The 56,624-nt window shown below is 68.3% G+C and carries 52 protein-coding genes, 2 tRNA genes and 1 pseudogene (1 of these 55 running past the window's edge); 37 read left to right on the top strand and 18 right to left on the bottom strand.

Translation table 11 applies throughout. The features are described 5' to 3' along the window. The 3 genes and pseudogenes from ACWEKS_RS35555 to ACWEKS_RS35545 form a co-directional block, all read right to left on the bottom strand. Positions 1-25: pseudogene (locus tag ACWEKS_RS35555) on the bottom strand (4-hydroxyacetophenone monooxygenase) (its annotated part extends 215 nt beyond the left edge of the window); the annotation flags it as partial. Between the two features lie 518 nt (positions 26-543). Then, a complete protein-coding gene (locus ACWEKS_RS35550; protein WP_452344157.1) occupies positions 544-1,467 on the bottom strand; it encodes a ferritin-like domain-containing protein in 924 nt (307 codons plus the stop codon). 23 nt (positions 1,468-1,490) lie between these two features. Next, positions 1,491-2,327 (bottom strand): SDR family NAD(P)-dependent oxidoreductase, encoded by an 837-nt coding sequence (locus tag ACWEKS_RS35545; RefSeq protein ID WP_452344156.1) that lies wholly within the window; start codon positions 2,325-2,327, stop codon positions 1,491-1,493. A gap of 104 nt (positions 2,328-2,431) precedes the next feature. On the opposite strand from ACWEKS_RS35545, the gene ACWEKS_RS35540 reads away from it, so the two are divergent. Then, the gene (locus ACWEKS_RS35540) at positions 2,432-3,109 is read left to right on the top strand and encodes a TetR/AcrR family transcriptional regulator (protein ID WP_452344155.1); all 678 of its coding nucleotides are present in this window, start codon (positions 2,432-2,434) and stop codon (positions 3,107-3,109) included. A gap of 3 nt (positions 3,110-3,112) precedes the next feature. Here ACWEKS_RS35540 and ACWEKS_RS35535 read toward each other — a convergent pair whose 3' ends face one another. The 4 genes from ACWEKS_RS35535 to icmF all read right to left on the bottom strand — a co-directional run bounded on the left by ACWEKS_RS35535 (position 3,113) and on the right by icmF (position 9,271). Continuing rightward, on the bottom strand, positions 3,113-4,099 hold the full coding sequence (locus ACWEKS_RS35535) for a methyltransferase (RefSeq protein WP_452344154.1): 987 nt from the start codon (positions 4,097-4,099) through the stop codon (positions 3,113-3,115). Positions 4,100-4,169: 70 nt separating this feature from the next. After that, positions 4,170-5,246, bottom strand: coding sequence for an amidohydrolase family protein (locus ACWEKS_RS35530; RefSeq protein ID WP_452344153.1), 1,077 nt, complete (start codon positions 5,244-5,246; stop codon positions 4,170-4,172). Between the two features lie 215 nt (positions 5,247-5,461). Next, positions 5,462-5,860 (bottom strand): hypothetical protein, encoded by a 399-nt coding sequence (locus ACWEKS_RS35525; protein WP_452344152.1) that lies wholly within the window; start codon positions 5,858-5,860, stop codon positions 5,462-5,464. Positions 5,861-5,995: 135 nt separating this feature from the next. After that, the gene (icmF, locus tag ACWEKS_RS35520; protein ID WP_452344151.1) at positions 5,996-9,271 is read right to left on the bottom strand and encodes a fused isobutyryl-CoA mutase/GTPase IcmF; all 3,276 of its coding nucleotides are present in this window, start codon (positions 9,269-9,271) and stop codon (positions 5,996-5,998) included. Between the two features lie 127 nt (positions 9,272-9,398). Here icmF and ACWEKS_RS35515 point away from each other — a divergent pair, with 127 nt between their 5' ends. The 5 genes from ACWEKS_RS35515 (at position 9,399) to ACWEKS_RS35495 (ending at position 15,009) form a co-directional block, all read left to right on the top strand. Then, entirely contained in the window at positions 9,399-10,934 is a 1,536-nt protein-coding gene (locus ACWEKS_RS35515) for a CoA-acylating methylmalonate-semialdehyde dehydrogenase (RefSeq protein WP_452344150.1), read from the top strand. Between the two features lie 4 nt (positions 10,935-10,938). Continuing rightward, positions 10,939-12,078 carry an acyl-CoA dehydrogenase family protein gene (locus ACWEKS_RS35510; protein WP_452344149.1) on the top strand — a complete coding sequence of 380 codons (1,140 nt, stop codon included), beginning with the start codon at positions 10,939-10,941 and terminating at the stop codon, positions 12,076-12,078. A 70-nt stretch (positions 12,079-12,148) separates the two neighbouring features. Beyond that, positions 12,149-13,264, top strand: a complete 1,116-nt coding sequence (locus ACWEKS_RS35505; protein ID WP_452344148.1) for an enoyl-CoA hydratase/isomerase family protein — start codon at positions 12,149-12,151, stop codon at positions 13,262-13,264. Between the two features lie 18 nt (positions 13,265-13,282). Beyond that, on the top strand, positions 13,283-14,185 hold the full coding sequence (gene mmsB / locus ACWEKS_RS35500) for a 3-hydroxyisobutyrate dehydrogenase (RefSeq protein WP_452344147.1): 903 nt from the start codon (positions 13,283-13,285) through the stop codon (positions 14,183-14,185). Beyond that, complete coding sequence (locus tag ACWEKS_RS35495) at positions 14,182-15,009, top strand: enoyl-CoA hydratase (RefSeq protein ID WP_452344146.1); 828 nt, start codon at positions 14,182-14,184, stop codon at positions 15,007-15,009. Before mmsB ends, ACWEKS_RS35495 begins: the two co-directional genes overlap by 4 nt. Before the next feature lie 124 nt (positions 15,010-15,133). Here the strand turns inward: ACWEKS_RS35495 and ACWEKS_RS35490 are convergent, their stop codons facing one another. Together ACWEKS_RS35490 and ACWEKS_RS35485 are read right to left on the bottom strand one after the other, a co-directional pair. After that, positions 15,134-16,189: an Hsp70 family protein gene (locus ACWEKS_RS35490; RefSeq protein ID WP_452344145.1), complete on the bottom strand. Its 1,056-nt coding sequence runs from the start codon at positions 16,187-16,189 to the stop codon at positions 15,134-15,136. 76 nt (positions 16,190-16,265) lie between these two features. Next, the gene (locus tag ACWEKS_RS35485) at positions 16,266-16,808 is read right to left on the bottom strand and encodes a MarR family winged helix-turn-helix transcriptional regulator (RefSeq protein ID WP_364623257.1); all 543 of its coding nucleotides are present in this window, start codon (positions 16,806-16,808) and stop codon (positions 16,266-16,268) included. Between the two features lie 127 nt (positions 16,809-16,935). Here ACWEKS_RS35485 and ACWEKS_RS35480 point away from each other — a divergent pair. Beyond that, positions 16,936-17,010: transfer RNA gene (locus tag ACWEKS_RS35480), tRNA-Cys, on the top strand. A gap of 41 nt (positions 17,011-17,051) precedes the next feature. Here the strand turns inward: ACWEKS_RS35480 and ACWEKS_RS35475 are convergent. Both ACWEKS_RS35475 and ACWEKS_RS35470 read right to left on the bottom strand, forming a co-directional pair. Then, positions 17,052-18,458, bottom strand: a complete 1,407-nt coding sequence (locus ACWEKS_RS35475) for a metallophosphoesterase (RefSeq protein WP_452344144.1) — start codon at positions 18,456-18,458, stop codon at positions 17,052-17,054. A 7-nt stretch (positions 18,459-18,465) separates the two neighbouring features. Next, entirely contained in the window at positions 18,466-18,909 is a 444-nt protein-coding gene (locus ACWEKS_RS35470; RefSeq protein ID WP_354849484.1) for an Rv0361 family membrane protein, read from the bottom strand. 179 nt (positions 18,910-19,088) lie between these two features. Here ACWEKS_RS35470 and ACWEKS_RS35465 point away from each other — a divergent pair, with 179 nt between their 5' ends. The 6 genes from ACWEKS_RS35465 to ACWEKS_RS35440 all read left to right on the top strand — a co-directional run bounded on the left by ACWEKS_RS35465 (position 19,089) and on the right by ACWEKS_RS35440 (position 25,480). Next, a complete protein-coding gene (locus ACWEKS_RS35465; RefSeq protein WP_452344143.1) occupies positions 19,089-20,111 on the top strand; it encodes an iron ABC transporter substrate-binding protein in 1,023 nt (340 codons plus the stop codon). 77 nt (positions 20,112-20,188) lie between these two features. After that, the gene (locus ACWEKS_RS35460) at positions 20,189-21,727 is read left to right on the top strand and encodes an ABC transporter permease (RefSeq protein WP_452344142.1); all 1,539 of its coding nucleotides are present in this window, start codon (positions 20,189-20,191) and stop codon (positions 21,725-21,727) included. Next, on the top strand, positions 21,724-22,842 hold the full coding sequence (locus tag ACWEKS_RS35455; protein ID WP_452344141.1) for an ABC transporter ATP-binding protein: 1,119 nt from the start codon (positions 21,724-21,726) through the stop codon (positions 22,840-22,842). The genes ACWEKS_RS35460 and ACWEKS_RS35455 overlap by 4 nt, the downstream gene beginning before the upstream one ends. 114 nt (positions 22,843-22,956) lie before the next feature. After that, positions 22,957-23,310 (top strand): hypothetical protein, encoded by a 354-nt coding sequence (locus ACWEKS_RS35450; RefSeq protein WP_452344140.1) that lies wholly within the window; start codon positions 22,957-22,959, stop codon positions 23,308-23,310. Between the two features lie 157 nt (positions 23,311-23,467). After that, positions 23,468-24,871: a hypothetical protein gene (locus tag ACWEKS_RS35445; protein ID WP_452344139.1), complete on the top strand. Its 1,404-nt coding sequence runs from the start codon at positions 23,468-23,470 to the stop codon at positions 24,869-24,871. A 9-nt stretch (positions 24,872-24,880) separates the two neighbouring features. Continuing rightward, positions 24,881-25,480, top strand: coding sequence for a TIGR03086 family metal-binding protein (locus ACWEKS_RS35440; RefSeq protein WP_452344138.1), 600 nt, complete (start codon positions 24,881-24,883; stop codon positions 25,478-25,480). 4 nt (positions 25,481-25,484) lie between these two features. Here ACWEKS_RS35440 and ACWEKS_RS35435 read toward each other — a convergent pair whose 3' ends face one another. Beyond that, positions 25,485-26,762 carry an alpha/beta hydrolase family protein gene (locus tag ACWEKS_RS35435; RefSeq protein WP_452344137.1) on the bottom strand — a complete coding sequence of 426 codons (1,278 nt, stop codon included), beginning with the start codon at positions 26,760-26,762 and terminating at the stop codon, positions 25,485-25,487. A gap of 142 nt (positions 26,763-26,904) precedes the next feature. Between ACWEKS_RS35435 and ACWEKS_RS35430 the strand changes: the two genes are divergently transcribed. Next, positions 26,905-27,030, top strand: coding sequence for a hypothetical protein (locus ACWEKS_RS35430; RefSeq protein WP_452344136.1), 126 nt, complete (start codon positions 26,905-26,907; stop codon positions 27,028-27,030). A 327-nt stretch (positions 27,031-27,357) separates the two neighbouring features. Here the strand turns inward: ACWEKS_RS35430 and ACWEKS_RS35425 are convergent. From ACWEKS_RS35425 to ACWEKS_RS35415, 3 genes are all read right to left on the bottom strand, one after another. After that, positions 27,358-27,433 (bottom strand) — tRNA-Arg (locus tag ACWEKS_RS35425). A gap of 124 nt (positions 27,434-27,557) precedes the next feature. Beyond that, entirely contained in the window at positions 27,558-28,271 is a 714-nt protein-coding gene (locus ACWEKS_RS35420; protein ID WP_452344135.1) for a DUF305 domain-containing protein, read from the bottom strand. Positions 28,272-28,282: 11 nt separating this feature from the next. Then, a complete protein-coding gene (locus tag ACWEKS_RS35415; protein ID WP_452344134.1) occupies positions 28,283-29,242 on the bottom strand; it encodes a DUF3105 domain-containing protein in 960 nt (319 codons plus the stop codon). Positions 29,243-29,364: 122 nt separating this feature from the next. Between ACWEKS_RS35415 and argS the strand changes: the two genes are divergently transcribed. The 6 genes from argS (at position 29,365) to rho (ending at position 38,319) form a co-directional block, all read left to right on the top strand. Further along, a complete protein-coding gene (argS, locus tag ACWEKS_RS35410; RefSeq protein ID WP_452344133.1) occupies positions 29,365-31,023 on the top strand; it encodes an arginine--tRNA ligase in 1,659 nt (552 codons plus the stop codon). Further along, complete coding sequence (gene lysA, locus ACWEKS_RS35405; RefSeq protein WP_379390882.1) at positions 31,024-32,445, top strand: diaminopimelate decarboxylase; 1,422 nt, start codon at positions 31,024-31,026, stop codon at positions 32,443-32,445. It begins immediately after the preceding gene. Next, positions 32,442-33,773, top strand: coding sequence for a homoserine dehydrogenase (locus ACWEKS_RS35400; protein WP_452344132.1), 1,332 nt, complete (start codon positions 32,442-32,444; stop codon positions 33,771-33,773). Before lysA ends, ACWEKS_RS35400 begins: the two co-directional genes overlap by 4 nt. Continuing rightward, the gene (gene thrC / locus ACWEKS_RS35395) at positions 33,770-34,858 is read left to right on the top strand and encodes a threonine synthase (RefSeq protein WP_354849517.1); all 1,089 of its coding nucleotides are present in this window, start codon (positions 33,770-33,772) and stop codon (positions 34,856-34,858) included. Before ACWEKS_RS35400 ends, thrC begins: the two co-directional genes overlap by 4 nt. Positions 34,859-34,961: 103 nt before the next feature. Continuing rightward, a complete protein-coding gene (gene thrB / locus ACWEKS_RS35390) occupies positions 34,962-35,918 on the top strand; it encodes a homoserine kinase (RefSeq protein ID WP_452344131.1) in 957 nt (318 codons plus the stop codon). A gap of 343 nt (positions 35,919-36,261) precedes the next feature. Beyond that, the gene (gene rho / locus ACWEKS_RS35385) at positions 36,262-38,319 is read left to right on the top strand and encodes a transcription termination factor Rho (RefSeq protein ID WP_452344130.1); all 2,058 of its coding nucleotides are present in this window, start codon (positions 36,262-36,264) and stop codon (positions 38,317-38,319) included. On the opposite strand, the gene ACWEKS_RS35380 is transcribed toward rho, so the two are convergent. Next, positions 38,217-38,744 (bottom strand): hypothetical protein, encoded by a 528-nt coding sequence (locus tag ACWEKS_RS35380; RefSeq protein WP_452344129.1) that lies wholly within the window; start codon positions 38,742-38,744, stop codon positions 38,217-38,219. The two genes, rho and ACWEKS_RS35380, sit on opposite strands and share 103 nt — an antisense overlap. A 306-nt stretch (positions 38,745-39,050) precedes the next feature. Between ACWEKS_RS35380 and rpmE the strand changes: the two genes are divergently transcribed. The 3 genes from rpmE to prmC all read left to right on the top strand — a co-directional run bounded on the left by rpmE (position 39,051) and on the right by prmC (position 41,689). Further along, positions 39,051-39,272 (top strand): 50S ribosomal protein L31, encoded by a 222-nt coding sequence (gene rpmE / locus ACWEKS_RS35375; RefSeq protein WP_040856062.1) that lies wholly within the window; start codon positions 39,051-39,053, stop codon positions 39,270-39,272. 245 nt (positions 39,273-39,517) lie between these two features. Next, complete coding sequence (gene prfA, locus ACWEKS_RS35370; RefSeq protein ID WP_452344128.1) at positions 39,518-40,600, top strand: peptide chain release factor 1; 1,083 nt, start codon at positions 39,518-39,520, stop codon at positions 40,598-40,600. Between the two features lie 210 nt (positions 40,601-40,810). Continuing rightward, a complete protein-coding gene (gene prmC / locus ACWEKS_RS35365; RefSeq protein ID WP_452344127.1) occupies positions 40,811-41,689 on the top strand; it encodes a peptide chain release factor N(5)-glutamine methyltransferase in 879 nt (292 codons plus the stop codon). A 3-nt stretch (positions 41,690-41,692) separates the two neighbouring features. Here the strand turns inward: prmC and ACWEKS_RS35360 are convergent, their stop codons facing one another. After that, the gene (locus tag ACWEKS_RS35360; protein ID WP_364623206.1) at positions 41,693-41,986 is read right to left on the bottom strand and encodes a DUF427 domain-containing protein; all 294 of its coding nucleotides are present in this window, start codon (positions 41,984-41,986) and stop codon (positions 41,693-41,695) included. 286 nt (positions 41,987-42,272) lie between these two features. Here ACWEKS_RS35360 and ACWEKS_RS35355 point away from each other — a divergent pair, with 286 nt between their 5' ends. The 11 genes from ACWEKS_RS35355 to ACWEKS_RS35305 all read left to right on the top strand — a co-directional run bounded on the left by ACWEKS_RS35355 (position 42,273) and on the right by ACWEKS_RS35305 (position 52,047). Then, positions 42,273-42,938: an L-threonylcarbamoyladenylate synthase gene (locus tag ACWEKS_RS35355; protein ID WP_452344126.1), complete on the top strand. Its 666-nt coding sequence runs from the start codon at positions 42,273-42,275 to the stop codon at positions 42,936-42,938. Between the two features lie 11 nt (positions 42,939-42,949). After that, on the top strand, positions 42,950-44,146 hold the full coding sequence (locus ACWEKS_RS35350; protein ID WP_354849539.1) for an MraY family glycosyltransferase: 1,197 nt from the start codon (positions 42,950-42,952) through the stop codon (positions 44,144-44,146). Positions 44,147-44,157: 11 nt separating this feature from the next. Continuing rightward, positions 44,158-44,586, top strand: coding sequence for a hypothetical protein (locus tag ACWEKS_RS35345; protein ID WP_379402842.1), 429 nt, complete (start codon positions 44,158-44,160; stop codon positions 44,584-44,586). Between the two features lie 415 nt (positions 44,587-45,001). Further along, a complete protein-coding gene (gene atpB / locus ACWEKS_RS35340; RefSeq protein WP_452344177.1) occupies positions 45,002-45,727 on the top strand; it encodes a F0F1 ATP synthase subunit A in 726 nt (241 codons plus the stop codon). Positions 45,728-45,802: 75 nt separating this feature from the next. After that, a complete protein-coding gene (locus tag ACWEKS_RS35335; RefSeq protein ID WP_040856073.1) occupies positions 45,803-46,048 on the top strand; it encodes an ATP synthase F0 subunit C in 246 nt (81 codons plus the stop codon). Positions 46,049-46,074: 26 nt separating this feature from the next. Continuing rightward, positions 46,075-46,632: a F0F1 ATP synthase subunit B gene (locus tag ACWEKS_RS35330; protein ID WP_452344125.1), complete on the top strand. Its 558-nt coding sequence runs from the start codon at positions 46,075-46,077 to the stop codon at positions 46,630-46,632. Between the two features lie 19 nt (positions 46,633-46,651). After that, positions 46,652-47,461, top strand: coding sequence for a F0F1 ATP synthase subunit delta (locus tag ACWEKS_RS35325; protein WP_452344124.1), 810 nt, complete (start codon positions 46,652-46,654; stop codon positions 47,459-47,461). A gap of 89 nt (positions 47,462-47,550) precedes the next feature. Continuing rightward, positions 47,551-49,188 carry a F0F1 ATP synthase subunit alpha gene (gene atpA / locus ACWEKS_RS35320; protein WP_379430182.1) on the top strand — a complete coding sequence of 546 codons (1,638 nt, stop codon included), beginning with the start codon at positions 47,551-47,553 and terminating at the stop codon, positions 49,186-49,188. 57 nt (positions 49,189-49,245) lie between these two features. Next, positions 49,246-50,214, top strand: coding sequence for a F0F1 ATP synthase subunit gamma (locus ACWEKS_RS35315; RefSeq protein WP_452344123.1), 969 nt, complete (start codon positions 49,246-49,248; stop codon positions 50,212-50,214). A gap of 18 nt (positions 50,215-50,232) precedes the next feature. Next, complete coding sequence (gene atpD, locus ACWEKS_RS35310; protein ID WP_157388301.1) at positions 50,233-51,663, top strand: F0F1 ATP synthase subunit beta; 1,431 nt, start codon at positions 50,233-50,235, stop codon at positions 51,661-51,663. Positions 51,664-51,669: 6 nt separating this feature from the next. After that, entirely contained in the window at positions 51,670-52,047 is a 378-nt protein-coding gene (locus ACWEKS_RS35305; protein ID WP_354849556.1) for a F0F1 ATP synthase subunit epsilon, read from the top strand. 119 nt (positions 52,048-52,166) lie between these two features. Here ACWEKS_RS35305 and ACWEKS_RS35300 read toward each other — a convergent pair whose 3' ends face one another. After that, positions 52,167-53,258, bottom strand: a complete 1,092-nt coding sequence (locus tag ACWEKS_RS35300; RefSeq protein WP_452344122.1) for an NAD(P)-dependent alcohol dehydrogenase — start codon at positions 53,256-53,258, stop codon at positions 52,167-52,169. A gap of 747 nt (positions 53,259-54,005) precedes the next feature. Here ACWEKS_RS35300 and ACWEKS_RS35295 point away from each other — a divergent pair. The 3 genes from ACWEKS_RS35295 to murA are packed head-to-tail and all read left to right on the top strand — an operon-like array spanning position 54,006 to position 56,304. Then, complete coding sequence (locus ACWEKS_RS35295; RefSeq protein ID WP_354849582.1) at positions 54,006-54,428, top strand: DUF2550 domain-containing protein; 423 nt, start codon at positions 54,006-54,008, stop codon at positions 54,426-54,428. A 9-nt stretch (positions 54,429-54,437) separates the two neighbouring features. Beyond that, positions 54,438-55,031, top strand: coding sequence for a cob(I)yrinic acid a,c-diamide adenosyltransferase (locus ACWEKS_RS35290; RefSeq protein WP_452344121.1), 594 nt, complete (start codon positions 54,438-54,440; stop codon positions 55,029-55,031). Positions 55,032-55,041: 10 nt separating this feature from the next. Next, positions 55,042-56,304: a UDP-N-acetylglucosamine 1-carboxyvinyltransferase gene (gene murA, locus ACWEKS_RS35285; protein WP_364623179.1), complete on the top strand. Its 1,263-nt coding sequence runs from the start codon at positions 55,042-55,044 to the stop codon at positions 56,302-56,304. Positions 56,305-56,624: the final 320 nt, after the last annotated feature.

The raw sequence follows: 56,624 nt of genomic DNA, 5'->3' as shown, positions 1-56,624 counted from the left end.
CCGCCCGCCGCAGCGCCTGCTGAGCGCACCAGCGCAGGACGCCCAGCCCTGAGACGCCCAGCGCGCTCAGGACGGGCCTCGGAGCTCCACGGGCAACCTCCCTGGATCGGGGATGCGGTCGACCGTCTGCGCGCGGCGCTCGTGTTGGACCGCGTTCCTCTGCAACCCTGTCGGCCGGCGCGGTGCTGTCTCCCTGGCGCCCGGCCCCACGCTCGTCCTGGCGTGCCGGATCTCCGGGCAACGGCGGCGCGGAGTCGCTGGGTAGCCGTCCCAGCGCATCGGCGGGCAACTGACGCAGCAGAATTCCGGCTCCGGGCACGGATGGGGTGGGCAGAATCCAGATCGGATCGTGCTGGAACACGGTTACCCTGCGCGCCTGGGCGACGATCGGCGGCACCACCCGGGCCAGTGCGGCGCCGCTGCCGATGACCGCGACGTGCAGGCGGTCCAGCTCGTGCTGGTCACGCCAGTGGGTGCAGCGAATCCGGGGGCCGGTGTAGGCGTCGCGGGCTCTGCCCGGGTCGCTCCGGCGGATCGGGGTGGTCATTTCGCCACCGGCTCGTAGGTCAGGGCCTTGGACCAGGAGGGGGTGTGGCGCAGGAAGCGCACGGGAAAGTGGTCGATGGCCTTGTTCAGGGCATCGTTGATGCCCTGGATCGGCTGCCAGTGGTTGATGGTGGCCATGCCGTGCAGCCGGACCACGTGGTAGAGCGGCATGCGCTTGATGTCCGGGCTGCGCTCACCGGCTTTCTCATAGCGCCGCACGGCATTCCAGAGCTTCTCCTCGTCCAGCCCCATCGCCATGATGTTGGCGGACATGCGGGACAGCAGCGGCGTGTACAGCAGCGCGCCGAGCAGGAAGGTGGGGCGCAGCGCGAAACCCGCTGTCTCGATGGCTATTCGCCGCAGCGGCCCCGCACCCAGCTGCTCGAGCACCTGGAACCCCACCGCCAGATGCCGGGACTCGTCGCTGTTGATGTGCCGGAACACCTCGTGGCACAGCGGATCCCGCACCTCGTCGAGCAGGAACTTCACCAGTGCCCCGTCCAGCGCGCACTCCAGCGAGGGGATCACGGTGCCGAGCACCGGCAAGGACAGATCGTCCCCGTACCGGTCCAGCCATTCGATGACGAGCCGGATGTTCTTGTTGGGCAGCGGCATCGCGTCCCCGTCGAGCATGCCCCAGCGCCGCATCAGGGCCAGTTCGGCATTGGCGTGCTTCTGCTCCTCGGCGTGGAAGTACCGGTAGATCTCCTTGAGCGGCCCGTCGGGCGCGCGCAGCGTGAGCGCCGCGAACCCGCGGGCGCCGACGTGCTCGATCCACACCAGATCGGCCATGAAGGCCGCGAGCGCGGGTCGCTGCTCATCGGTGAGGAGCTCGGCTCCCGGTGCGTCCCAGTCGAGATCGGCCAGCGCCCACTGCCGATCCTGGACGACACCGAGCATGTCGGAATACGCGAACGCCATTGTTCAACTCCTTGCCGTTGTGGCTACCGCACCAGCCGCTCCAGCAATCCGGCGGCGCGGGTGTAGGTCTCGGGCAGCAGTCGCTTGGACTGCCAGATCGCCTTGGCCTCGAGCTGCGGGACCACGTACAGCTGACCGTGATCCACCGCGTCGAGGGTGGCGCGGGCGATGGACGCGGGCGGGCGACCGGTCCAGCGGAGGAGGCGGTCGCCCCAGAGCTGGATGGTCTCGTCGCCGATCTCCACACCTTCCAGAATGTTGGTCCGCACCCCGGTGGGGCACAGCACGGTGACGGTGACGCCGGTGCCGGACAGTTCCGCGGCCAGCGTTTCCGACAGCGCCAGCACCCCGGCCTTGCTCACGTTGTAGGCGCCCATGCGCGGCGCGGACCCGAAGGCGGCCGCGGAGGCCACGTTCACGATCGAGCCGTGCCCGCTCGCGCGCAGCCGGGGCGCGAAGACGTGGCAGCCGTGGATGACGCCCCACAGATTGACGTCGAGCACCTGATGCCATTCCGCGGGCGGGGTGTCGCCGATGAGCGTGCCGCCGCGCCCGATGCCGGCATTGTTGACCACCAGATCCGGGCTCTTGCCGAACCATTCCTCGGCGGTGTTCGCCAGCACGGTCACCTGGTCCAGGCTGCTCACGTCGCAGACGGTGTCGAAGGCCTTTCCCCCGGTGTCGCCGATCATTTCGGCGGTGTCGCGGGCGCGCCCGGCGTCGATGTCGGAGCAGACCACCCGCCCGCCGCGCTTGCCGATCTCGATCGCGAAGGCGCGGCCGATGCCGCTGCCCGCGCCGGTCACCACTGCGTCCGCCTGCTGGGTGCGGCGGGGTCCGCCGAAGGGGTTGAGTCGCATGGGAACTCCCGGGGCCGTGCCGTCCGGGCAGTCAATTGGTGGCGTGTGCCACCACTGGCCGCACCTGCCACCAATTAGGCTCCCGGTGCGCTATTTTGTCAACTATGGACGTGCCCGCACCGGCAGCCGCCGACGTGTCCCCGGGGCCCGCGCCGACCCGGCGCGGCGGCACCTGGGGCGGCCGCACCCAGGAGGAACGCCGCGCCGAGCGCCGCGAGCGGCTGATCGTGGCGGCGCTGGACATCTGGCTCGAAAACGGCTGGGCCGCAGTGACCATGCGTGGCGTGTGCACCCGCGCGGGCCTCAATGACCGCTACTTCTACGAGCACTTCGCCGATCGCGACCAACTGCTGGGCGCGGTCTGGGACGAGGTCGGATTCCAGGTGCTGGCGGAACTCTCGGCGGTGGTCGCCGAGAACCTCGAGCATCCGGCGCTCGGCATTCTGCGCCTGGCCATCGCCCGCGCGGTCGCCCTGCAGTCGGAGGGCCCGGCGCGCATCCTGTTCGGCGACCATGCCGGCAGCCGCATCCTCGAGGAGCGCCGCACCGCCATGCTCACCGAGGCCACCGACCTGCTGATCGCCACCGCCCGCCCCTACCTGCGGCCCGGTGTCGACGAATCCGACCTGCGCATGGGCGTTCTCATGGGCATCGGCGGTTTCATCGAACTCCTGACCGCCTGGCGCACGGGCGCCATCGACGCCGACGCCACCCGCATCGTCGACCACGTCAGCCGCACCGCCGATCTGCTCGGCGCGCAGTACCTCGCTCTGCCGGGTTAGCGGCTACTTCACCGCCCAGACCATGGACTCCGGCCCGGCGAGGTGTTCGGTCTGCGGGTCGCGGAAACCGGTGTCGGCCAGCCAGGTTCGCAGGTCCGCGGCGGTGTAGTCGAAGCCGCCGGGTGTCTCGATGAGCATGTTGAGGCTCATCAGCAGACCGGAGAGATTGGTGCGGCGGTCGTCGTCGATGAGCGACTCGTAGACTAGGATGGCGCCGCCGTCGGGGAGGGCGCGGTGGGCCTTCTCCAGCAGCATGAGCTTGGTGGGCAGGTCCCAGTCGTGCAGGATGTGGCCGAAGACCAGGACATCGGCCTCGGGCAGCTCATCGCTGAAGAAGTCGCCGGCCTGGAAGATGGCCCGATCCGCCACCGGCGCACTGTATTCGGTGAAGATCGGCTCCACCGCCGCCAGGTCGTAGCCGATGCCGTGCAGGTGCGGATTGGTCTCCAGGACGGTGCGCAGCAGCGCGCCCTGGGCAGTGCCGATATCGGCCATCGACTTCCAGCGATGCCACGGGAACACCTCGGCGAGGGCGTGCGCACTGGGCAGCGACAGCCCGGTCATGGCGCGCTGAAAGTCATAGAGCCGCTGCGGATCCCGGTAGAGCGTGGTGAAGAAGTCGCCGCCGTCGCGGGCCTCGTTCTGCGGCTGCCCGGTGCGCAGGCCCTCGGTGAGCCGGCCCCAGAACGGGTAGAGCCGGGCCGCGGCCATCTCCAGGAAGCCGCCGATGTACTCGCTGCCGGTGCTGTCCAGATAGGTGGCGGTGTCAGCGGTATTGGCGTACCGATCGTCGGTGCGCCGCAGCATCTCCATGGCCACCAGCGCGTCGAAGAAGTCACCGGCGGACCGCGGATGCAGGCCCAGTTCGCGCTGTAGCTGTTCGGCGGTCAGTTGCCGATGCCCGAGCACCGTGAACACGCCGAGTTCGACTGCGCTGAGCAAGGTCCGGGACTCCCAGAAACCCATTCCGATCCGCAGGATCCGTTCCATGGCGCATCACGATAGCCACAGCGACCCTCCGGCAAAGGCAGACGCGGCAAATCGGTCCCGGGGAGCGGGCTCAGCGCAGGTCGATCCCGTACACCCGTTCGGCATTGCGGCGGAAGATCTGCTCGATGGCCTTGTCGTCGGCCCCGTGCCCGGCCAGCGCGCCGGCCACCGCCTGCGCGGCATTCGGGATGCTCGTAATCGGCTTGTCCACCGGGAAATTCGAGCCCCAGATGAGCCGATCGGCCCCGAACACGTCGAGCGCGTGCTCCAGCATCGGCGAAATCCGTTCCAGCAGTACCGGAACCGGGGTCGGCTGACCCCGCCGCGGCACCGGATGCCCGAGGATCGGCATCATCAGGCCGCTCACCTTGGCCACCACATTGGCGTGCTGGGCGAGCGCGGTGAGGTCGTCGCGCCAGCGCACGAACAGCTCACGCCGCTGCCCGGGATTGCGCCCGGTGTTCCGCCCGACCGGCCCGAAAATGCCTGCGGGCGTGGCGAGATGGTTGAGCACGATGGTGGTGCCGGGATAGCGCTCGGCCAGCGCGGCCACCTCGGGCAGCTGTCCCGAGTACACCCACGCCTCGAACGCGAGCTCGCGGTCGGCGAGCGCGCCGAAGCCTTCCAGGAAGGCGGGGGAGGTGAGCAGGCCCGGTGTCTTGCAGGTCGCGCGCACGTCCGGGTCCGGGTGGTATTCGACGCGGGCGCGAATGCCCCGGAACAGCGGCGAGGCGGCCCGGTGCGCGTCGAGCAGTTCGGCGAACTCGGCGGCGGTGGGGTCGCCCGCGCCCATGATCGCCCCGAGCGCGGGGGTGTCCACGCCGAAGGGCAGGCTGCTCACCCATCGGGTTTCGTCGGCGGGCCCGAGCGGACCCTTGCCGACCCACTCCACCTCGATGTGCACGATGGCCTCGACCGGCACGTCTCCCGCGTCTTCCTGGTAGTCGCGCGGCAGGTACGGATGGATGACAGGTGTTGGATCCCCGACGAATTCGCGGTCGCGCCGCGGCGCCAGCCGTTTCGCCAGATCGATCGGCACCGGCACATAGCGGAACAGCTTCGCCAGCCCGCTGAACTCACGTGGCGTGGTGAGCGGATCCCACTGGTGAATGTGGGCGTCCACGACAGTCATTCCCGCGAGGTCCATGAGGTCCCTTCCGTCTGGGTCAGCCTGTTCGGATTGTTCCACGCCCATCCGTTCGAGCTCGCGTGTTCGGACATCGAAGCACGCCACGTCCTCGCCGCCCCGGAGACACCGCCGCGGTCGTCGCCCGGCCGGTATCCCGGCGGGTCGGTAGACGACTGTGCCGCGCCCGGCGAGGTGGGCGCGGCACAGTTGTTGTGCGGTGGTGCGATTCGCGGTTACGGCAGCACCTGCGGGATGACGCTGGGGTCGAGGATGCCGACCAGGGCGCCGATGCCGCCGCCGATCAGGGCGCCGAGGGCCGAGCCGCCGATCATGCCGGGGACGGAGCCGACGACCGATCCGAGGGCCGCGCCGCCCGCACTGCCGGTGAGCGCGCCCGCGGCCGCGCCGTTCACGGCCGGGTCGGGGAACTGGGCATTCGGGTCGGTGGTCACCGGGGCCAACGGGACGCCGTCGGCGACCGGGGTGGCCTGGACCGGCTGTACCGCCGGGGCCGGCGCGCTGTCCGGCGCTGCCGCCGAGGCCACGCCCGCGAACAGGGTGGCGGCGGCCGCGACGGGCAGTGCGACGGCGATCAGTCTGGCAGTGGTTCTCCGGGTGGTGTGACGCATCATGGTCTTCCTGTCCTCCCCGACCCCGATTCCCCGATCTGAATCGAATGTCAGCTGTGATCGAACCGAATGATTCAGATATAGCTGAGAAATTGCTATCGATCGGAAATCGGCACGCAGCAGAATCGGACGTTTTAATCAGACATTGCGCCGGTACTGGCCGCCCACCGTGAAGAAGGTGTCCGTGACCTGCTGGAGTGTGCACACTCGCGCGGCATCCATCAGCACCTCGAAAACATTCTCGTCGCTCGCCGCGGCGGCCGCGAGCCGGGCCAGCGCCGCCGGCGCCGCATCCCGGTGCCGATCGGTGAATTCGCGGACTCGTTGCAGCTGAGACTGCTTTTCCGCCTCGGTGCCGCGGGCCAGTTCCAGTACCCGAGGCGCTTCCTCGTGCCCATTGCGGAAGGTATTGACCCCGATGATGGGCAGGCTGCCGTCGTGCTTGCGGTGCTCGTAGAGCATGGACTCGTCCTGGATCCGCCCGCGCTGATAGCCGGTCTCCATGGCCCCGAGCACCCCGCCGCGCTCGCTGATCCGCTCGAACTCGCGCAGCACCGCCTCCTCCACCAGATCGGTCAGCTCGTCGATGATGAAGCTGCCCTGCAGCGGGTTCTCGTTCATCGCGAGCCCCCACTCCCGGTTGATGATGAGCTGGATGGCCAGCGCCCGGCGCACCGATTCCGCGGTCGGCGTGGTGACCGCCTCGTCGTAGGCATTGGTGTGCAGGCTGTTGCAGTTGTCGTACACCGCGATGAGCGCCTGCAGTGTGGTGCGAATGTCGTTGAAGCTCATCTCCTGTGCGTGCAGTGACCGCCCGGAGGTCTGCACGTGGTACTTCAGCTTCTGCGACCGCTCGTTGGCCCCGTACCGGTCGCGCATGGCGATCGCCCAGATGCGCCGCGCCACCCGGCCGATCACCGAGTACTCGGCGTCCATGCCATTGGAGAAGAAGAACGACAGGTTGGGCGCGAAGTCGTCGATGTCCATGCCCCGCGCGAGATACGCCTCCACATAGGTGAAGCCGTTGGCCAGCGTGAAGGCCAGCTGGCTGATCGGGTTCGCCCCGGCCTCGGCGATGTGATAGCCGGAGATGGATACCGAGTAGAAGTTGCGAACGCCGTTGCGCACGAACCACTCCTGGATGTCGGCCATCATGCGCAGGCTGAACTCGGTGGAGAAGATGCAGGTGTTCTGGCCCTGGTCCTCCTTGAGGATGTCGGCCTGCACGGTGCCGCGCACCGTGGCCAGGGTGCGGGCGCGCAGGCCGGCCGCCTCGTCGGGGGTGGGCTCGCGGCCCTGCTCGGCCGCGAACTCCGCCACCGCCTGATCGATGGCGGCATTGAGGAAGTAGGCCAGAATCGTCGGCGCGGGACCGTTGATGGTCATGGACACCGAGGTGGCGGGCGCGTCGAGGTCGAAGCCGTCGTAGAGCGCCTTCATATCGTCGAGGGTGGCGATGGACACCCCGGAGGTGCCGACCTTGCCGTAGATGTCCGGCCGCTCGGCCGGGTCGTGCCCGTACAGCGTGACCGAGTCGAACGCGGTCGAAAGCCGTTTGGCCTCGGCGTGTTCGGAGAGCACCTTGAACCGGCGGTTGGTGCGGAAGGCATCGCCCTCGCCCGCGAACATGCGTGCCGGATCCTCGTTGTCCCGCTTGAACGGGAACACCCCGGCCGTGAACGGGAAGCGTCCCGGCAGGTTCTCCGAGCGCAGGAACCGCAGCAGCTCACCGTGATCGGTGAAGCGGGGGAGCGCCACCCGGGGAATCGAACTGCCGGACAAGGTCTCCCGGCGCAGCGCCGTCCGCAGCTCCCGATCGCGGACCCGCACCACCTGTTCGTCGCCCCGGTACGATTCCGCGACCGCGGGCCATTCCGCCAGCAGCGCAGCGGTTTCCGGCGTCTGGCCGGCGCGAGCCTGCGCGAGCAGCCCGCGCAGCACCTCTCCGGCGGCATCGGAGGCGGCGGCATCGCTGGTGGTCGCGCTCGCCGGGGCGGCCGGGAGCGCGCCGTCGCCCGGCAGCTCGGCGAGTACCTGCTCCAGGCGCTGGATACGCCGCGCGGCTTCCATCTCGCGCGCGGTGCCGGCATGGTAATCCCGCACGGCTTCCGCGATTTCGGCCAGATAGCGCACGCGGGCGGGCGGAATGATCTGGGCGAAGCGGGTGGAGGTGCGGGTGGCCACCCGCGGCAGCACGCCTTCCTGCAAGGGCAGCCCCTGCTCGGCGAGCAATCCGCTCAGGTGCTGGTAGAGCGCCGTCACCCCGTCATCGTTGAAGGTCGCCGCGCTGGTGCCGAAGACCGGCATGTCCTCGGGCGTGGCGTGGAACTCCTCCCGATTCCGTACCAGCTGCCGCGACACATCGCGCAACGCGTCCTCGGCCCCGCGCCGCTCGAACTTGTTGATGGCCACCACATCCGCGTAATCGAGCATGTCGATCTTCTCGAGCTGGGAGGCCGCGCCGAACTCCGGCGTCATCACGTACAGCGACACGTCCACGTGCTCGGCGATGGCCGCGTCACCCTGGCCGATGCCGGGCGTCTCCAGGATCACCAGATCGAATCCCGCTGCCTTGCAGGCGATCACCATGGTGTCGATATCGTGCGGCAGTTCCCGCTCGCCCCGGGTGGCCAGCGACCGGAAGTAGACCCGTTCGCCGTCGAGGGCGTTCATCCGGATCCGGTCGCCCAGCAGCGCACCCCCGCCGCGCCGCCGGGTCGGGTCCACCGCCAGTACCGCGACCCGCAGCTTGTCCTGCTGATCGGTGCGCAACCGCCGCACGAGTTCGTCTGTGAGCGAGGACTTTCCGGATCCGCCGGTGCCGGTGATGCCCAGCACGGGCACATGCCGCACGGTCGCGGCGGCCGCCAGCGCCGCTCGGTCCGCCTCCGGCAGCGTCCCCTGCTGCAGGCAGGTGAGGGTCCGCGCCAGCGCCGCCCGATCCCCGCTCAGCACCGCTTCCACCGCCGCGGGCGTGTGGGAAAGATCCACGTCGCAAGCCGAAATCAGGTGGTTGATCATCCCCGGCAGCCCGAGCCGCTGCCCGTCCTCCGGCGAGAAGATGGTCACCCCCGACTCGGCCAGCCGCGCGATCTCCTCGGGAATGATCACCCCGCCGCCCCCGCCGAAGATCTTCACGTGCTCGGCCCCGGCCTCTTTCAAGGCCTGCGCCAAGTACTCGAAGTACTCGATGTGCCCGCCCTGATACGAGCTGACCGCGACGCCCTGCACGTCCTCGGTGACGGCCGCGTCCACGACCTCGCGCACGGCCCGGTTGTGCCCCAGATGAATCACCTCGGCTCCCTGGGCCTGCAGGATTCTTCGCATGATGTTGATGGCGGCGTCATGGCCGTCGAACAGCGCCGCTGCGGTCACGAACCGCACTGGATGAACCGGGACATGCAGATCGGGCATGCGGTTGCTCCAACTCTCGGAGGCTCTCTGGGTGCTGTGAATTATCCCACAGCCAATACTTGGATGTCCAACTATAGGATCGCCACAGACCGCGCAATCGGCGCGCAAGCATCGAGACAGGACTGGCATGGCTCGCGAACTCACCCACTTCATCGGCGGGAAGCACGTCCCGGGAACTTCGGGCAACTTCGGCGATGTGTTCAACCCCAGCACCGGCCAGGTTCAGGCACGGGTGCCGCTGGCGAGCAAGAGTGAGGTCGAGGCGGTCATCGCGAATGCCGCCGCCGCACAGCCGGCCTGGGCCGCCATGAACCCGCAGAAGCGCTCCCGGATCCTGATGAAGTTCCTGACCCTGGTGCAGGACGAGATGGATTCGCTGGCCGCGCTGCTCTCCAGCGAGCACGGCAAGACCATCGCCGACGCCAAGGGCGATATCCAGCGTGGCCTCGAGGTCATCGAATTCGCCGTCGGCATCCCGCACCTGCTCAAGGGCGAGTACACCGAGAGCGCCGGCACCGGCATCGACGTGTACTCCATGCGGCAGCCGCTGGGCGTGGTCGCGGGCATCACCCCGTTCAACTTCCCGGCCATGATCCCGCTGTGGAAGGCCGGACCGGCGCTGGCCTGCGGTAATGCCTTCGTGCTCAAGCCCTCCGAGCGCGACCCCTCGGTGCCGCTGCGGCTGGCCGAGCTGTTCCTCGAGGCCGGACTGCCCGCCGGCATCTTCAACGTGGTCAACGGCGACAAGGAAGCCGTCGACACGCTGCTGCACGACGAGCGCATCAAGGCCGTCGGCTTCGTCGGCTCCACCCCGATCGCGCAGTACATCTACGAGACCGCCTCCGCCAACGGCAAGCGCGCCCAGTGCTTCGGCGGGGCCAAGAACCACGCCATCGTGATGCCGGACGCCGACCTCGACGATGTGGCCGACCAGCTCATCGGCGCGGGCTACGGCTCCGCGGGCGAGCGCTGCATGGCCATCTCGGTCGCCGTGCCGGTGGGCGAGGAGACCGCGGATCGCTTGCGCGCCAAGCTCATCGAGCGCATCAACAAGCTCAATGTCGGCGTCTCCGACGACCCGGGCGCGGACTTCGGCCCGCTGGTCGGCCGCGACGGCGTGGACCGGGTGAACAACTACGTCCAGATCGGCGTCGACGAGGGCGCGGAACTGGTGATCGACGGACGCGGCCTGGTCGTCGAGGGCGGCGAGGACGGATTCTTCGCGGGCGCTTCGCTGTTCGACCGCGTCACCCCGGAGATGCGGATCTACCGGGAAGAAATCTTCGGCCCGGTGCTGGCCCTGGTCCGCGCCAAGGACTACGAAGAGGCGCTGCGCCTGCCCAACGAGCACGAATACGGCAATGGCGTCGCCATTTTCACCCGCGACGGCGACACCGCCCGCGACTTCGCCGCCCGCGTCCAGGTCGGCATGGTCGGCATCAATGTCCCGATCCCGGTGCCGATCGCGTACCACACCTTCGGCGGCTGGAAGCGCTCCGGCTTCGGCGACCTCAACCAGCACGGCCCGGACTCGATCCGCTTCTACACCAAGACCAAGACGGTGACGCAGCGCTGGCCGGAAGGGCTGCGGAACGGAGCTGCGTTCGCGGGCGGCTCCGCCAGCTCCGCCGTCAACGCCTTCGTCATCCCGACCATGGACTGACCTGATGTTCGTACTTGACGAGGACGAGAAGGCGATCGTCGAGACCGCCCGCTCCTTCGCCGACGAGCTGCTCGCGCCCAATGCCCTGGAATGGGATGAGCGCAAGCACTTCCCGGTGGACGTGCTGCGCAAGGCGGGCTCGCTCGGCCTGGGCGGCATCTACGTGCGCGAGGACGTGGGCGGCTCGGAGCTGCGGCGGCTGGACGCCGTGCGCATCTTCGAGCAGCTGGCCACCGGCTGCCCGGCCGTGGCCGCCTACATCTCCATCCACAATATGGCCACGTGGATGATCGACACCTACGGCGATGCGGCGCAACGCAATCGGTGGCTGCCGGGGCTGAGCTCCATGGACCTGCTGGCCTCCTACGCGCTGACCGAGCCGGGCGTCGGCTCCGACGCGGCGGCGCTGAGCACCAAGGCCGTCCGTGACGGCGACGACTACCTGCTCACCGGCGTCAAACAGTTCATCTCCGGCGCGGGCAGCACCGACGTGTACGTGATCATGGCGCGCACCGGAAGCGAAGGGGCGCGCGGGATCTCGGCCTTCATCGTCCCGGCCGATACGCCCGGGCTGTCCTTCGGGGCCAACGAGAAGAAGATGGGCTGGAACGCGCAGCCCACCCGGCAGGTCATTCTCGACAACGCCCGGATCCCGGCGGCCAACCTGCTGGGCGAGGAGGGCAACGGCTTCCGCATCGCCATGAACGGGCTCAATGGCGGACGGTTGAACATCGCCGCCTGCTCCATGGGCGGGGCGCAGGCCGCGCTCGATCGGACCGTGGCCTATATGGCCCAGCGCAAGGCGTTCGGCTCGCGACTGCTGGACAACACCGCTCTGCAGTTCGAGCTGGCCGATATGCGCACCTCGCTGGAGGCCGCTCGCACCCTGCTGTGGCGGGCCGCGGCCGCGCTGGACGCCGACGCCCCCGACAAGGTGGAGCTGTGCGCCATGGCCAAGCGGTTCGCCACCGACGCCGGGTTCGAGGTGGCCAACAAGGCCCTGCAACTCCACGGTGGCTACGGTTACCTGGCCGAATACGGCATCGAGAAGATCGTCCGCGACCTGCGGGTGCATCAGATTCTCGAGGGCACGAACGAAATCATGCGGGTGGTCGTCGCCCGCTCGGTGGTAGGGGCGGCGTGAACGGTCAGGGTCCGGAGGCAGCAGCCTGCGTAACCACGGAGGACCCCGTTCGCGCCAGAAAGGAAACAGCATGAGCGCTGAGGCATCGAAGAGCACGGTGCACGAACCCGAGGTGTTGATCGAGCGGCGCGACGGCCTCGGCCTGATCACGCTCAACCGGCCCCGGGCCATCAATGCGCTCAATCACCCGATGGCGCTGACCATCCTGGACGCGCTGCGGGCCTGGGCGGACGACGACGAGGTGCGCGCGGTGGTGCTCACCGGCGCGGGCGAGCGCGGGCTGTGCGCGGGCGGCGACATCGTCGCCATCCACAACGACGCCGAGCACGCTGTGGCCCAGGGTGATTCGCCCGAGGTGGCCGCGGATTCCCCGAGCGGCACGTTCTGGCGCGACGAGTACATCCTCAATGCCCTCATCGGCCGCTACCCGAAGCCGTATGTCGCGGTCATGGACGGCATCGTCATGGGCGGCGGCGTCGGCCTGTCCGGGCACGCCTCGCACCGCATCGTGACCGAGCGGTCCATGGTCGGCATGCCCGAGACCGGCATCGGCTTCATCCCGGACGTCGGCGGCACCTACCTGCTGGCGCACGCGCCCGGCGAGATCGGCACCCATGTCGCGCTCACCACCGCGCGCATGTCCGCCGGCGACGCCATCGCGGCCGGGTTCGCCGACTATTTCGTTCCGTCGGAACACATTCCGGCGCTGCTGGAGGCGCTGACCACCGCCGAGGTCGACGTGGCCATCGCCAAGTTCGCACAGCCCGCACCGGTCTCGGAGTTCGTGGCACAGCAGGAGTGGATCGACTCCTGCTACAGCGCGGACACCGTCGAGGAGATCGTGCACCGGCTGCAGCTCGACGGCCGGGCCGAGGCCGCCAAGGCCGCCGCCGACGTGCTGTCGAAATCGCCGGTGGCGCTGAAGGTCACGCTGCGCTCGCTGCGCGATGCGCGCCGGGCCGCCGACCTCGAGACGGCGCTGAACCAGGAGTACCGGGTCTCCGTCGCCTCCCTGAACACCCACGACCTGGTGGAGGGCATCCGCGCCCAGGTCATCGACAAGGACCGCAACCCGCAGTGGTCGCCCGCCACCCTGGCGGACGTCACCGACGCCGACGTGGACGCCTACTTCGGCGCGCTCGGCGATCGCGAATTGGGTTTGGCCGCACCTGTTTCAGGCGAATAGAGCATTGAAGGACGAGCAATGAGCACTAACACCAAGGTCGGGTTCCTGGGGCTGGGCCACATGGGCGGACCCATGGCCGCCAACCTGGTCGAGGCCGGATACGACGTCCTCGCCTTCGATCCCGTGCCCGCCGCACAGGAGCAGGCGCGCCAGGACGGGGCGACCGTGGTCGCCACTGCCGCGGAAGCGGTTTCGGCCTCCGACATCGTGATCACCATGCTGCCCAACGGCCGCATCGTGCTCGACCTCTATGGCGAGATCCTCCCGGCCGCCAAGCCGGGCACCCTGTTCGTCGACTGCTCCACCATCGACGTCGCCGATGCCAAGCAGGCAGCGGAACTCGCTGCGGCAGCGGGACATCGGGCCCTGGACGCCCCGGTCTCCGGCGGCGTGGCGGGCGCGGCGGCGGGCACCCTCACCTTCATGGTGGGTGGCGCGGACGCCGACTTCGCCGACGCGCTGCCGCTGCTGGAGGTGATGGGCGGCAAGGTCGTGCACTGCGGCGGCGCGGGCGTGGGTCAGGCCGCCAAGATCTGCAACAACATGCTGCTGGGCATTTCCATGATCGGGCTCTCGGAAGCCATTGTGCTGGGCGAGAAGCTGGGGCTCACCCACGACAAGTTCTTCGACGTGGTGTCCACCGCCTCGGGGCAGTCGTGGGCGCTGACCTCCTACTGCCCGGTGCCCGGACCGGTTCCGGCCAGCCCGGCCAACAATGACTACCGGCCCGGCTTCGCGACCGCGCTCATGTCCAAGGACCTGGGTCTCGCGGCGAACGCGCTGCGGGCCAACGGCGTCGACGGGCAGATCGGGCAGCTGGCGGCGGAGATCTACAGCCGCTTCAACCAGGAGGAAGCGGGTAAGGACTTCTCGGCTATCGTCACCGATATCCGCAAGCGATCTGGAGAGGAAGTTCGATGACTGCATCGCGTAGCGATTCGGTTAGGGGTGGTGGCGGGGCGACGGGTGGGCTCGACTTCGAGACCATTCTGCTGGAGCGCAAGGGGCGGGTCGCCCTCATCACGCTGAACCGGCCGAAGGCCCTCAACGCGCTGAACTCGCAGGTCCTGGCCGACATTTCGGCGGCGCTGGACGAGCTGGAGAACGACAACGAGGTCGGCGCGGTCGTGCTGACCGGGTCCGACCGGGCCTTCGCGGCCGGCGCGGACATCAAGGAGATGCAGTCCAAGTCCTATATGGACATGTTCCTGACCGACCACTTCGCCGGTTGGGACCGACTGGTCGCATTCCGTAAGCCCATCATCGCCGCGGTCGCCGGCTACGCCCTCGGCGGCGGCTGCGAACTCGCCATGATGTGCGACATCCTGCTCGCCGCCGACACCGCCAAGTTCGGGCAGCCCGAGATCAAGCTCGGCGTGATCCCCGGCATGGGCGGCTCCCAGCGCCTCACCCGCGCCGTCGGCAAGGCCAAGGCCATGGACCTCATCCTCACCGGCCGCAATATGGACGCCGAGGAAGCCGAACGCGCGGGCCTGGTCTCGCGCATCGTGCCCGCCGCCGACCTGGTCGCCACCGCCATGGAGGTCGCCGAGACCATCGCGTCCATGTCGCTGCCGTCGGTCATGATCGCCAAGGAAGCGGTCGACCGCGCCTTCGAAACCACCCTCACCGAGGGCCTGCGCTTCGAGCGCCGCGTCTTCCACTCGCTCTTCGCGACCGAGGACCAGAAGGAAGGCATGGCCGCCTTCGTCGAGAAGCGCCCGGCGAACTTCACCAACAAGTAAGCGCCGCAACCCCTCTCGGAACTCTCGTGCCCCGCTGCCTGAAGGCAGCGGGGCACGGTGACGAGAGGGGGCGGGTATTGCTCGGCGGACCTCGTGCTCGAGGTTATCGCCGCGGGCGCTGGCGTCAGCCGTGTTTCGGCGGGCCGACCACTTCGACGGTCGGGGGCTTGCCGTCGGGGTGTTCGCCGCCGTCGCGGTTCATGGCCAGCGCGCCGACGATCGTGCCGCCCAGGGTGGCGGTCACGGCCACTGCCGCAACGAGTTTGCGGCGGGAGACGGGGGAGGTGGCGGGGGTCTCGTGGGAGGTGGCGGCCTGGGGCAGGCGCACACTGCGGATGCTGCGGGCCGATGGCCGTTCGGCGGCCAGCAGGACCGCGCCGCGGGTGGAGACGAATTCGGGTTCGGGGTCGTAGATGAGCGGATAGCCCAGCTGCTGTTTCAGCTCGTCCCGGATGCTCTTGGTGCGGGTGCAGCCGCCCAGCAGCGCCATTCCGGCGGGCTGGATGCCGGTCTCGTCGATCATGTGGCGGACGAAGGACGCCGAGTGATGAATGCCCGCTTCGACCAGTTCGGCGAAATCACTGCGGGTTACCACGGTGCGCTGCCCGGTGATCGGGTCGCAGACGGCCAGGACGCGCTCGGAGGCCAGCGCCTCCTTCTGGCGGCGGGTGGTGGCCAGATCCACGGTGACCCCGGCGCGGGTGAGCAGCCAGCGCAACAGCGCGTCGTGGCCGTCACCACCCAGGACGGTGCTGCGCTTGGTGGCGAGGACGGCATCGTTGCGGCAGTCGATCTGGGTGAGGGTCAGTCCCGACGCGCCCAGGTCGTAGAGCAGGACCGAACCCTCGCTCGGTAGCTTCCGGGTGAATCGGAGATATCGGAGCTGGGCCACCGGCTCATCGATGACCGTGAGGCGGTTGCGGCCCGCGGCGGTGCGAATGGCCTCGGCGTGGGTGGCCGAGCGGCAGGTCACGGCGATGCCGGTAATGAATTCGTCGCGCTCGGCGGCCGACTTGCGCATCTGCTGGATGGCCTCGAAGACGGGGTCCTCCATGCCGCGATCACCGGCCCGGCGCAGGACCTTGCAGCGGTCGATGGGAGGCAGGTGAGGCTGGTCGGAATGGGTGAGCATGGCACGTGCGCCAGCAGCGCCCGCCGACACCCCGAGGACCAGCACCATGCGCTCAATGGTGAACCTTTTGCGAGCCGAATCCAAGACTATGACGCAGGAAAATGGCTGCTGGGTCGCTGACCGGTTACTGACCGGCCCATAGTGTCGGCGAGCTACCCGGATCGAAGTCGCCGGCGCTCTGCCGGAACTCCGACAGCAATTGCAGCAGCAATTGCAATCGTTCCGGCGGCAGTCCGGCCTCGGCGAAAACTCGCCGGTTCAGCTCGGTGGTGGCCCTGGCCACCAATTCTCTTCCGGCATCGGTGATTTCGATGAGCGTCGCTCGCCGGTCACTGGGATGCGGCACACGCTTCACCAAGTGCGCCGCCTCCAGCCGGTCCACGGTGTTGGTGACGGAGGTGGGGTGCACCTGCAGGCGGGCGCTGGCCACCGCCATCGGCAGCGCGCCGGTTTTGCTGAAACTCAGCAGCATCAGTAACTCGTACCGGGAAAAGGTCAAACCGGACGGCCGCAGGGCTTCGTCCACCCGCGCCATCACGATCTGCTGCGCCCGCACCAGCGACGTCACCGCCGCCATTCCGTCGGCCACGTCCCCCCAGCCGTGCTCGGTCCACTGACGGTGCGCCTCCTCGATCGGGTCGAGTGGCAGTGGACGTGGTCGAGACATGACCCGATCATCGCACGTCGCGAACCGGTCGGTCGCAGCGCCGAGCCGATCCGCGGGGCGCATACGAATCACGGTGATTCAAACCCTCGGCCGCAGGCGCGATTCGCCGCACTATTGGGTACACCCTGCGGCTGTGTCCGAGTTGGTCAGGAGCAGGCCTGCAAAGCCTGTCACACGGGTTCGAGTCCCGTCGGTCGCTCCATCGGAGAACGCCTCCCGTACATGTGGGAGGCGTTCTCGTATTCAGCTCGCGATCACGCCGGAGAGGTCGCGCGACACCACGAAATTGCGGTCGGCGGTCGTGCCCAGCGTGTATTCGGGCAGCAGACCGAAGTATTCGCCCCGCGACCGCGTGCTCCAGCGCCGCGCGGCTTCGGTGCGGGTCTTGTAGAAATTCAGCATGTAGCCGCCCTCGTAGAGGCGCAGCAGCGTGTAGCCGCCCGGATATTCCTTGGCCGCCGCCACTTCCAGGAATTCCACCGGAATGGGCAGATCGGGCCGGGTACGGCGGTTGCGATGGGTGTGCCCCGCATGGTGCAGGAAGACGCCGGGCGCGGAGCGGTAGATCGATTGCAGCTCGGCGGCATTCGCGGCATCGAGAATGAAGCTCGGTCCGGCCAGATTGGACCAGCCGGATTCGGTGGTGACCGGGTGATGACCGAAAACGAGTGTGGGACGGTCCGGGTCGCCGGTGAGCCGGTCCCGCAGCTCGTCGAGCTGGGACCGGTCCACAGTGCCGCCCGGGGCGTCGAGCTGGGTGGTGTCCAGGGCGATCAGGCGCAGCTCGCCGACCTCGTAGGCCGCCAATTGCTGTCGGGCGGTGAAGGAATCACCCCAGCAGTCGTAGTGGTCGAGGTACGGGCTGCAGTCCGCGTAGTCCGAACCCAGGTGCGGGCGGTCGTGATTACCGCGGGCGGCGAACCAGTCCCGGCCCGGCGCACCCCAGTTCGCGAGGTGGGTGTGGATGCCGCGCACCTGGTCCGGGGTGGCCTCGGCGGTGAGGTCACCGGCGAGCAGCAGATGGTCGACGGCACGGTCGGGCCGGTGCATATCGTCGAGCAGCGCGGTCAGCATGACCTCGGGATACGGTGCGAGACCGGGCTCCTGGCGCACGCCGGGCGGCAGGCCCGCGGTGATGAGCCCGCTGACCTCCTCGCCGAAGTGAATGTCATTGGACAGGGCGAGGGTTCGCAGCAGCCGGCCCGGCGGCGGCACCAATGTGGCGAAGACCCCTTGCGCCTCCGGCGTATTCGGTTGGCGGGTGGCGACATTCAGCGCGGCCGCGGCCGCGATGCCCTGCGAACGCGCCTCGAACCGATAGGCGCGCCCGGGCTCCAGCCCGGTGACCTCGGCGTAGTGATAGGCGGTCGGCTGCGGGTCGCCGAAGACCTGCCGCAGCCCGGTCCCGTCCGCGGGACCGAGCCAGACCTCGGTGCCGGTCTCCACCGGAACAGGGTTGCCGGCCGCGTCCGGGCCCAGCGTCGTCCAGGTGAAGACGGCCGACTGCTCGGTAATGGTGACGACCTCGAGATCGGTCGCCACCAGTGAACCCGGCTGTGCCCGAGCCGGACTCGGCGCCGCCAGCGGTAGGGCCGCGGCCGCCGCCAGCAGGCCCAGCAGCTGCCGGCGGTTCGGGCCGCAGCAGCTCATGACTGTCCTACTTCGCGTCGGTGGAACAGACCTTCCATACGCCGTCTTCCTTGCGCAGGTGTTCATCGGTGGAACGCTTGCTGTCGGCGGTGCCGGGCAGGGTGAGCGTGCCCAGGGTGACAGCCGTGGCGCGGTCGCCGGTGATGGTGATGCCCTGCACCGAATCGACCTTCATGGAGATCTTGCCCTGGTCCATGGCCTTCCGCTGGGCCTCGGGCAGCGCGTCGTACTGGGCGCGGTCGCCGGCGCAGGTCTTGCCGACGGCCTGCGACGCGCCGCCGGCGGAGAGCGCGTCGTAGAAATCGCGCACCGCGGTCTCGACGCGCTTGTCGTCGCTCGGTCCGGAGTCCTTGCCGTTCAACGTCACCGCGGTGGCGATGCCACCTCCCACGAGCACCACGGCGGCGACGCCGAGTCCGATGGTCAAGGGGGTACGCCGCTGCAAGCTCATCGAGATCCTTCGACTCCGGCCGATCTTCGGTTGCTGTCCGTCCGGGGCCGTCCCCGGAACGCACGCAGACTACAGCGATTCCGTGTCGATTGGTGGGGTGGCATTTGAACCCGTGACATGGGACGGTACGTTGGTTAGGCAAACCTCATAGACGAGGCTGGGCAAGCGAAAGGACGGTCATGACGGCGGCTCGATGGAAACTGGTGTCCGGCGCACTGGCGGCGATCGCGGTGCTCGGCGCGACCACTGCCTGCTCCAGCTCGTCGAAGAACGACAACGAGATCCTGGTCTACAACGCGCAGCACGAATCCCTCACCAAGGAGTGGGTGGACGCGTTCACCAAGGACACCGGCATCAAGGTGACCCTCCGCAACGGTGGTGACACCGACCTCGGCAACCAGATCGTGGCCGAGGGCAAGAACTCGCCCGCCGACGTCTTCCTCACCGAGAACTCCCCGGCCATGGCGCTGGTCGAGAACGCCGGCCTGTTCTCCGACGTCGACAAGGACACCCTGGCCCAGGTGCCGGACCAGTTCCGCCCCTCCACCGGCAAGTGGACCGGAATCGCGGCCCGCTCAACTGTTTTCGTCTACAACACCGCCAAACTGCCCGCCGACCAGCTGCCCAAGTCGCTGCTCGACCTGCAGCAGCCGCAGTGGAAGGGCAAGTGGAGCGCCGCCCCCGCGGGCGCGGACTTCCAGGCCATCGTGGGCGCGCTGCTGGTACAGAAGGGCGAGGACGTGACCCGGGCCTGGCTGAAGGGCCTGAAGGACAACGCGGTCATCTCGCAGAACAACACGACCGTCATGAAGGGCGCCAACACCGGTCAGTTCGACGGCGGCGTGATCTATCACTACTACTGGTACCGCGACCAGGCCAAGACCAAGGAGAACAGCGGCAACACCCAGCTGTTCTACTTCAAGAACCAGGACCCGGGCGCCTTCGTCTCCACCTCCGGCGGCGGCGTGCTGAAGTCGAGCAAGAAGCAGGCCAACGCCCAGAAGTTCCTGAACTTCATCACCTCCAAGCAGGGGCAGGAGGTGCTGCGCGACGGTGACTCCATGGAATACCCGGTGGCCTCGGACGTCGCGGCCAACCCGGCGCTGCCGCCGCTGGCCTCGCTCGACGCGCCCAAGATCGACCCGAGCAAGCTGGACGCCAAGAAGGTCACGCAGCTCATGACCGAGGCGGGTCTGCTCTAACCGTGGCTGTTCGGACCGCTGTACCCACCCGGGCGGCGAAGGACCTGCCCAGCAGGGTCTCTCGGGCACTGACCAGGATGGTCCCGAGTGCATCGGCCATCCGGCCCGGCGCGATCGTCACGATCGCCGCCCTGCTCATGGTGGCGGCCACCTTCGTGCCGCTGGGGTACATCGTGTCCACCCTGGTCTCGACCGGATGGCACGAGACCGCACAGCTGGTGTTCCGCCCGCGCGTGGCCGAATTGCTGCGCAACACCGCCGAACTGGTGGTGCTGACCGTGCCGATCTGCGTGGCGCTGGGCATCGGCCTGGCCTGGATCGTGGAGCGCACCGACGTGCCGGGCGCGGCCTGGTGGGGCCCGATCTTCGCCGCCCCCCTCGCGGTTCCGGCCTTCGTCAACAGCTACGGCTGGGTCAGCGCCATCCCGTCGCTGCACGGGCTCTGGGCGGGCGTGCTCGTCTCGACGGTCTCGTACTTCCCGCTGGTGTACCTCCCGGCGGCGGCCACCCTGCGGCGGCTGGATCCCGCCGTGGAGGAATCGGCCCGGGCCCTCGGCTCCGGGCCCCTCGCCGTCTTCGCACGCATCGTGCTGCCGCAGCTGCGGCTGGCGATTCTCGGTGGCGGACTGCTGATCTCGCTGCACCTGCTGGCCGAGTACGGCGCCTTCGCCATGATCCGGTTCGACACCTTCACCACCGCCATCTTCCAGCAGTACCAGTCCAGCTTCGCGGGCGCGGCGGGCAGCACGCTCTCGGGCGTGCTGGTGGTGCTGTGCCTGGTGCTGCTGGCCGGTGAGGCCACCGTGCGCGGCCGGGCCCGCTACGCCCGCATCGGCGGCGGCGCGCAGCGGGGCGCGAACCGGATTCGCCTGGGCCTGGCCAAGATTCCCCTGTTCGCGCTGCTGGCCGCCGCGCTGGCGGCGACGCTGGGCGTACCGCTGTGGACCATCGGCCGGTGGCTGAAGATCGGCGGCTCGGCGGTGTGGAACACCACCGATATCGGCGAATCCCTCGGTCAGACCATCGGTTTGGCCGCCACCGCCGCGGTGATCACCACCCTGTGCGCCTTCCCGGTGGCCTGGGTCGCGGTGCGCTCCACCTCGCGGTTCGCGCGGATCATCGAGGGGGCCAACTACATCACCAGTTCGCTGCCGGGCATCGTGATCGCGCTGGCGCTGGTGACCGTGTCGATTCGCTGGCTGCCCGCGCTCTATCAGACGGCCGCGACCATCCTGGCCGCCTACACGCTCATGTTCCTGCCGCGCGCGCTGGTGAGCGTGCGTGCCGGGCTGGCGCAGGTGCCGGTGGGACTGGAGGAGGCCTCGCAGGCGCTCGGAAAATCCCCGGCCGCCACCTTCGTCCGCGTCACCCTGCGGCTCACCGCGCCCGCGGCGGCCGCGGCCGCGGCCATGGCGTTCGTGGCCGTGGCCACCGAGCTGACCGCCACCCTGCTGCTGGCCCCCAACGGCACCAACACCCTCGCCATGCAGTTCTGGCAGCTGTCGGGCGAATTGGACTACGCGGCCGCCGCGCCGTACGCGCTGATCATGATCATCGTCTCGGTGCCGGTCACCTATCTGCTGTTCACCCAATCCAGGAAGGCGGCGGGACTGTGAGTCGTCTTGTCGTAGACCAGGTTCGCAAGACCTTCGGACAGGCGCCGGTGCTCGACGGCATCAGCCTCGACGTCGCCGACGGCAGCGCCACGGCGGTGGTCGGATCCTCCGGATGCGGCAAGACCACGCTGCTGCGGGTGATCGCCGGATTCGAGAACCCGGACGCCGGATCGGTGTCCGTCGGCGGGGAAACCATTACCCGCCAGGGCTTCTCGGTGCCGTCGCATCGGCGCAGAATCGGCTACGTAGCCCAGGACGGGGCACTGTTCCCGCACCTGACGGTGGGGCAGAACATCGCCTACGGGCTCGGCGGGGGACTGGGCGCGCGGCGCAGGCACCGGCAGCACGTCGCCGAACTGCTCGACATGGTCTCGCTCGACCCGTCCTACGCGGATCGGCGGCCGCATCAGCTCTCCGGCGGCCAGCAGCAGCGCGTCGCCCTGGCCCGCGCCCTGGCCCGCAAACCCGATCTCATGCTGCTGGACGAGCCCTTCAGCGCCCTGGACACCGGACTCCGCGCCGCCACCCGGCAGGCCGTCGCCGAGACCCTGCGCGCCGCGGGCATGACCAGCATCCTGGTCACCCACGATCAGGAGGAGGCACTGTCCTTCGCCGATCAGGTCGCGGTCATGTGCTCGGGCCGGTTCACCCAGGTCGGCACCCCGGAGCAGGTGTACGCGGCCCCCGCGGACCTGTTCACGGCCGGATTCCTCGGCGACACAGTGCTTCTCGACGCCGCCATCGGCGCGGAGACCGCCCAGACCGTGCTCGGCCGCATCCCGGTGCAGGTGAACGCGCCGACCGGTGCGGGCGCGGTCATGATGCGGCCCGAACAGCTGCTGGCCCAGGCGGCCACCGACGGTCACGCCGGCTGCGCCACCGTGCGCGCCCTCGAGTTCCGGGGTGCGGATGTCCTGCTCACCCTCGATCTCGACGGCTGCCCCGAACCTGTCCAGGTGCGCCGGGTGAGCGTGGACGCGCCCACGGTCGGCGACCGGGTCGAGCTCGAAGTCCTCGGCGCGGCAGTCGCTTTCACCGCCGAGCAGTGCGCCGCCGCCGGCCGGACAACCGGCGCGGCCGCCGTGAGCCGGGTCGGCGCGGTCTCCGCGGTCTGAGCGATCGGCCGGTCGGAATGTGACCGATCGGACCGGGGAGTCCCTATAGTGGCGCGGAGGCCGAATCGTCGGCCGCAGAGGCGAACTGCCTCGGCTCGTCCCGAAGGAGACAAGGTGCGCCGCACGCTGCTCGTCACATCCGCTCTCGCCGCCGCGTGCGCCCTGGCCCCGCTCGCCTCCGCGGAACCGCCCGCCGATCCCGCGGTGAAGGTGCAGGCGGTCTACGGCCCCGAGCAGTTCCCCATGGCGGGCGTGACCGCCGACATCGCGCCCTGCGGCAGCGGCGCGAATGTGGCGACTCTCACCACCGGCGTCGACGGCACGGCCGTCTACAACGGCGCGCTCGGCTGCTACCGGGTTCAGGTCAGCACCCCGATCGGCTGTGCGCTGGACAGTGATCCGGCCGTTCAGGTCACCTCCGCGCCGGGCGTCACCCCGCCGGCGATCTTCCGTTTCCGCTGCGCCTGACGGTGTCGCGGGCCCGCTCCCCGGCCCGCCGAAGGACTGTGACCGACTCCACTTCTCAGGGTTCCCACATACCGCAGCTGTTAATGTCGCGAGAGATAGCTGCTCGTTATTGCTGTAACGCGGAAGGCGTCGCATCACCGAGGGAGTAGGTGACGAGATGGGCGCGAGGTTCGCGTTGGCAGATCCGCCGGGCAGGACGGCGCCCCTGGCGCTGCGACGCTACGCGGTTCCGATCGAGGCGATGGCCGCCCTGCTGGGCGCGGCGGTGGCCGGACTGCTGCTCATGGCCCCCCTCGATCTGGGCTGGACCTCCGAAGGCCCGGTGCTGCAGCTGGATCTGCTGGTGCTGAACATGCCGCGCGCAGCCGCCGCCGGCGCGGCGTTCGCGGTGGTCTCGGCGGCGCTGGTGGTCGCGCTCGGGCACAAGACGGCGTGGATCGTGTCGAGCGGCAGCGCGGTGGTGCTTCTGATCGACCAGCTGTGGAACCGCGACGCGGCGATCCCGGGAAATCTGACGACCGCCAACTACGTCGATTCCATCTTCAGTGGCATCCTGCTCGGGGCGCTCGCGGTCGCGGTGTTCGGCAAACCCATCGCAACGGGCGCGTACCTGATCGGCGCCCTGTCCGCGATCCTGATCGCCGACCAGACCTCGCTGCCGCCCGCGGGCGGCCGGGGCAATCCTCTCACCGCATGGGCGTCGACCGGAACGCCACCGGTGTGGCTGCTCATGTTGGCCGTTGCGATGCTGGTCGCGGGTATCGCCGTCCAGCAGCCGGAACCGGCGGGCGAACACGAGAACACCGATCTGGCGATGGGCCCGATCCTGTCCGCGCTGATCCTGGTCACCGCGACCACACTGTCGACGCAGTGGTTCGTGCAGCATGCCGGCACCGTCGCGCAGGCCGGGGTGGCCGCGGCCATCACCATCGGCGCGGCGCTGGTCGCGGCGCTGCTGTTGCCCGGGCGCGAGGGCACCCTGGTGCTGCTCGCGGTGGCGGTGGCCAATGCGGGCAGCGCGATCATCGCGGTGCCCCGGCCGGATTGGACCGCGCCGTTCCCGGTCCTGGCCGTGGTGGCCGGGCTGGCGGTGGGACGCCGATGGCGTGCGCCCTGGATCGCGCTGGCCGCGACCGCCGGGCTGGCGGTCTTCGCGGCGGGCACCGCGGGCATCGCGCACCAGTACGCGGTGATCCCGGTGCTCGGTGTGATCCTCACCGCGCTGGCCATCGGCTTCTGCTTCGGCGCGGCGGTCCCGAAGACCGCCGGCAGCGCCGTGGTGGCGCTCGCCGTACTGGTGGTGCCCTGCCTGGTGGTGGCGCTGCGGGGCAGCAGCTTCGGCCGGGTCGCCTATTCGCCGCGCTGGTATCGGGATCCGCACGGGGCGGTCTCCGCGGTGCCCGGCATGGTGGCCCTGGTGATCACCCTGGGCTGTGCGGCCGGGCTGTACCTGCTGTGGCGGATCCGATCCCCGCGGGCCGTGGCCGCGCCGGAACCCGCTCTCCCGCCACGGGTGATCGTCATGCCCGATGGAGCGCGGAACGTCTTGCCGCAGGGCTAGTCTGGCCGCATGGCCGACAAGTCACCGGTGGACCCGACGATCGATCTCCTGGAACGGGCCGTCGCCCAGATGGGCGATGTCATCGCCGCCGTCACCCCGGACCGGACAGCCCTGCCGACTCCGTGCGAGGACTGGCACGTGCGCGGGCTGCTGGAGCACATCGTGGGCCAGATCCTGCGCGACTTCACCATCGCCGCGCGCGGCGAGATGCCGGACTGGGGCGCACCACCCGACCCGGTCGGCGGGGACTGGGGCCCCGAGTTCCGCACCCGTGCGCAGCCGCTGCTCGAGACGTGGCGCGCCGCCGATCCGGAGCGGCTGGTGCCCGGCATGGGCGGGGAGGCCCCGCTGCGCGGTCGCGCCGATCAGCAGATCACCGAATTCGCCATGCACGCCTGGGATCTCACCCGGGCCACCGGTCAGGGCCGCACCCTGGATCCGGAGCTCGCCGAGCACAGCCTGGCGTGGTCCAAGCAGCTGCTGAAGCCCGAATTCCGCGGTCCCGGAAAGGCTTTCGGGCACGAGGTGCCGATCGCCGCCGACGCGCCCGCCTACGACCGGCTGGCCGCCTGGTTCGGCCGCGATCCGGGCTGGACGCCCGCGTCCTGACCGCCTACCGGCCGAACCGGGTATCCACCCAGGCCAATGCGTCATTGAACGACGCGTCGAGCACGCCGCGGTGGTCCGCGCCCGGATAGCTGTGGTACAGCACCGGCTGACCGCCCGCGCGCTGCTGCACCACCATGGCGTCGGTGGCGAGCGCCGGCACCGTGGTGTCGGCGCGGCCCTGCAACACCAGCAGCGGCTGCGTGAAAGTCAGTGCGCTGGGGTCGTTTTCGTTCAGCACGCGGATCAGTGCGGAGATGTCCCCGTCACGGTTGAAGACGTCGTCGGCGGTGAGGCCGCCCCACGAATCCTGTTGCCGCAGCTGGCCGATGCATCCGGTGTCGGCTTGGGCGAGCATGGATTGCGCACGAGGGGTGAGGAAGCGGGCCGGATCCAGCGGCGTGACCGTCTGCGCGCCGCGAATGATCAAGGGCAGGAACGACACCGCGCTGCCGGTGAGTGGGGACAGGGCGCCCGCCACGCCCGCGGTGGCGGCCAGCTGCGACGCCTGCAGTCCGATGCCCTGATGGGAGGCGGGCGCGAGCGCCACCGAACCCAGCAGCTGCAGCTCCGGGGCCCACTGCGGGGCCTGGGCAGCGGTGAAGATGGCGGCCTGCCCGCCCTGGGAGTGGCCCACGGCCACCCAGCGGACCCCGATATCCGGGTCGACTTCCCGTGCGGCCCTGGCCATATCGGTGACGGCACGCTGTTCGGCGGTGCCGATCAGATAGCCGTGCGGACCGGGCGTGCCCAGCCCCTGATAGTCGGTCTGGGCCACCGCGTACCCGGCCGCGATCCAGCGCTCCTGCAGGCGGCGCACCAGCGAGGTGTAGTCGTGGGCGGGGAAGCCGGCGGAGGTGTCCTGGGAGGGCGCGCAGGCATCGGCGACGCCGGTGGTGCCGTGCGCCCAGGAGATCAGCGGCCAGCCACCCGGCGGCGGGGTGCTGTCCGGGACCGCGAGGGTGCCCGACACCGCGACCGGATTGCCCTGCATGTCGACCGAGCGGTACAGCACCAGGTAGTTGCGCGCGCCCGCGAGAGCGGGATCGCCTGTGAGCAGCCGCAATTGGATGACCGATCCGGGGGTGCCCGGGACCCGGTCCGCGGCCGGGACGTAGAACGACGCCTCGGTCTCCTCCTCCGGCGCCACCGGGGTGGCGGCGACCGGCGCGACCAGGCTCAGGGCCGCGGTCGCGGCCGCCAGGACCGTGGTGAATCCCCCGGCGAGCGAGCGTGAGACGCGACGCTGCGGCTGTTCTGCACGGGCGCTCTCGTTGTCCGACACTTCTCAGAACATACCGGCCCGTTCGTGTTTCACATGAAAAGCAGGGCCGCTCGCAGTGCGAATGAGTCGGCCGGGTGCGCGGTGCGCACAGCGGGCGTATCGGGGATCGATCGAAAACGGATCGCGGATTGCCATCGGCATCGTGCTGTACTTCACCGGCGCCATCATCATCACCATCGTCCGCGCCAAGTCCTACGGCCACGTCCCGTTCCCCATGCTCTACATGGTCCCGGTGATCGCGGCGATGGCGCTGGAATACGCGGCCTGACCGCCCGATGCGTCGCGACGTCGTGCCGGCGGCGCGAGCTCGTACTCGACCCTCACCGGCACCCGGCCGCCGGGCTATTGCCGAGATCGATTCCAGTGCAGGAGAATTCGACATCATCCTGGCTAGAAAACGCGCTCGCGGTGTCCGGCTGCCTCCTGCGCAACCGGACACCGCGATGCACAGCTACTACCTTTGCTCCCGAGTCCTCGAATCGGAATCCCAATCGGTCACGATGGCACGATAAGTCAGTCATTCGGTGCCGTAACGGCTCGCCGCCTCCGCGAACGAGTAAGGCCCCGACCGTGATCCACGGTCGGGGCCCTACTGTGGTGCCCTCGGCAGGATTCGAACCTGCGGCCTTCTGCTCCGGAGGCAGACGCTCTATCCCCTGAGCTACGAGGGCGGGGATGGTCCCGTCCGGTCTCCCGGTCGGGCTGGGACAGCGTATCGCATCGCTCGCGCTGCGCCAAAAACGAACACGGACCGGGCGTTTCTGTGCCCGGTCCGTGTTCGTCGGAGGTGCTGGTTCAGTTCATCGGCAGGGGTGCGACCTTGCGCTCGGCCAGCATCTGGGTCATGAGATCGGCCTCGCTCTTCTGGGTCTTGGCCATGCTCTCGGCCAGCGAGCGCACCGCGTCGGTGTCCGCGCGCTGGGCGGCGTACTCGATCATCGGCATGCCGCCCTGGTGGTGGCGCAGCATCAGCTGCAGGTACAGCGCATCCAGTGCCGGGCCGGTGGCCTGGCCCAGGGCGGCCATCTCCTGATCGGACGCCATGCCGGGCATGGTCTGGACCGCGCCGGAGTGCATGGCGGTGCCGGAATGCTCATGCGTGGACATGTCCGTCATCCAGCCCATGTAGCCGTCGGGGGAGATGAGCGGTTTGTCCCACTGCTGCAGCCAGCCCTGCATGCGACCGGCCTGATTGGCCTGCGTGGTGAAGATGTCGTAGGCGAGCCGCTTCACCGCCGGGTCCGTGGTCCCCGACAGCGCGATGCCCGACATCTGCACCGCCTGCGCGTGATGCACCGACATGTCCTGGGAGAAGCCGACATCCACCGCGCCCGGCGTCTCCGGGCCGTGGTGCATGGCATTGCCCACCAGCAGTCCGGCCATGAAACCGATGAGCAGCACCGCGACCACCCCGATCGCCAGCAGAGCGGGCTGCTGATTGCGGCGTGTTTGCGGCACCGGTTCGGCGGCGGGATCGGGCTCGGAGCTGCGATCTGGGATATCGGACATGAACGGCGGCACTACTGGGTCGGAGCCGGCTGCTCCGGCTGGGTCGGGCCGTCGGTCGGGGCCGGGATGGACGGGATGCCGCCGGGCAGGCTCGTGCCATCGGTGGGCAGACCCGGCACGCCGTTCGGGAGACCCGGGATACCGCCGGCCGGCATGCCCGGAATACTGCCGCCGCCACCCAGCTCGCTCGCGTCCTGCTGCAGGCCCTTGCCGTCCATCGGCACCGCGTCGGGGCCGGGCGGGGTCGGGTCGAAGGCCGGCGGGTTGTCGGTGTTGAAGGTCGGGTTCGCGCAGTCCGCGCCGACCTCCGGGTAGGCGTACTGGTTCAGGCGCAGCGCGGTGATGAACTCGCCGACGCGCTTGTCGTCGGCGCTGTTCAGCTTCAGCTGGTGACCCCACGACTGCAGGGAGATCGGGGTGTCCAGGCCGGGATAGGGCGACATCAGGCTGTAGGGCTTGCCCTTGACCTTCGACTTCAGGGTGTCGATGCCGGCCTGATCGACCTTGTCCGGGTTGTAGGCGATCCAGATCGCGCCGTGCTCGAGCGAGTGCACCGCGTTCTCGGTGCGGATCGCCTTGGCGTACACCACGCCGGTGCAGGCCGCCCACGAGCCGTCGTGCGGACCGCCGAAGGGCGGGGACTGGTCGTAGTTCACGCGCTGGGTGGCCGCGACGTGCATGCCCGCCGCGTAGTCCTTCTTCACCACGCCCGGAATCTGATCCGAGGGATCCTTCTTCTGGGCGGACGGCGTGTACTTGTCCTGCTCCTGCTTGTCCTGGATCTTGGGCACCAGCACCCAGGCGATGCCGCCGATGAGGGCGAGGATGCAGACGACGGCCCCGATCATGAGCCACGGAATCTGACGCTTACCGCCCAGGCTGCCGCCGCGACCGCCCTTCCTGGACGATCCGGCCGACTTGCCCGCGGCCTTGATGGCCTTGGCCGACTTGGCACTGGTCTTGCTCGGCATGCTTGTTGTGCTCTTTTCGACGTGTCGGACAATCAAACGACGCGGCCGCCTCGTTTGCTGGGCACCTGCCCGGTGGTGCCCGCTCGCGGCGTTCACCTGCTCAGACCATAGGATAGTGACTCGTGACTCCAGCTGACCTTGCAGATCTCCTTCGTGCTACCGCAGCGAAGGTACTTGTCGAACGCGGATCGGACCCTGCGATCCTGCCCGACGAGGTCAAGGTGGAGCGTCCCCGCAACCCCGAGCACGGTGACTATGCCACGAATGTGGCCATGCAGGTAGGCAAGAAGGCGGGAATGAACCCCCGCGATTTCGCGACGTTGCTGGCCGAGGCGTTGTCGGCCGCCGAGGGCATCGAGGCCGCCGAGGTCGCGGGACCGGGCTTCCTGAACATTCGCCTGGCCAAGGCCGCGCAGGGCGCGATCGTCGAGAAGATCCTCGAGGCCGGTGCGAAGTTCGGCACCGGGGACGCTCTCGGGGGCACGAAGATCAACCTCGAATTCGTCTCCGCCAACCCGACGGGCCCGATCCACCTGGGCGGAACCCGCTGGGCCTCGGTCGGCGACGCGCTCGGCCGGATCCTGGCGGCCCAGGGCGCGGACGTGACCCGCGAGTACTACTTCAACGACCACGGCGCGCAGATCGACCGCTTCGCCAACTCGCTGGTGGCCGCCGCGCTGGGACAGCCGACCCCCGAGGACGGTTACGCGGGCGCGTACATCAACGAGATCGCCGACACCGTCGTGAAGGCCAACCCGGGTGTGCTGGAACTCCCGGAGGCCGAGCGGCACGAGCTGTTCCGCCGCGAGGGCGTCGAGCTCATGTTCGCGCACATCAAGCAGACGCTGCACGACTTCGGCACCGACTTCGACGTGTACTTCAACGAGAGTTCGCTGTTCGCCTCCGGCGCGGTCGAGCAGGCCATCGAGACGCTGAAGGCGTCCGGCAAGCTGTACGAGAAGGACGGCGCCTGGTGGATCGCCTCCACCGAATACGGCGACGACAAGGACCGCGTCGTCATCAAGAGCGACGGCAAGTCCGCCTACATCGGCGGTGACATCGCCTACTTCCAGAACAAGCGCTCGCGCGGTTTCGATCTGTGCATCTACATGCTCGGTGCGGACCACCACGGCTACATCGGCCGTCTCAAGGCCGCCGCGGCCGCGTTCGGCGACAACCCGGACACCGTCGAGGTGCTCATCGGCCAGATGGTGAACCTCGTGAAAGATGGTGCCGCCGTTCGCATGTCGAAGCGCGCGGGCACCGTCGTCACCCTCGACGACCTGGTCGAGCAGATCGGCGTGGACGCGGCGCGGTACTCGCTGGTGCGCTCCTCGGTGAACTCCAGCATCGACATCGACCTGGACCTGTGGACCCGGCAGGACAGCGAGAACCCGGTCTACTACGTGCAGTACGCGCACGCGCGCACCAACCAGATCCTCGGCAACGCGGCCGCGTTCGACTACGCCTCGGTCACACCGGATTTCGCGCTGCTGACCGATGACCGCGAGGGCGCGCTCATCCGCACACTGGGCGAGTATCCGCGCGTGGTGGCCACCGCCGCCGAGATGCGGGAGCCGCACCGGGTCGTGCGCTACCTCGAGGAACTCGCCGGGGCCTACCACCCCTTCCAGTCCGACAAGACGCTGCGCGTCATCCCGCAGGGCGACGACGTGGTCACCCCGCTCAATGCCGCTCGCCTCGAGCTGGTCAAAGCCACCCGTCAGGTTCTCGCCAACGGCCTCGGCCTCCTAGGCGTCAGTGCACCGGAGCGTATGTAGATGAGTGCCCACCCCGCAGGACCCCGCCATGCGGACATCCCGCACGCGCCCACGCTCGCCGAGCGGCCCAGCGCACCCGCGCAGATGATCGAGCTGCCCGCGAATGTGTGGCCGCGCAACGCTGCTCGCGACGCCGACGGCGTGGTACGGCTGGCGGGCGTGCCGGTGCACGAGCTGGCCGCCGAGTACGGCACCCCGCTGTTCGTGATCGACGAGGACGACTTCCGCTCCCGCTGCCGGGACATGGTCCGCGCCTTCGGTGACGGCGCGCGAGTCCACTACGCCTCCAAGGCCTTCCTGTGCGGCGAGGTCGCCCGCTGGATCCGTGACGAGGGCCTGCACCTGGACGTGTGCTCCGGCGGCGAGCTGTCGGTGGCGCTGCACGCCGGCTTCCCGGCCGAGCGGATCGCCCTGCACGGCAACAACAAATCGGTGCCCGAGCTGGAGATGGCGGTCGGGGCGGGCGTCGGCGACGTGGTCGTCGACTCGCTGATCGAGATCGAGCGCCTGGAGGCGGTGGCCAAGCGCGCCGGCAAGGTGGTGGACGTGCTGATCCGCGTCACCGTCGGCGTGGAGGCCCACACCCACGAGTACATCTCGACCGCGCACGAGGACCAGAAGTTCGGCTTCTCCATCGCCGGCGGCGACGCCATGCAGGCCATCGCCCGGGTCTTCGAGTCCGACAATCTGCGCCTGGTCGGCCTGCACTCGCACATCGGCTCGCAGATCTTCGAGATCGACGGCTTCGAGATCTCCACCCGCCGCATGCTGGGCCTGCTGCGCGAGGTCGCCGACAAGTTCGGCATGGAACGCGCCGAACAGATGCGCGTGCTGGATCTCGGTGGCGGCCTGGGCATTTCGTACCTGCCGCACGAGGATCCGCCGGCCCTGGACGGCTTCGCCGCCAACCTGCGCCGCATCGTGGCCGAGGAGGCCGAGCGGGCCGGGCTGCCGGTGCCGACCATCGCGGTCGAGCCGGGCCGCGCCATCGCCGGTCCCGGCACCGTCACCCTCTACGAGGTCGGCACCATCAAAGATGTTGTGCTCGACGGTGGTAATCGCCGACGCTATGTGAGCGTCGACGGCGGCATGAGCGACAACATCCGTCCCGCCCTGTACCAGGCCGAGTACGACTGCCGCCTGGTCTCGCGCTCCAGCGAGGCCGGTCCGGTGGTCGCGCGAGTGGTCGGAAAGCATTGCGAGAGTGGGGATATCGTCATCCGTGACACCTGGCTCCCGGCCGATGTGGGCCCGGGCGACCTGGTGGCGGTGGCCGCGACCGGCGCGTACTGCTACTCGATGTCGAGCCGCTACAACATGCTCACCCGGCCCGCGGTGGTCGCGGTGCGAGATGGCAAGGCGCGCTTGATCCTTCGCCGCGAAACGGTGGAGGACCTACTCAGCTTGGAGGTGAAGGCATGACCGAGAACAGAAACGGCGGCGTGTGGGGACAGGATCATCCCATTGGCGTGGCCGTCCTCGGCATGGGCACGGTCGGCACCGAGGTGGTCCGCATCCTTCGTGACCACGCCGACGACCTGTGCAACCGGGTCGGCGCTCCGGTCGTGCTGCGCGGTGTCGCGGTGCGCGACCTGAGCAAGGACCGCGGCCTGCCCGCCGAGCTGGTCACCACCGATGCCGAGGCCCTGGTCACCCGCGACGACGTGGACATCGTGGTCGAGGTCATGGGCGGCATCGACCCGGCCCGCGACCTGATCAAGTCCGCGCTCACCAAGGGCAAGTCGGTGATCACCGCGAACAAGGCGCTGCTCGCCGATTACACCGGCGAGCTGGCCGCCGCGGCCGAATCCAACCGCGCCGACCTGTACTTCGAGGCCGCCGTCGCCGGGGCCATCCCGGTGATCCGCCCGCTCATCCAGTCGCTGTCCGGCGACCGGGTCAACCGCGTGGTCGGCATCGTCAACGGCACCACCAACTTCATCCTCTCGGCCATGGCCGAGACCGGCGCGGACTACGACGACGTGCTGGCCGAGGCCACCCGCCTGGGCTACGCGGAGGCCGACCCGACCGCCGACGTCGAGGGCTACGACGCCGCCGCCAAGGCCGCCATCCTCGCCTCTGTGGCCTTCCACACCCGCGTCACCTCCGGTGATGTGTACCGCGAGGGCATCTCCAAGATCACCTCCGAGGATCTGGAGACCGCGGCGGCCGTGGGCTGCACCGTGAAGCTGCTGGCCATGGCCGAGCGCGTCACCGACGACGGCGGCAAGGAGAAGATCTCCGTGCGCGTCTACCCCGCCCTCATCCCGCGCAAGCACCCGCTGGCCGCGGTCAACGGAGCGTTCAATGCCGTGGTCGTGGAGGCCGAGAACGCCGGCCGGCTGATGTTCTACGGTCAGGGCGCCGGCGGCGCGCCGACCGCCTCGGCCGTCATGGGCGATCTGGTGATGGCGGCGCGCAACAAGTTCTACGGTGGCCGGGCTCCGGGCGAATCGGTCTATGCTGAGCTGCCGATCGCTTCGATCGGCGACACCCCGACCCGCTACCACGTGAACCTGCAGGTGGCCGACCGCACCGGTGTGCTGGAAGCGGTCGCCGGGGAATTCGCCAAGCACAGTGTGAGCATCTCGACGGTCCGGCAGGAAGGCCATGACGTCGGCGCTCGCCTGGTCGTGGTGACCCACCATGCGCAGGAATCCGCGCTTGCGGATACCGTTGCCGCATTGGCCGAACTGGACTCCGTCACGTCCGTGACCAGTGTTCTGAGATTGGAAGGCACCGAGGAATGAGTGCAACCGCACGCGCGACAGCCGTGCATACGCCGTGGCCGGGTCTGATCGACGCCTACCGCGATCGGCTCGCGATTCCCGCTGACTGGGAAGCCGTCACTCTCTTCGAGGGCGGCACCCCGCTGGTGCCCGCGCATCACCTCTCCGAGCTGACCGGCTGTGAGGTGTATCTCAAGGTCGAGGGCGCGAACCCGACCGGTTCCTTCAAGGACCGCGGCATGACCATGGCCATGACGGATGCGAAGTACAACGGCAAGACCGCCGTGCTGTGCGCCTCCACCGGCAACACTTCGGCCTCGGCCGCGGCGTACGCCACCCGCGCCGGCCTGCACTGCGCGGTGCTGATCCCGTCGGGCAAGATCGCCATGGGCAAGCTGGCCCAGGCGGTCATGCTGGGCGCGAAGATCATTCAGGTGGACGGCAACTTCGACGACTGTCTCGAGCTGGCCCGCAAGGTCACCGCGGACTTCCCCGAGGTCGGCCTGGTGAACTCGGTCAACCCGGCCCGCATCGAGGGCCAGAAGACCGCGGCCTTCGAAATCGTGGACGCGCTGGGCAAGGCGCCCGATGTGCACGTGCTGCCGGTCGGCAATGCGGGCAATATCACCGCGTACTGGAAGGGCTACAGCGAGTACCACGCCGACGGCATCACCAGCTCGCGCCCGCGCATGCTGGGTGTGCAGGCCGCCGGCGCCGCGCCGCTGGTCAACGGCGCCCCGGTCGCGAACCCGGAGACCGTGGCCACCGCCATCCGGATCGGCGCGCCCGCGTCGTGGAACGGCGCCATGAACGCCAAGACGGAATCGGGCGGCGCGTTCCGCGCGGCCACCGACGAGGAGATCCTGGCCGCGTATCACCTGGTCGCGGCCAAGGAGGGCGTGTTCGTGGAGCCCGCCTCCGCCGCTTCGGTGGCGGGTCTGCTGGCCGCGCGCGCCGAGGGCTGGCTGGATTCCGGACTCACCGTGGTCTGCACGGTGACCGGCAACGGCCTCAAGGATCCGGACAACGCGCTCAAGGGCATGCCCGAGGTGACGCCGATAGCGGTCGACCCGGTCGCCGTGGCCCACGAACTCGAGCTGGCCTGAGTTGAATTCTCGTGATGGTCAGCTCCGTGAGCGAGCGGAGCGAGGGAACCATGTCACAGCCGCTTCGCGGTACGACGGTGCCGAGCGCCAGCGAGGCACCGGCGTGACGCGGACGCTGCCCGCCGGAATCTCCGTCACCGTGCGGGTTCCGGCGTCGAGCGCCAACCTGGGCCCGGGTTTCGATTCCCTCGGAATCGCTTTGGGGCTGTACGACGAGATCACGGTGTCCACCACCGACTCCGGACTGACCATCAGGGTGGAGGGCGAGGGCGCCGACGATGTGCCCTGGGGCCCTTCGCATCTGGTGGTGCGCGCCGTCGAGCGCGGCCTGCAGGCCGCGGGCGTCTGGGCCGACGGCCTGGACGTGGTGTGCCGCAACGTGATTCCGCACTCGCGGGGCATGGGCTCGTCGGCGTCGGCCGCGGTGGGCGGCCTGGCGGCCGGGCGCGGGCTGGCCGCGAAATTCGATCCGGAGCTGGCCTACGGCGATGACGTGCTGGTCCAGCTGGCCGGTGAATTCGAAGGCCACCCGGATAATTCGTCCGCCAGCGTGCTGGGCGGATTCGTGGTGTGCTGGACGGAAACCGACCGTTCGGCGGACGAAAACGGCAGTGCCGATGCGCATCACGCCCGTCTGTACCGCGCGGTGCGGCTGGAGCCGCATCCCTCGCTGCGGCCCGTGGTGCTCATTCCCGAGGAGCGTTCCGCCACCGCGCACACCCGCGGTCTGCTCCCGGAGACGGTTCCGCACGTGGACGCGGCCTTCAATGCCAGCCGGTCCGCGCTCGCGGTAGTTGCCTTGACGCAGCGGCCCGACCTGCTGCTTCCCGCCACGGCCGACCGGCTACACCAGGGCTACCGCGCCTCGGCGCTGCCGCTCACCACCAAATGGGTGGAGCGATTGCGCGCCGCGGGCATCGCGGCCACCGTGTCGGGCGCGGGCCCGACCGTGCTCGCCTTCGCGACCAGCGAATTCCCCGAAGAACTGCGCGAACTCGCAATCGCGGACGGCATGCGCGTTCTCGAGCCGGGCATCGCCGGCGGCGTCTCGGTGGATTGACAGCGCGCCTGCCTTGCCGATGCAAAAGGTGGGAGCTATCCTGAGCGAGTCCGTACATCGTGCGCGTCAGACGCCGGTGCTTCATCAGGGCAAATCGCTCCAGAGGCTCCTTGCTCAGGCTCGAGGCTTGAGGCTCGAAACTTGGGGGTAGCCAGTCAACTGGAATGATCTCTCCCACCTTGTCAGTTGGATGAGCACCAGCACTCGGTGGCGAAGCCCACGTGGTGGCAACCCCACCGGCCCGGCGGGACAGGCGATACGGCATCCGAGTCCGGCATGTGACCGGACTGCAGGAGGAACCCTCGAACAGGCACACGGCGGTCGAGGGAAGGAAAGGATTTCCGTGACAGATACGGACCTGCTCGCGACACCCGGGACGGATAGCGATTCAGCGTCCTCGGGTAGCCGCGAAAGTGACTCCGGACAGATTTCGAAGATGAGCGAACAAACTGACGTCGCACGATCGGGGCTGACTGGAATGTTGTTGCCGCAGTTGCGTGCGCTTGCGGGAGAGCTCGGTATCCGAGGCACTTCCGGGATGCGTAAGGGTGATCTCATCGCCGCTATCAAGGAGAACCAGGCCGGGGGCGCCAAGCCTGTTGCCGCCACCGGCGGCAAGCCCACGCGGAACGCGAAGGCCAAGGCCGAGGACGCGCCGAACGGCGGAGAGTCCGTGCCGGCCCCCGCGCGCGAGGTGAAGAAGGCCGCTGCTGTTGCCGACTCCGCTCCGGCCACGGCCGAGGTGAAGGCGGAGGCGAAGGCCGGCCACGCGAACAAGGTCGAAGCGCGCAAGGCCGACACCGAGTCGCGCCAAAACGCTTCGGAGACTCGCGAATCCAAGCGCGAAGAGGGCGAGAGTGCCCGCGCCGAGGGCGGCGACGACAGCCGGGACGGTGGCCAGCGCGGCCGCGGTCGCCAGCGTCGGGGCCGCGAGCAGCGTGGCGCCGCCACCGCCGAGGCGACCGCCGAGGCTCCCGCCGCCGACAAGGGCGAGCAGGAGGGCGGCGAGCGCCGTCGCGATCGCGGCAACCAGGGTGAGCGTCGCGACCAGGGTGAGCGTCGCGACCAGGGCGAGCGCAACCAGCAGAGCCAGAACGGCGCCGGCCGCGGCAACCAGCGCGATGATCGCGGCGGTGACGACGAGGAAGGCGGCCGCGGCCGCCGGGGCCGTCGCTTCCGTGAGCGTCGTCGCGGGCGGGACCGCGAGGGCGTCGCCGCCGGTGGCGAGGCCCGCGAGATGGAGATCCGCGAGGACGACGTCCTGCAGCCGGTCGCCGGCATCCTCGACGTGCTCGACAACTACGCGTTCGTCCGCACCTCCGGCTACCTGGCCGGCCCGAACGACGTGTACGTCTCGATGAACCTGGTCCGCAAGAACGGCCTGCGCCGCGGTGACGCCATCACCGGTGCGGTCCGCGCCCCGCGCGACGGCGATCAGAGCAACCAGCGGCAGAAGTTCGATCCGCTGGTGCGGTTGGACACGGTCAACGGCGCGGACGTCGAAAGTGCCAAGCGCCGACCGGAATTCAACAAGCTGACCCCGCTGTACCCGAACCAGCGCCTGCGGCTGGAGACCCAGCCGAACAAGCTGACCACGCGCATCATCGATCTGATCATGCCGATCGGTAAGGGTCAGCGCGCGCTGATCGTGTCCCCGCCCAAGGCGGGTAAGACCACGATCATGCAGGACATCGCGAACGCGATCTCGGTGAACAACCCCGAGTGCTACCTGATGGTGGTGCTGGTGGACGAGCGTCCCGAGGAAGTGACCGATATGCAGCGCTCGGTGCGCGGCGAGGTCATCGCCTCCACGTTCGACCGGCCGCCGAGCGACCACACCTCGGTCGCCGAGCTCGCCATCGAGCGCGCCAAGCGCCTGGTGGAGCAGGGTCAGGACGTCGTCGTGCTGCTCGACTCGATCACCCGATTGGGCCGTGCGTACAACAACTCGTCCCCGGCCTCGGGCCGAATCCTTTCCGGTGGTGTGGATTCCACCGCGCTGTACCCGCCCAAGCGGTTCCTCGGCGCGGCCCGCAATATCGAGAACGGCGGCTCGCTCACCATCATCGCCACCGCGATGGTGGAGACCGGTTCCACCGGTGACACGGTCATCTTCGAGGAGTTCAAGGGCACGGGTAACGCCGAGCTCAAGCTCGACCGCAAGATCGCCGAGCGTCGCGTGTTCCCGGCGGTCGACGTCAACCCGTCCGGCACCCGCCGCGACGATCTGCTGATGTCGCCCGACGAGGCCGCGGTCCTGCACAAGCTGCGCCGCGTGCTCTCCGGCCTGGATTCACATCAGGCCATCGACCTGCTGGTCGACCGGTTGAAGAAGACCAAGAGCAATGTCGAGTTCCTGATGACGGTCTCCAAGACCGCCCCGGGCGCACTCGACGAATGAGCCTGTAGCACAAGGCTATTGACGACGGCGGCTCCGCTTCTGCGGAGCCGCCGCCGTCGTTCCGGCAGTGCCTCCGGTTTTCCCGGGACCGGGCGCGGGCTGTAGAAGAACAGTCCGATCAGCGCGCTGCCGGCGATCATGAAGCCGAGAATGAGCGCGGTCACGGCACCGGACACGTCCGCTGCCGTGACCGCTGTGTAGGTGAGGGTGGCGTCCCCCCGCAGCGGGATGGGGGTCGGGTTCAGCGGTCCCACCGCGTGGCCGGACTCTCCGGGAGCCATCCACCAGCCCGCTACCGCCAGCAGCGTCAGTGTGACCAGGATCGCCCCCGCGACGAGCTCCGCGCGCCGCCGGTCTGCCCTCCCGGCCTCGGCGTGCACGGTGACGGGGGACGCACCCCCGATCGTCGCGTCCTTCCTGATCACTGCCGTCCTTCCGATGGTCGCGGGACTCTCACCTGGACAAACTCTATGAACATGAGTGTTCGTAGTCCTGAGTAGCGAGCTACTCGACTTCCAGCCTCACTGGAATACCCGGAATATGCGTGCCCGTAGTTTTATGGGGGAACGACCGGGAACAAACCGGTCCAACCACCTGTTCAAGGCGGTGTCACCCCTCGTGACGACCACTCGCTCGCGGCACATATACTGTTCCGTCGGCAACCATGCCTAGTCGGTTCCGGTTCACGTCTCGCATCGCCAGGCGACCCGGAGCCTTTCGAAAGGACACCCATGAAGGCAGGAATTCACCCCACGTACGTGGACACCACGGTCGTGTGTGGCTGCGGCAACACCTTCCAGACCAAGAGCACCAAGGAGTCGGGCCAGATCACGGTCGAGGTCTGCTCCCAGTGCCACCCGTTCTACACGGGCAAGCAGAAGATTCTGGACACCGGTGGCCGCGTGGCTCGCTTCGAGGCCCGCTACGGCAAGCGCGACAAGGCTGCCAAGTAGCTGTCCCGCCGACGCCCGTCCTGCGACCGCAGGCCGGGCGTCGGTGTTTAATTGCCTCCGCTTCGCTCCGGCAAGTCGCAGGGTGGTGGAGGCGGTCGCGGCCCGCGTGACCCCGATCTTCCCTCCTCCGCTCCTCCGCTTCGCTCCCCCGCTCCGTCAGTCCAGAATCGAGCCGGGCCGCGAACAGTGGGCGGTTCCTCTCTCGCTTATGTTCAGAACCAAGTTCTCGAAGGAGCTCACACGCCATGGCCGACAAGCAGGCGGCCCCGTCCGCGATCGATGACATCCTGGCCGAGTACGCGGGTCTGGAAACCCAGCTCGCGGACCCGGCGCTGCACAACGATCCAGGTGCGGCACGGCGCGTGGGCAAACGGTTCGCCGAGCTCGGGCCGATCATGGCCACCTACAACAAGTTGAAGACCGCGCGCGAGGATCTGGCCGCCGCCGAGGAGCTCGCGGCCGATGATTCGTCCTTCGCCGCCGAGGTCCCGGGCCTGCAGGAGCAGGTGGAGGAGCTGGACAAGCAGCTCACCGACCTGCTCGCGCCGCGCGACCCGCACGACTCCGACGATGTCATCCTCGAGGTGAAATCCGGTGAGGGCGGCGAGGAATCGGCGCTGTTCGCCTCCGATCTGGCCCGTATGTACCTGCGCTACGCGGAACGGCACGGCTGGAAGGTCGAGGTGCTCGGCGTCACCTACTCCGATCTGGACGGGTACAAGGACGCCAGCTTCTCCATCAAGAGCAAGGAAGCGACCCGCGACGGCGTCTGGTCCAAGCTCAAGTTCGAGGGCGGCGTGCACCGCGTGCAGCGGGTGCCGGTCACCGAATCCCAAGGGCGCATTCACACTTCGGCCGCGGGCGTACTGGTGTACCCGGAGCCCGACGAGGTCGAGGAAGTCGAGATCGACGAGAAGGACCTACGGATCGACGTCTATCGGTCCTCCGGCAAGGGCGGCCAGGGCGTCAACACCACCGACTCGGCCGTGCGCATCACCCACCTGCCCACCGGCCTGGTGGTGACCTGCCAGAACGAACGCTCGCAGCTGCAGAACAAGATTCGCGCCAAGCAGGTGCTGGCGGCGCGGCTGCAGGCCCTCGCCGAGGATCAGGCCGATGCCGACGCGGCCGCGGGCCGCGCTTCGCAGATCCGCACGGTGGACCGCTCCGAGCGCATCCGCACCTACAACTTCCCGGAGAACCGCATCGCCGATCACCGCATCGGCTTCAAGGCGCACAACCTGGACTCGGTGCTGGACGGCAACCTCGATGACCTGTTCAACGCCCTGGGCGAAGCCGACCGCGCCGCCCGCCTCGCCGCGGAATAGGCGGAATAACCGGCATACCATCACAGTCAGGGTTCGGCGGCCAGTATCGTCTCCCAACGTGACAACCGATTTCGTCGCGCCCGGGGTAACTCCTCGGGTACGTCCGGAATCGGTTCGGCACGCGACCGTCGGCACGGATGCATGGTGGTCGACGGCTCTTGGCCGTCCGCTGCAGGCTCGGAGAGGCGGAGGAGTGAAAGGCTGCGAACCGTGAGTCGTGTACCGTTGCGCCCCGCCGTCCGGGAGGCCGTCGAGATCCTGGCCGCGGCCGGGGTCCACAGCCCCCAGGCCGACGCGGAACACCTTGCGGCACATGTGCTGGGCGTCGATCGTGGGCGCCTCGCCCTCATGCCCATGCTCACCCCCGACCAGCTGGAGGAGTACCGCAAGCTGGTCGCCAGACGGGCGGAACGCGTTCCGCTGCAGCACCTTACGGGCACCGCGGCGATGGGGGAGATCGACCTCGCGGTCGGCCCCGGCGTCTTCGTCCCGCGCCCGGAGACGGAATTGCTGTTCGCCTGGGCGCTCGCTCAGCTCGAAGCCCTCGGCCACGAGCATCAGCCGATCGTGGTGGACCTGTGCACCGGTTCCGGCGCCCTGGCCCTGGCCGTCGCGCACGCCCGCCCCGACGCCCAGGTGCATGCCGTCGAACTCGACACCGAGGCCCTGGCCTGGGCCCGCCGCAATGCGCGGCAACTGGCCGACGAGGGCGACACCCCGATCGACCTGCACGCCGGTGACGTCACCGACCCCGCCCTCCTCGAGCAGCTCAACGGCCGAGTGGACGTAGTCGTCTGCAACCCGCCCTACATCCCCGAGGACGCCGAACTCGATCCCGAGGTGATCGACCACGACCCGCACCGCGCCCTCTTCGGCGGCCCCGACGGCCTGTCCGTCATCCGCCCCATGACCGCCACCATCGCCCGCCTCCTGCGCGAAGACGGCACGGTGGCAGTCGAACACGACGACACCAACGGCTCCGGCGTCGCCGCCCTCTTCGCCGCCCACGGCGGCTTCACCGACATCGTCGAACACCCCGACCTCGCCGGAAAACCCCGCTTCGTCGTGGCCCGCCGCACCGCCGACTGACGGTTACTCGGGGCTGCCCTCGATCTCCACGCCGTGCCAGAACGCGACATGATCCCTGATCTTGCGCGCCAGCGGGCTCGGCTTCGGGTAGTACCAGGCCGCGTCGGGATTCTCCTTCCCGTCCACCGTTACCGAGTAATAGCTCGCAATGCCCTTCCACGGGCACACGGTGTGGTGAGAGCTCTCGCTGAAGAACTCCCGCTTCAACGACTCCACCGGAAAGTACTGATTCCCCTCGACCTCCACGGTCCGCGGAGCCTCGGCGATAACCGTCCCGTTCCAGATCGCACGCATCATGAGTCGTGCCTCCTTCGTCGCCCCCGAGCCTACGTTCGCCCGGAGCCGCAAGGGCCCTTTCCAGTGCTTGCGGCCGTCGCACTTACCCCGTCGGCGTTCGGGGCAGCCGGGGCTCCAACGCTTCGTCGAGGGTTCGGGGTCGGGGCTCCAACGGTCGGCGGGGGTTCAAGGCGCGGGCTCCGACGGGCTCGTCGGGGGTTCGGGGGCGGAGCCCCCGGGATTCCCTGGGTTTCAGGGGCTTGCCCCTGAGAGCTGTCGAGAGTTGATCCGTGCCAAGATGTCAGCCGTGAGTACCGTCTACGACTGTGCCGATCCCGACTCCCGCGCCGCCGGCCTGAGTGCCGCGCGCAGCACGCTGAAGTCCGGGCGATTGGCCGTCATTCCGACCGACACGCTCTACGGACTCGCTGCCGACGCGTTCGACAGTCAGGCGGTGAGCGCGCTGCTGGCCGCCAAGCGGCGCGGGCGGGACATGCCGGTGCCGGTGCTGGTCGGGTCGTGGAACACCATCGACGGACTGGTCTTCTCGGTGCGCCCGCAGGCCCGCGAGCTGATCCGCGCCTTCTGGCCGGGCGGGCTGAGTCTCGTTGTGCAGCAAGCTCCTTCGCTGGCCTGGGATCTGGGTGACGCGCGCGGCACGGTGATGCTGCGCATGCCGCTGCACCCGGTCGCGCTGGAGCTGCTGCGCGAGGTGGGTCCGCTGGCGGTGTCGAGCGCGAACGTCTCCGGGCAGCCGCCCGCCACCACCGTGGCGCAGGCGCAGGCGCAGCTGGGCGATCTGGTCGGGGTGTACCTCGACGGCGGACCGGCCGATCACGCGGTGGCGTCCACCATCGTCGATCTCACCGCCGACACCCCGCGCATTCTGCGCGAGGGCGCGGTGGCGGTCGAGAAGGTCGCGGAGGTGCTCGGCATGTCGCCCGAGGAGCTCCGTCAGGCGGGCACGCGGTGACGGCCCGTTAAATGCTGCTGAGTCAGGGCGTATTCAGCCAGGGCGCGGTCGTCCCGCTGCGGGAGCTGCTGCTGGTGCTGCTCGTCGCCACGGTCATCGCCTACCTGACCACCGGTGGAATCCGGGTGCTGGCCATCGCCTTCGGCGCGGTCGCCATTCCGCGTGAGCGCGATGTGCACGTGAAGCCGATTCCGCGCATGGGCGGGCTGGGCATCTATCTGGGCCTGCTGGCAGCCGTGCTGTTCGCCCACCAGCTGCCCGCCCTGCGACGCGGATTCGACTATCCCAAGGACATTCCGGCGGTGCTGGCCGCGGCCACGCTCATCGTGCTGGTCGGCATCATCGACGACCGCTGGGGCCTGGACTGGCTGACCAAACTGGTCGGCCAGATCACCGCGGCGGGTGTGATGGCGGTAATGGGCCTGAGCTGGGTGGCCATCTACAACCCCTTCACCAACGAGACCGTGGTGCTCGATCCGCTCCAGGGCGGTCTGGTGACGGTGGGCATCACGGTGACGGTCGTCAATGCCATGAATTTCGTGGACGGCCTGGATGGTCTGGCCGCGGGCCTCGGTTTCATCGCGGCGGTCGCGGTTTTCGTGTTCACCGTGGGTTTGCTCTATGAGGTGGGCGGTTCCACCGACACCTATCCGCCGGCGTTGCTGGCCGCGGCGCTGGCCGGTGCGTGCCTGGGATTTCTGCCGCACAATTTCTCTCCGGCCCGCATTTTCATGGGTGATACCGGATCCATGCTCATCGGATTGATGCTGGCCGCGGTGTCCACCGGCGCTTCCGGGCGAATTCCGCTGCAGGGTTACGGCCCGCGCGACATCGTGGGTCTGCTGTCGCCGTTGTTGCTGGTGGGTGCGGTGATGTTCATTCCGGTACTCGATCTTGTTTTGGCGGTGGTCCGTCGTGTTCGCGCAGGTGTGAGTTTTTCCACTCCTGACAAAATGCATCTGCATCACCGTTTGCTGCAGATCGGGCATTCGCAGCGCCGCGTGGTGCTGGTGATCTATCTGTGGGTGAGTGTGCTCGCATTCGGCGCGGTCGGGACCTCGCTGATCTCGGATCGGCGCATGGTGGTGCTGCTGTTCGCGGCCGGACTGGTTTTCGCGCTGATCGTCACCGCGGTGCCGTCCTGGCGGGAACTGAAGATCAACTCCGTCCGCAAACCGCCCCGCGATCGTGATCACGCCGCCGGGTAGAGTTGCTGAACGTGAGCACGCCTTCCGATCCCGGTCCCGACGCCCCGCTGCGCGCGGCACTGCGCTATGGCATCGCCGGTTTGGCTGTGCTGGTTGTGGTTTCGGCCATCCTCTCGACCGTCTTCGCGGGCCTGCCCGGCTTGTGGGGCGCGTTGATCGGCGCTGCCCTGGGTGGCGCCTTCATCCTCACCACCGCCGCGTCGGTGTTGTTCAGCGCCAAGATCGAATCCGGCCTGCAGGGCATCGTGCTGCTCGGCAGCTGGGTCGGAAAGCTGCTGCTGACAGTGATTGTCGTCGCAGTGCTCCAGCAGTACGACTTCTACAGCCGCGGCGCCCTGTTCTGCACCGTGGTCGCCGCGCTGCTCATCGTGCTGGGTGCGGAGACGTACGGTCTTCTGCGCCAACGGGTTCCGACCGTGCAGGTGGACCGCGACCTGTAGCCCCGGACGCCGCGGCGACCTCGCGGAACGCCGTTCATCACGCGTTTCCGCGACCCCCTACGCATTGTCGTAGATAACTTGATAAACTCTTTACCTGTAGCCAACCGAATCAACAGGGGGGGTCACCTTAGACCCGCCTGAGAGCAGGTTATGCTTACAGCCGTGCCGGACCCATAGGGTCACGGTTCTGCACCGTCGACGATGTCGCCGACGCGCGTACAGACGCCAGGGCGTGATGCCACAGCTGCTGACGAACTTCGAGCCGACCTGAGTCGACCCACCAGATCGTCAATGTCCGATCGAACCGCAGGAGAAAACTATCTCCTGCGGCCGACCACGGGAGAGAACGCTGAGCGTCACCATTTTGGCGGGCGAGTTCCACGCGCCGTCACTCAACGACTTCTTCCCTCCAGCAGTGCTGTTCGAGGGGACGCCTTTCGAGCTCGACCGTCTGATGCTGATTCGCATCCTCATGTCGGTCGTTCTCCTGGCCGTGATGTTCGCCGCTTTCCGTCGGCCGCAGCTGGTTCCGCGCGGACTGCAGAATGTCGCCGAATCCGGTCTGGTGTTCGTCAAGGAGCAGATCTGCGACGAGGTGCTCGGCAAGGAATCCGGCAAGAAGTTCTTCCCGCTGATCGCGTCGATCTTCTTCACCGTGCTGTTCCTGAACATCTCGGGCGTCATTCCGGGTCTGAACATCTCGTCGAACGCGCGAATCGGCATGCCCCTGGTGCTGGCGGTAGTCGCCTACATCACCTTCAACTACGTGGGCATCAAGAAGTACGGCTTCCTGAAATACATGCGCTCGTCCATCGTGGTGCCGAATGTGCCGCCCGCGCTGCACGTGCTGCTGATCCCGATCGAGTTCATCTCGACCTTCGTGCTGCGCCCGTTCACGCTGACAGTCCGTCTCATGGCGAACATGCTGGCAGGCCACATCATGTTGGTGCTGTTCTTCAGTGCCACCCAGTTCTTCCTGTTCGATGCCGTCTCCTGGATGAAGGTGTTCTCGCCGTTCTCGCTGCTCGCGGGCTTCGGCTTCACCCTCTTCGAGCTGCTGGTGGTTTTCCTGCAGGCGTACGTGTTCGCGCTGCTGACCGCTGTCTACATCGGTCTGGCGCAGCACGCCGACTCTCACTGACCGACCGCACCAACATCACAAACCTGCCTTCCACGCCGCCCGGCGGGTGGGCGACAGAAAGGGAATGAAACACACATGAGCACCCTCTCGTACCTGGCTGCTGAAGTTGCCGAGTCCAAGTCCAAGGGCTTCGGCGCCATCGGTTACGGCCTCGCTGCGATCGGTCCCGGCATCGGTGTTGGCATCGTCGTCGGTAAGGCCATCGAGGGCATCGCCCGCCAGCCCGAGCTGCAGGGCACCATCCGGACCAACATGTTCCTGGGTATCGCGTTCACCGAGGCCCTGGCGCTGATCGGTCTCGTCGCCGGCTTCATTTTCTGATTCCGGCCAAAGACTAGGAATCAACGATGAACAGCACCTATCTGCTCGCGGCTGAGGGGTCTTCCGACGTGAACCCCCTCATCCCGGAGCCGTATGACATTTTCTGGTCTGCGGTCGTCTTCATCGTTATCGCCTTTGTCTTCGCCAAGTACGTCGTCCCGCGCCTGACCAAGGTGCTCGACGAGCGTTCCGAGAAGATCGAGGGCGGTATCGCCAAGGCCGAGGCCGTCCAGGCCGAGGCGCAAGCCACCCTGCAGCAGTACCAGGAGCAGCTGGCCGAGGCTCGCCTCGAGGCTGCCCGTATCCGTGAGGAAGCCCGCACCCAGGGTGCGGCCATCCTGTCGCAGATGCGTACCGATGCGCAGGCCGAGGCCGACCGCATCGTGGCCGCCGGTCACTCGCAGCTGGAGGCACAGCGCCAGCAGATCGTGACCGAGCTGCGGTCCGAGCTGGGCCGTACCGCGGTCGACCTGGCCGAGAAGATCATCGGTCAGTCGGTGGCCGATGAGGCCAAGCAGGCGGCGTCGATCGACCGGTTCCTGGCGGAACTGGACGCGAACGCCGGCATCGGGGTCGGAAGGTAACGACGCGAAAGTGGGAAGCATGTACGCAGCGAGCCGCGAGGCGAGTTCCCGTGCGCGGGAAGCTCTTCGGGCCGCTCTGACCGGTAGCGACACCGTCGCGGCTACTACGGGGTCGGAACTGTTCGCCGTTGTCGCCGTCCTCGACGACCAGCGTTCGCTGCGTGTGGCGCTCGCGGATAAGTCGGTGTCGAGTTCGGCGCGCGCCGAGCTGGCCGAACGCGTCTTCGGCGGCAAGATCAGCGGCACCACCCTGGCCGTGCTGACCACGGCGGTGGCCCAGGACTGGTCACGGGCCCGCGATCTGGTCGACACGCTGGTCCTGCTCGGCCGCGAAGCGCTGCTGCGCGCCGCGGAGGAGCGTGGCCGCCTGGACGCCGTCGAGGACGAGCTGTTCCGGCTGGCCCGGATCATCGACGACAACCCGGACCTGGAGCAGGCGCTGCAGGACCACGGCAAGCCGGCGGAAGCCAAGCTCGCCCTGGTGCAGCGCCTGCTCGCGGGCAAGGTCGAGGCCATCACCCTGCAGCTGGCCGAGCAGGCCGTGCTGCGCCACCAGGGCGATGCCGGCGCGGCCATCGACGAGCTGTCCGACCTGGCGGCTTCGCTCCGGGAACAGATCGTGGCGCACGTCCGTGCCGCGGTGGCCCTGACGCCGCAGCAGCGCGAGCACCTGGCGGCTTCGCTGCAGCGCATCTACGACAAGCCCGTCACGGTGCACGTGCAGGAGGACCCGAGCCTGCTGGCCGGCGTCGTCGTGCGCGTCGGCGACGACCTGATCGACGGCAGCGCCGTCGGCCGCCTCCAGCGCTTGCGTCAGTCTCTCGCCTGAGACACGAACGCCAACTGCGCAGCACTGCCGGCTTGCCGGCGAGGCACCAACACACCGACATTCGAGACCACAGCGAGAGCAGGAAGAACATGGCGGAGCTGACGATCTCCCCCGATGAGATCCGTAGCGCGATCGAGAGCTACACCCAGAGCTACACCCCCGAGACCTCCATCGAAGAAGTCGGTGTCGTCACCGACACCGGCGATGGTATCGCCCACATCAGCGGCCTGCCGTCCGCGATGGCCAACGAGCTGCTGGAGTTCCCGGGCGGCGTCCTCGGCGTGGCGCTGAACCTGGAGGACACCGAGATCGGTGCCGTCATCCTGGGTGAGTTCGACACCATCGAAGAGGGCCAGCAGGTCCGCCGCACCGGCGACGTGCTCTCGGTTCCCGTGGGCGACAAGTTCCTCGGCCGCGTCATCGACCCGCTGGGCGCGCCGATCGACGGCCTGGGCGAGATCGAGGCCGACGAGCGTCGCGTGCTCGAGCTGCAGGCCGCGACCGTGCTGGAGCGTCAGCCGGTCGGTGAGCCCATGGCCACCGGCATCACCGCCATCGACGCCCTGACCGCCATCGGCCGCGGCCAGCGTCAGCTCGTCATCGGCGACCGTAAGACCGGTAAGACCGCGGTCTGCATCGACGCCATCATCAACCAGAAGGCCAACTGGGCCACCGGCGATCCGTCGAAGCAGGTGCGCTGCATCTACGTCGCGATCGGCCAGAAGGGCTCCACCATCGCGGGTGTGAAGTCCGCGCTCGAGGCGCACGGCGCGATGGAGTACACCACCATCGTCGCGGCGCCCGCGTCGGACTCCGCCGGCTTCAAGTGGCTGGCCCCCTACACCGGTTCGGCCCTCGGCCAGCACTGGATGTACCAGGGCAAGCACGTCCTGATCGTGTTCGACGACCTGTCCAAGCAGGCCGAGGCCTACCGTGCCATCTCGCTGCTGCTGCGTCGTCCGCCGGGCCGCGAGGCGTACCCGGGTGACGTCTTCTACCTGCACTCGCGTCTGCTGGAGCGTTGCGCGAAGCTGTCCGACGAGCTGGGCGCGGGCTCGATGACCGGTCTGCCGATCATCGAGACCAAGGCCAACGACGTCTCGGCGTTCATCCCGACCAACGTCATCTCCATCACCGACGGCCAGGTGTTCCTGGAGTCGGACCTCTTCAACAAGGGTGTCCGCCCGGCCATCAACGTCGGTATCTCGGTGTCCCGAGTCGGTGGTGCCGCGCAGACCAAGGCCATGAAGAAGGTCTCCGGTTCGCTGCGTCTGGAGCTGGCCTCCTACCGTGAGCTCGAGGCGTTCTCCGCCTTCGCCTCCGACCTGGATGCCGCTTCGCTGGCCCAGCTGGAGCGTGGCGCGCGCTGGGTCGAGCTGCTCAAGCAGGACCAGTACGCCCCGGTTTCGGTTGAGGACCAGGTCGTTTCGCTGTTCCTGGTGGACGGCGGCTACTACGACTCCGTCCCGGTCGGCGACATCCGCCGCTTCAACGCCGAGCTGCTGGAGAGCCTGCACGCCACCGTGCAGTCCTCCTTCGACGCCCTGCAGGGCGGCGCCAAGGTGCTCGAGGGCGAGGCCGCCGACGCCATCAAGGCCGCGACCGACAAGTTCAAGCAGGGCTTCCTGGCGTCCGACGGCACCCGCGTCGTCGAGGCCGAGGCCGGCCAGCTGGACCACGAAGAGGTCGAGTCTCTTTCCGTCACCCGCAAGCACGTCGAGAAGTAATCGAGACGAGCACATGCGAATGACCGAATCGACGAATGAAGGGAGTGTGAACCGCTAATGCCAAGCGTGCGTGAACTTCGCTCCCGTATTCGTTCCGTGAGCTCGATCAAGAAGATCACCAAGGCGCAGGAACTGATCGCGACCTCGCGAATCAGCAAGGCGCAGGCCCGCGTTGCCGCCGCCAAGCCCTACGCGGAGGAGATCACCAAGGTGCTCGCCGAATTGGCGAGCGCCAGTGGGAATCTCAACCACCCGCTGCTCACCGAGCGTGAGAACCCGCGCCGCGCAGCGGTTCTGGTCATCACCTCCGACCGCGGTATGTGCGGTGGTTACAACTCCAACGTGCTCAAGCGCGCCGAGGAGCTCATGACCACGCTGCGCACCGAGGGCAAGGAGCCGGTGCTGTACGTGATGGGCGCGAAGGGCCTGACGTACTACACCTTCCGCCGTCGCACCGTGAACGGTTCCTGGCTGGGCTTCTCCCAGCAGCCGAACTACGTGGACGCGTCCGCCGCGTGCAACCACCTGGTCGAGGCGTTCATGGCCGGATCCGACGGTGAGGTGGCGTCCCCGAACGGAGCCGGCACCATGGCCGGCGTCGACGAACTGCACATCGTCTACACGCGTTTCGTGTCGATGCTGTCGCAGCAGCCGGAGGTGCGTCGCCTGGCGCCGATCCAGGTGACGTTCGTGGACGAGAACTTCGAGATCGGTCCGGACAGCTTCACCGACGGAGTCTCGGAGCCGGTCGCCCAGTACGAGTTCGAGCCGGACGCGGATCGCCTGCTGGGCGCGCTGCTGCCGAAGTACGTCAACACTCGGATCTACTCGTCGCTGCTCGAGGCGGCGGCATCGGAGTCGGCTGCGCGCCGCACCGCCATGAAGGCCGCGACGGACAACGCCACGGAACTGGTCAACTCGCTGACCCGGACCGCGAACTCGTTGCGCCAGGCACAGATTACGCAGGAAATCACGGAAATCGTCGGTGGCGCCAACGCGCTGGCGTCGAGCTCGGACCGCGACTAAGGCCCAGGAAGAGAACCAATGACCGCAGCTACTGAAACCCGGGTCGGCACAGGCCGTGTCGCCCGCGTCATCGGACCCGTCGTGGACGTCGAGTTCCCGCGCGGTTCCATTCCCGACCTGTACAACGCCCTGAACGTGGACATCGCGCTCGCGTCCGTGGCCAAGACCCTGACCCTCGAGGTCGCGCAGCACCTGGGCGACAACATCGTTCGCACCATCTCGATGCAGCCGACCGACGGTCTGATCCGTGGCGCCGAGGTGCGCGACACCGGCAAGCCGATCTCGGTGCCCGTCGGTGACGTCGTCAAGGGCCACGTGTTCAACGCGCTCGGCGACTGCCTCGACACCCCCGGCCTGGGCCGCGACGGCGAGCAGTGGGGCATCCACCGCCAGCCGCCCGCCTTCGACCAGCTCGAGGGCAAGACCGAGATCCTGGAGACGGGCATCAAGGTCATCGACCTGCTCACCCCGTACGTGAAGGGTGGCAAGATCGGTCTGTTCGGTGGTGCCGGTGTCGGCAAGACCGTGCTGATCCAGGAGATGATCACCCGTATCGCGCGTGAGTTCTCCGGTACGTCCGTGTTCGCGGGCGTCGGTGAGCGCACCCGTGAGGGCACCGACCTGCACCTGGAAATGGAAGAGATGGGCGTCCTCCAGGACACCGCCCTCGTCTTCGGCCAGATGGACGAGCCGCCGGGGACGCGTATGCGCGTCGCCCTCTCGGCCCTGACCATGGCCGAGTACTTCCGCGACGTGCAGAACCAGGACGTTCTGCTGTTCATCGACAACATCTTCCGCTTCACCCAGGCCGGTTCCGAGGTCTCGACCCTGCTGGGTCGTATGCCTTCGGCCGTCGGTTACCAGCCGACCCTGGCGGACGAGATGGGTCAGCTGCAGGAGCGCATCACCTCGACCCGTGGCCGCTCGATCACCTCGATGCAGGCGATCTACGTGCCCGCGGACGACTACACCGACCCCGCGCCGGCCACCACCTTCGCGCACCTGGACGCCACCACCGAGCTGTCGCGTCCGATTTCGCAGAAGGGCATCTACCCGGCCGTCGACCCGCTGTCGTCGACCTCGCGAATCCTCGAGGCCTCGATCGTCGGCGAGCGTCACTTCCGGGTGGCCAACGAGGTCAAGCGAATCCTGCAGAAGTACAAGGAACTCCAGGACATCATCGCGATTCTGGGTATGGACGAGCTCTCCGAAGAGGACAAGGTCCTCGTCGGTCGCGCCCGTCGCCTGGAGAAGTTCCTGGGCCAGAACTTCATCGTGGCCGAGAAGTTCACCGGCCAGGAGGGTTCCGTCGTGCCGCTGGAGCAGACCATCGACGACTTCGATCGGGTCTGCAAGGGCGAGTTCGACCACCTGCCGGAGCAGGCGTTCAACTCCTGCGGTGGCCTGGACGACGTCGAGGCTGCTGCGAAGAAGATCGCCGGGAAGTAGTCCACCATGGCGGATATGTCAGTTGATCTGGTCGCCGTCGAGCGGCTGCTGTGGTCGGGCCGGGCGAAGTTCGTCTCGGCTCAGACCACGGAGGGTGAGATCGGCATCCTGGCCGGCCACGAACCGCTGCTCGGGCAGCTGGTCGAGGCCGGCACCGTGACCATCGTGTCCGACGACGACGAGCGTGTGGTCGTGGCCGTGCACGGCGGGTTCTTCTCGGTCACCGCCACTTCGGTGCGCGTGCTGGCCGAATCCGCCGATTTCGCCTTCGATATCGACGAGGCGGCCGCCAAGGCCGTTGTCGCCGACCCGGATGCGAGCCCGGCTGCGCTGGCCAAGGCACAGGGCCAGCTGCGGGCGGTCGAGAAGGCGGCGTCTGCCTAGCCTTCCGGCGCGAAAACCGAGAGCGGCGGTCCCAGGGAAAATCCCGGGGCCGCCGCTTTTTCGCGTTCACACCGACCCGCACTCGCGCCCGGCACCAGCCGGGCGCGAGGATGTCGTTCTCACCGGAAGGTGAGAATGGGCTTGATCGTGGTGCCGTGGTGGGCGTCCGCGACCGCGGTGTCGATATCGGTGAAGGCGTAGGTCTTGCTGATCTTCTCGATCGGGAACTTGCCTTCGGCATGCCACCGCAGCAGTTGCGGAATGAATTGCTGCGGATCGCCACTGCCCTCGATGCAGCCCCGGACGGCCTTGCCGTTGCCGGTGAGGTGGCCGATTTCGAGGTCCATGCTGGCCTCGCCCAGCCCGACGAGCACGAGAGTGCCCATGGGGGCCAACGCCTCGAGGCCCTTGGCGATGACGGCATTGAGGGCGGTCGTGTCGAGCGCGAAGTTCGCGCCGCCGTTGGTCGCCGCGACGATCTGCGCCACCACGTCCTCGGCCGCGCCGTCGATGGTGACGTCCGCGCCGAGCTCCTTGGCCACGGCCAGCCGATCGGCGGAAAGGTCAATGGCGACAATGGTTCCCGCGCCGATGGCACGGGCCGCCATGAGGGCCGCCATCCCCACGCCGCCGACGCCGAAGATGGCCAGCGAGTCGTTCGGCCCCGGCTTCATGACATTGGCGACCGCGCCCGCACCGGTCTGCACACCGCACCCGAACGGGGAGGTGGCCACCAGGTCCACGTCCTTGTCGACCACTACGACACTGCGCGCCGGCACCAGTGTGTGGGTGGCGAAACTCGATTGCCCGAAGAACGCGCCCATCACGCGTTCGCCATTACTGCTCAGCGGCGATGTGAAATCCGCGCGTCCGCCCGAGGTGTTCAGAATGACGAAATTCTCGCAATAGGGCGGAAGCCCGTTGGCGCATCGCGAACAGGTTCCACAACTGGCATAGGTGAGCAGCACGTGGTCACCGACTTCGATTCCGGTTACCTCCGAGCCAATCTGCTCGACGATCCCGGCGCCCTCGTGGCCGAGCACGATCGGCAAATCGGCGGGAAACACGCCCTTGGTGACCAGGTCGGTGTGGCAGACCCCGGACGCGACGATGCGCACCAGCACCTCGCCCGGTCGCGGTTCCTCCAGGGTGAGGGTCTCCATCGAGAACGGCACGTCCGCTCCCCGGGCCACCGCAGCGGTAATTTCCACGGAATCTCCTTCCAAGACATCCCAATTGTCCGGAGCATAAGAACGCGTTCCAGTTTACGGCCATTGCTGATCCCGCTCAGCGGGTCGCGCGTTCGGCTCTTGCCGCCGGGAGCTGGTAAGCGGCCGAGGTTTTCGGATACGTTGTGCCGCAATTGAGACCTTGGTTACCCAACGTGGCTCGAGGCTTTCGCCGGTCCCCGGATGTGATCTGAAGCGTTGGGCAAAGTACCGGCTATTCGAATGTTTTCGGCCCTCGCGCCACGATGAACGCCGGCTCTGTGGTCGGCTGCCAGGTGGGATATCGGCGGAATGAACGGCGGCGGGGAGGCGACCGACATGACGCAGAACAACCCGCTCGGCGCCATTGCCACAATCTGCTCGGCAACATTGTCCCGACCTCGGGGCTGCAACAAGGTTCCCGGCCCGCACGTCGGCGTCAGCTGGCCGGACGACACCTTCGCGGTGAACGCGGGCGCGGCGGCTACGCCCAGGCGCGCTCGTTCGTGGCGGCCGAGGTCGACAGCTCGACCTACATCGGCGAACCGGTGCTTTTACGGTGAGCTGTCCCCCCTGGGCGGATATATCTTCTGCACCCTGCTGATCAGCGCATATGTCACATTCGGTGGATGGCCGGACTTCGTCTTTCCGCGGTCGCTACTATCGACCGAAAGCGGGGCCCGGCCGTCGGCCGGTCAGTGATCGACAGCAACGCGGATGTGAAGGGACGGAGCGGCATTGCAAACCGGGATGTGGCTTCTGATCATTCTGGTGTTGCTGCTTGTCGGCCTGGCCCTGGCCTCGACATATCGCCTGGTGATGCTGCGCCGCGGCGGAACCGCCGCCCTGCTGCGCGTGCTGCCCGCCCGCGGCCACGGCGGGGGCTGGCGGCACGGCCTGATCCGTTACGACGAGGACACGCTCCTCTTCTACAAACTCTCCAGCCTCAAGCTCGGCCCGGACTCCACCATGCGCCGGCTCGCCATCGAGGTGGGCCCGCGGCGGTCCCCGCAGGACGACGAGTACGACATCATGACCGACGAGGTCATCGTCCAGGTCTCCGACGGTGACGGCAGCTACGAGCTGGCACTCGACCGCGGCGCGATGGCCGCCTTCCTCTCCTGGGTGGAATCCAGGCCCTCCGAGCGAATTCGCCGCCGCCGCGCCGGATAGTGTGACCCTGTGAGCGTTCACTTGACGCGGATCTACACGCGGACCGGCGACGACGGCACCACGGGGCTGAGCGATTTCTCGCGGGTGGACAAGACCGACCCGCGGCTGATCGCCTACGCCGACTGTGACGAAACCAATGCCGCACTGGGTGTCGCCATCGCGCTCGGGCAGCCGGACGAGCGGATGCTCGGTGTGCTGCGCTCCATCCAGAACGATTTGTTCGACGCCGGCGCGGACCTGTCCACGCCCGTTGTCGCGGAGCCCAAGTACCCGCCGCTGCGCATCACCCAGGTCTACATCGACCGCCTCGAGAAGTGGTGCGACGAGTTCAATGAGCCTCTGGCGCCGTTGAATTCGTTCATCCTGCCCGGTGGTACACCGCTGGCGGCACTGCTGCACACCGCCCGCACCGTGGCGCGACGCGCCGAGCGTTCGGCGTGGGCCGCGGTCGCGGCGCACCCGGACGACACGAACGCGCTGCCCGCCAAATACCTCAACCGCTTGTCCGACCTGCTGTTCATCCTCGGCCGGGTCGCCAATCCGGACGGCGACATACTTTGGCGGCCGGGCGGAGACGCCGCGAGCGCGAGAGAGGACCACTAGGCTGACCCCCGTGAGTGAACGGTTTCTGGTGACCGGGGGCAGCAGGCTCGTCGGTGAGGTCGCGGTAGGCGGCGCGAAGAACAGCGTCCTCAAGCTGATGGCCGCCGCGTTGCTGGCCGAGGGGACGACCACCATCACGAACTGCCCGGACATCCTCGACGTGCCGCTCATGGCCGAGGTGCTGCGCGGTCTCGGATGTGACGTCACCGTCGACCACGAAACCGTGACCATCGCGACGCCGCCGGAACCGAAATACCACGCGGACTTCCCGGCCGTCACCCAGTTCCGTGCCTCGGTGTGTGTGCTGGGTCCGCTGATGGCGCGCTGCAAGCGGGCCGTGGTGGCGCTCCCGGGCGGTGATGCCATCGGTTCGCGCCCGCTGGATATGCATCAGGCCGGTCTGCGACTGCTGGGCGCGACCTCCGAGATCGAGCACGGCTGCCTGGTGGCGCGCGCGGAGGAGCTGCAGGGCGCCCGGATTCGCCTGGACTTCCCGTCGGTCGGCGCGACCGAGAACATCCTGATGGCCGCGGTGCTGGCCGAGGGGGAGACGGTCATCGACAATGCCGCGCGGGAACCGGAGATCGTGGATCTCTGCAACATGCTGGCGCGGATGGGCGCGAAGATCTCCGGCGCGGGCACCTCGGTGCTGACCATCGAGGGCGTGGACAAGCTCTCGCCGACCACCCACCGGGTGATCGGCGATCGCATCGTCGCCGCGACCTGGGGTATCGCCGCCGCCATGACCACCGGCGACGTGCGGGTGACCGGCATCAACCCCAAGCACCTGTCCCTGGTGCTGGACAAGCTGCGCTCCGCGGGCGCGCGAATCTCGTTCGAACCGGATGGTTTTCGCGTGGTGCAGGCGGATCGCCCTCGCGCCGTGAACTTCTCGACCCTGCCGTTCCCCGGGTTCCCGACCGATCTGCAGCCGATGGCCATCGGCCTGGCCGCGATCGCCGACGGCACTTCGATGATCACCGAGAACATTTTCGAAGCGCGCTTCCGCTTCGTCGAAGAGATGATCCGCCTGGGCGCGGATGCCCGCACCGACGGGCATCACGCTGTGGTGCGGGGGATTCCGCGACTGTCCTCGGCGCCGGTGTGGTCGTCGGACATTCGCGCCGGCGCGGGTCTGGTGCTCGCGGGTCTGGTCGCCGACGGTGTCACCGAGGTCCACGATGTCTTCCACATCGACCGTGGCTACCCGGATTTCGTGGAGAACCTGCGCTCGCTCGGAGCGCGGATCGAACGCGTCGGAACCGCGGACTGAACAGCCGGTGTCGGGACGGGTTCGCGAAAACCCGTCCTGAACAGGCGATTTGACATGCGAACAACCAACACGTAACTTATTCCAGGTCAGAGCGACACGGACACCGACTCCGGTGAGACGAGCTTCGCCTGATGATCACACTAGCTCCCAGCCAACCAGCAGATTTGGTTCTGCCGTGCGGACGGGGCTAAGCTGTAAAAGTTGCCTCACGAACGAGCGGGACTAAGAGCCCGGGAGATCGTGTGTGCGTGTGTTCTTTGAGAACTCAATAGTGTGTCGATGAATGTCAGTGCCAAATTTTGAAATTTGGTTCCGATTCT

The organism is Nocardia sp. NPDC004711 (genome assembly GCF_053601595.1).
The sequence above is the reverse complement of the archived record's forward strand: the minus strand, read 5'-3'. Positions and strand labels throughout refer to the sequence as shown.

Excerpts from the sequence above, each read along its gene's own strand:
- rpmE (WP_040856062.1), top strand. The coding sequence starts at position 39,051 with ATGAAGGCAGGAATTCACCCCACGTACGTGGACACCACGGTCGTGTGT.
- ACWEKS_RS35525 (WP_452344152.1), bottom strand. The coding sequence starts at position 5,860 with ATGATGCGTCACACCACCCGGAGAACCACTGCCAGACTGATCGCCGTC.
- ACWEKS_RS35400 (WP_452344132.1), top strand. The coding sequence starts at position 32,442 with ATGACCGAGAACAGAAACGGCGGCGTGTGGGGACAGGATCATCCCATT.
- ACWEKS_RS35505 (WP_452344148.1), top strand. The coding sequence starts at position 12,149 with ATGAGCGCTGAGGCATCGAAGAGCACGGTGCACGAACCCGAGGTGTTG.
- mmsB (WP_452344147.1), top strand. The coding sequence starts at position 13,283 with ATGAGCACTAACACCAAGGTCGGGTTCCTGGGGCTGGGCCACATGGGC.
- ACWEKS_RS35440 (WP_452344138.1), top strand. The coding sequence starts at position 24,881 with ATGGCCGACAAGTCACCGGTGGACCCGACGATCGATCTCCTGGAACGG.
- ACWEKS_RS35495 (WP_452344146.1), top strand. The coding sequence starts at position 14,182 with ATGACTGCATCGCGTAGCGATTCGGTTAGGGGTGGTGGCGGGGCGACG.
- atpD (WP_157388301.1), top strand. The coding sequence starts at position 50,233 with ATGACCGCAGCTACTGAAACCCGGGTCGGCACAGGCCGTGTCGCCCGC.
- ACWEKS_RS35545 (WP_452344156.1), bottom strand. The coding sequence starts at position 2,327 with ATGCGACTCAACCCCTTCGGCGGACCCCGCCGCACCCAGCAGGCGGAC.
- ACWEKS_RS35540 (WP_452344155.1), top strand. The coding sequence starts at position 2,432 with ATGGACGTGCCCGCACCGGCAGCCGCCGACGTGTCCCCGGGGCCCGCG.
- ACWEKS_RS35330 (WP_452344125.1), top strand. The coding sequence starts at position 46,075 with ATGAACAGCACCTATCTGCTCGCGGCTGAGGGGTCTTCCGACGTGAAC.
- ACWEKS_RS35475 (WP_452344144.1), bottom strand. The coding sequence starts at position 18,458 with ATGAGCTGCTGCGGCCCGAACCGCCGGCAGCTGCTGGGCCTGCTGGCG.
- ACWEKS_RS35535 (WP_452344154.1), bottom strand. The coding sequence starts at position 4,099 with ATGGAACGGATCCTGCGGATCGGAATGGGTTTCTGGGAGTCCCGGACC.
- ACWEKS_RS35530 (WP_452344153.1), bottom strand. The coding sequence starts at position 5,246 with ATGGACCTCGCGGGAATGACTGTCGTGGACGCCCACATTCACCAGTGG.
- ACWEKS_RS35415 (WP_452344134.1), bottom strand. The coding sequence starts at position 29,242 with ATGCCGAGCAAGACCAGTGCCAAGTCGGCCAAGGCCATCAAGGCCGCG.
- ACWEKS_RS35350 (WP_354849539.1), top strand. The coding sequence starts at position 42,950 with ATGCTGCTGAGTCAGGGCGTATTCAGCCAGGGCGCGGTCGTCCCGCTG.
- ACWEKS_RS35490 (WP_452344145.1), bottom strand. The coding sequence starts at position 16,189 with ATGGTGCTGGTCCTCGGGGTGTCGGCGGGCGCTGCTGGCGCACGTGCC.
- ACWEKS_RS35460 (WP_452344142.1), top strand. The coding sequence starts at position 20,189 with ATGGTCCCGAGTGCATCGGCCATCCGGCCCGGCGCGATCGTCACGATC.
- ACWEKS_RS35465 (WP_452344143.1), top strand. The coding sequence starts at position 19,089 with ATGACGGCGGCTCGATGGAAACTGGTGTCCGGCGCACTGGCGGCGATC.
- ACWEKS_RS35550 (WP_452344157.1), bottom strand. The coding sequence starts at position 1,467 with ATGGCGTTCGCGTATTCCGACATGCTCGGTGTCGTCCAGGATCGGCAG.
- prfA (WP_452344128.1), top strand. The coding sequence starts at position 39,518 with ATGGCCGACAAGCAGGCGGCCCCGTCCGCGATCGATGACATCCTGGCC.
- ACWEKS_RS35510 (WP_452344149.1), top strand. The coding sequence starts at position 10,939 with ATGTTCGTACTTGACGAGGACGAGAAGGCGATCGTCGAGACCGCCCGC.
- ACWEKS_RS35360 (WP_364623206.1), bottom strand. The coding sequence starts at position 41,986 with ATGATGCGTGCGATCTGGAACGGGACGGTTATCGCCGAGGCTCCGCGG.
- icmF (WP_452344151.1), bottom strand. The coding sequence starts at position 9,271 with ATGCCCGATCTGCATGTCCCGGTTCATCCAGTGCGGTTCGTGACCGCA.
- ACWEKS_RS35470 (WP_354849484.1), bottom strand. The coding sequence starts at position 18,909 with ATGAGCTTGCAGCGGCGTACCCCCTTGACCATCGGACTCGGCGTCGCC.
- ACWEKS_RS35325 (WP_452344124.1), top strand. The coding sequence starts at position 46,652 with ATGTACGCAGCGAGCCGCGAGGCGAGTTCCCGTGCGCGGGAAGCTCTT.
- ACWEKS_RS35515 (WP_452344150.1), top strand. The coding sequence starts at position 9,399 with ATGGCTCGCGAACTCACCCACTTCATCGGCGGGAAGCACGTCCCGGGA.
- lysA (WP_379390882.1), top strand. The coding sequence starts at position 31,024 with ATGAGTGCCCACCCCGCAGGACCCCGCCATGCGGACATCCCGCACGCG.
- ACWEKS_RS35295 (WP_354849582.1), top strand. The coding sequence starts at position 54,006 with ATGTGGCTTCTGATCATTCTGGTGTTGCTGCTTGTCGGCCTGGCCCTG.
- ACWEKS_RS35335 (WP_040856073.1), top strand. The coding sequence starts at position 45,803 with ATGAGCACCCTCTCGTACCTGGCTGCTGAAGTTGCCGAGTCCAAGTCC.
- thrC (WP_354849517.1), top strand. The coding sequence starts at position 33,770 with ATGAGTGCAACCGCACGCGCGACAGCCGTGCATACGCCGTGGCCGGGT.
- ACWEKS_RS35420 (WP_452344135.1), bottom strand. The coding sequence starts at position 28,271 with ATGTCCGATATCCCAGATCGCAGCTCCGAGCCCGATCCCGCCGCCGAA.
- atpA (WP_379430182.1), top strand. The coding sequence starts at position 47,551 with ATGGCGGAGCTGACGATCTCCCCCGATGAGATCCGTAGCGCGATCGAG.
- ACWEKS_RS35315 (WP_452344123.1), top strand. The coding sequence starts at position 49,246 with ATGCCAAGCGTGCGTGAACTTCGCTCCCGTATTCGTTCCGTGAGCTCG.
- ACWEKS_RS35445 (WP_452344139.1), top strand. The coding sequence starts at position 23,468 with ATGGGCGCGAGGTTCGCGTTGGCAGATCCGCCGGGCAGGACGGCGCCC.
- ACWEKS_RS35485 (WP_364623257.1), bottom strand. The coding sequence starts at position 16,808 with ATGTCTCGACCACGTCCACTGCCACTCGACCCGATCGAGGAGGCGCAC.
- ACWEKS_RS35305 (WP_354849556.1), top strand. The coding sequence starts at position 51,670 with ATGGCGGATATGTCAGTTGATCTGGTCGCCGTCGAGCGGCTGCTGTGG.